At 60.6% G+C, this 48,890-nt stretch carries 39 protein-coding genes (1 of these 39 running past the window's edge); 15 read left to right on the top strand and 24 right to left on the bottom strand.

The genetic code is table 11. The features are described from left to right. A partial coding sequence (locus DCC25_RS06525; RefSeq protein WP_146206429.1) for a transposase occupies window positions 1-322 on the top strand: 322 nt, incomplete at its 5' end. Between the two features lie 81 nt (window positions 323-403). Further along, window positions 404-1,894 (top strand): HNH endonuclease signature motif containing protein, encoded by a 1,491-nt coding sequence (locus tag DCC25_RS06520; RefSeq protein ID WP_146206428.1) that lies wholly within the window; start codon window positions 404-406, stop codon window positions 1,892-1,894. A gap of 2 nt (window positions 1,895-1,896) precedes the next feature. Here the strand turns inward: DCC25_RS06520 and DCC25_RS06515 are convergent, their stop codons facing one another. The 7 genes from DCC25_RS06515 to DCC25_RS06480 all read right to left on the bottom strand — a co-directional run bounded on the left by DCC25_RS06515 (window position 1,897) and on the right by DCC25_RS06480 (window position 9,432). After that, window positions 1,897-3,495 carry an ABC-F family ATP-binding cassette domain-containing protein gene (locus tag DCC25_RS06515; protein ID WP_110101065.1) on the bottom strand — a complete coding sequence of 533 codons (1,599 nt, stop codon included), beginning with the start codon at window positions 3,493-3,495 and terminating at the stop codon, window positions 1,897-1,899. Between the two features lie 110 nt (window positions 3,496-3,605). Then, on the bottom strand, window positions 3,606-4,337 hold the full coding sequence (locus DCC25_RS06510; RefSeq protein ID WP_110098307.1) for an RNase H family protein: 732 nt from the start codon (window positions 4,335-4,337) through the stop codon (window positions 3,606-3,608). 253 nt (window positions 4,338-4,590) lie between these two features. After that, complete coding sequence (locus tag DCC25_RS06500; RefSeq protein ID WP_110098306.1) at window positions 4,591-4,917, bottom strand: metal-sulfur cluster assembly factor; 327 nt, start codon at window positions 4,915-4,917, stop codon at window positions 4,591-4,593. A gap of 66 nt (window positions 4,918-4,983) precedes the next feature. Then, window positions 4,984-5,751: a Fe-S cluster assembly ATPase SufC gene (sufC, locus tag DCC25_RS06495; RefSeq protein WP_110098305.1), complete on the bottom strand. Its 768-nt coding sequence runs from the start codon at window positions 5,749-5,751 to the stop codon at window positions 4,984-4,986. Window positions 5,752-5,834: 83 nt separating this feature from the next. Next, window positions 5,835-7,046 (bottom strand): Fe-S cluster assembly protein SufD, encoded by a 1,212-nt coding sequence (gene sufD, locus DCC25_RS06490; protein ID WP_110101083.1) that lies wholly within the window; start codon window positions 7,044-7,046, stop codon window positions 5,835-5,837. Window positions 7,047-7,111: 65 nt separating this feature from the next. After that, the gene (gene sufB, locus DCC25_RS06485; RefSeq protein ID WP_110098304.1) at window positions 7,112-8,572 is read right to left on the bottom strand and encodes a Fe-S cluster assembly protein SufB; all 1,461 of its coding nucleotides are present in this window, start codon (window positions 8,570-8,572) and stop codon (window positions 7,112-7,114) included. 80 nt (window positions 8,573-8,652) lie between these two features. Next, window positions 8,653-9,432, bottom strand: a complete 780-nt coding sequence (locus tag DCC25_RS06480; RefSeq protein ID WP_199223037.1) for a metalloregulator ArsR/SmtB family transcription factor — start codon at window positions 9,430-9,432, stop codon at window positions 8,653-8,655. 174 nt (window positions 9,433-9,606) lie between these two features. Between DCC25_RS06480 and DCC25_RS06475 the strand changes: the two genes are divergently transcribed. From DCC25_RS06475 to DCC25_RS06465, 3 genes are all read left to right on the top strand, one after another. Further along, window positions 9,607-10,596, top strand: coding sequence for an ABC transporter ATP-binding protein (locus tag DCC25_RS06475; RefSeq protein WP_233242743.1), 990 nt, complete (start codon window positions 9,607-9,609; stop codon window positions 10,594-10,596). After that, window positions 10,593-11,480 (top strand): ABC transporter permease, encoded by an 888-nt coding sequence (locus DCC25_RS06470; RefSeq protein ID WP_233242742.1) that lies wholly within the window; start codon window positions 10,593-10,595, stop codon window positions 11,478-11,480. The genes DCC25_RS06475 and DCC25_RS06470 overlap by 4 nt, the downstream gene beginning before the upstream one ends. Window positions 11,481-11,541: 61 nt before the next feature. Continuing rightward, entirely contained in the window at window positions 11,542-12,654 is a 1,113-nt protein-coding gene (locus DCC25_RS06465; protein WP_233487933.1) for a heme A synthase, read from the top strand. Window positions 12,655-12,746: 92 nt separating this feature from the next. On the opposite strand, the gene DCC25_RS06460 is transcribed toward DCC25_RS06465, so the two are convergent. Beyond that, on the bottom strand, window positions 12,747-13,313 hold the full coding sequence (locus tag DCC25_RS06460) for a Cpe/LpqF family protein (protein WP_146206427.1): 567 nt from the start codon (window positions 13,311-13,313) through the stop codon (window positions 12,747-12,749). 113 nt (window positions 13,314-13,426) lie between these two features. Beyond that, window positions 13,427-14,425 carry a heme o synthase gene (locus DCC25_RS06455; RefSeq protein ID WP_110101062.1) on the bottom strand — a complete coding sequence of 333 codons (999 nt, stop codon included), beginning with the start codon at window positions 14,423-14,425 and terminating at the stop codon, window positions 13,427-13,429. A 425-nt stretch (window positions 14,426-14,850) separates the two neighbouring features. Between DCC25_RS06455 and tkt the strand changes: the two genes are divergently transcribed. The 6 genes from tkt (at window position 14,851) to pgl (ending at window position 23,433) form a co-directional block, all read left to right on the top strand. Next, on the top strand, window positions 14,851-17,010 hold the full coding sequence (tkt, locus tag DCC25_RS06445; RefSeq protein WP_110101061.1) for a transketolase: 2,160 nt from the start codon (window positions 14,851-14,853) through the stop codon (window positions 17,008-17,010). 84 nt (window positions 17,011-17,094) lie between these two features. Then, on the top strand, window positions 17,095-18,228 hold the full coding sequence (gene tal / locus DCC25_RS06440; RefSeq protein WP_110101060.1) for a transaldolase: 1,134 nt from the start codon (window positions 17,095-17,097) through the stop codon (window positions 18,226-18,228). A 61-nt stretch (window positions 18,229-18,289) separates the two neighbouring features. Next, entirely contained in the window at window positions 18,290-19,939 is a 1,650-nt protein-coding gene (locus tag DCC25_RS06435; protein WP_110101059.1) for a glucose-6-phosphate isomerase, read from the top strand. 59 nt (window positions 19,940-19,998) lie between these two features. Continuing rightward, entirely contained in the window at window positions 19,999-21,594 is a 1,596-nt protein-coding gene (gene zwf / locus DCC25_RS06430) for a glucose-6-phosphate dehydrogenase (protein WP_110101058.1), read from the top strand. Further along, window positions 21,594-22,544, top strand: coding sequence for a glucose-6-phosphate dehydrogenase assembly protein OpcA (locus tag DCC25_RS06425; RefSeq protein ID WP_110101057.1), 951 nt, complete (start codon window positions 21,594-21,596; stop codon window positions 22,542-22,544). Before zwf ends, DCC25_RS06425 begins: the two co-directional genes overlap by 1 nt. Beyond that, window positions 22,534-23,433, top strand: coding sequence for a 6-phosphogluconolactonase (gene pgl / locus DCC25_RS06420; RefSeq protein ID WP_158278388.1), 900 nt, complete (start codon window positions 22,534-22,536; stop codon window positions 23,431-23,433). Before DCC25_RS06425 ends, pgl begins: the two co-directional genes overlap by 11 nt. A 49-nt stretch (window positions 23,434-23,482) precedes the next feature. On the opposite strand, the gene secG is transcribed toward pgl, so the two are convergent. From secG to DCC25_RS06370, 10 genes are all read right to left on the bottom strand, one after another. After that, window positions 23,483-23,734 carry a preprotein translocase subunit SecG gene (secG, locus tag DCC25_RS06415; RefSeq protein ID WP_110098294.1) on the bottom strand — a complete coding sequence of 84 codons (252 nt, stop codon included), beginning with the start codon at window positions 23,732-23,734 and terminating at the stop codon, window positions 23,483-23,485. 37 nt (window positions 23,735-23,771) lie between these two features. After that, window positions 23,772-24,587, bottom strand: coding sequence for a triose-phosphate isomerase (gene tpiA, locus DCC25_RS06410; protein ID WP_110101055.1), 816 nt, complete (start codon window positions 24,585-24,587; stop codon window positions 23,772-23,774). A 97-nt stretch (window positions 24,588-24,684) separates the two neighbouring features. Continuing rightward, window positions 24,685-25,914, bottom strand: coding sequence for a phosphoglycerate kinase (pgk, locus tag DCC25_RS06405; RefSeq protein ID WP_110101054.1), 1,230 nt, complete (start codon window positions 25,912-25,914; stop codon window positions 24,685-24,687). A gap of 135 nt (window positions 25,915-26,049) precedes the next feature. Beyond that, a complete protein-coding gene (gap, locus tag DCC25_RS06400) occupies window positions 26,050-27,051 on the bottom strand; it encodes a type I glyceraldehyde-3-phosphate dehydrogenase (RefSeq protein WP_110101053.1) in 1,002 nt (333 codons plus the stop codon). Window positions 27,052-27,216: 165 nt separating this feature from the next. Then, the gene (locus tag DCC25_RS06395) at window positions 27,217-27,840 is read right to left on the bottom strand and encodes a superoxide dismutase (protein ID WP_110098290.1); all 624 of its coding nucleotides are present in this window, start codon (window positions 27,838-27,840) and stop codon (window positions 27,217-27,219) included. Between the two features lie 237 nt (window positions 27,841-28,077). Then, window positions 28,078-29,061 (bottom strand): DNA-binding protein WhiA, encoded by a 984-nt coding sequence (gene whiA, locus DCC25_RS06390; RefSeq protein WP_110101052.1) that lies wholly within the window; start codon window positions 29,059-29,061, stop codon window positions 28,078-28,080. 96 nt (window positions 29,062-29,157) lie between these two features. Beyond that, window positions 29,158-30,210 (bottom strand): uridine diphosphate-N-acetylglucosamine-binding protein YvcK, encoded by a 1,053-nt coding sequence (yvcK, locus tag DCC25_RS06385; protein WP_110101051.1) that lies wholly within the window; start codon window positions 30,208-30,210, stop codon window positions 29,158-29,160. Next, window positions 30,207-31,118 (bottom strand): RNase adapter RapZ, encoded by a 912-nt coding sequence (gene rapZ, locus DCC25_RS06380; protein WP_110098287.1) that lies wholly within the window; start codon window positions 31,116-31,118, stop codon window positions 30,207-30,209. Before rapZ ends, yvcK begins: the two co-directional genes overlap by 4 nt. 76 nt (window positions 31,119-31,194) lie before the next feature. Next, on the bottom strand, window positions 31,195-33,147 hold the full coding sequence (gene uvrC / locus DCC25_RS06375) for an excinuclease ABC subunit UvrC (RefSeq protein ID WP_110101050.1): 1,953 nt from the start codon (window positions 33,145-33,147) through the stop codon (window positions 31,195-31,197). 6 nt (window positions 33,148-33,153) lie between these two features. After that, window positions 33,154-33,843, bottom strand: a complete 690-nt coding sequence (locus DCC25_RS06370) for a 1-acyl-sn-glycerol-3-phosphate acyltransferase (RefSeq protein ID WP_110098285.1) — start codon at window positions 33,841-33,843, stop codon at window positions 33,154-33,156. A 305-nt stretch (window positions 33,844-34,148) separates the two neighbouring features. On the opposite strand from DCC25_RS06370, the gene DCC25_RS06365 reads away from it, so the two are divergent. Next, window positions 34,149-36,071 carry a VanW family protein gene (locus DCC25_RS06365; RefSeq protein ID WP_158278387.1) on the top strand — a complete coding sequence of 641 codons (1,923 nt, stop codon included), beginning with the start codon at window positions 34,149-34,151 and terminating at the stop codon, window positions 36,069-36,071. 30 nt (window positions 36,072-36,101) lie between these two features. Here the strand turns inward: DCC25_RS06365 and uvrA are convergent, their stop codons facing one another. Beyond that, window positions 36,102-39,059 carry an excinuclease ABC subunit UvrA gene (gene uvrA / locus DCC25_RS06360; RefSeq protein WP_110101078.1) on the bottom strand — a complete coding sequence of 986 codons (2,958 nt, stop codon included), beginning with the start codon at window positions 39,057-39,059 and terminating at the stop codon, window positions 36,102-36,104. A gap of 294 nt (window positions 39,060-39,353) precedes the next feature. On the opposite strand from uvrA, the gene DCC25_RS06355 reads away from it, so the two are divergent. Then, a complete protein-coding gene (locus tag DCC25_RS06355; protein WP_110098282.1) occupies window positions 39,354-40,070 on the top strand; it encodes an MBL fold metallo-hydrolase in 717 nt (238 codons plus the stop codon). Between the two features lie 54 nt (window positions 40,071-40,124). Here the strand turns inward: DCC25_RS06355 and DCC25_RS06350 are convergent, their stop codons facing one another. Then, the gene (locus DCC25_RS06350; protein WP_110101048.1) at window positions 40,125-40,970 is read right to left on the bottom strand and encodes a methyltransferase domain-containing protein; all 846 of its coding nucleotides are present in this window, start codon (window positions 40,968-40,970) and stop codon (window positions 40,125-40,127) included. 138 nt (window positions 40,971-41,108) lie between these two features. On the opposite strand from DCC25_RS06350, the gene DCC25_RS06345 reads away from it, so the two are divergent. Together DCC25_RS06345 and DCC25_RS06340 are read left to right on the top strand one after the other, a co-directional pair. Further along, a complete protein-coding gene (locus DCC25_RS06345) occupies window positions 41,109-43,745 on the top strand; it encodes an RNA helicase (RefSeq protein WP_110101077.1) in 2,637 nt (878 codons plus the stop codon). A gap of 24 nt (window positions 43,746-43,769) precedes the next feature. After that, window positions 43,770-45,119, top strand: a complete 1,350-nt coding sequence (locus DCC25_RS06340) for an alpha/beta fold hydrolase (protein ID WP_233487932.1) — start codon at window positions 43,770-43,772, stop codon at window positions 45,117-45,119. Between the two features lie 24 nt (window positions 45,120-45,143). Here the strand turns inward: DCC25_RS06340 and DCC25_RS06335 are convergent, their stop codons facing one another. The 3 genes from DCC25_RS06335 to DCC25_RS06325 form a co-directional block, all read right to left on the bottom strand. Continuing rightward, window positions 45,144-46,481 (bottom strand): TerC family protein, encoded by a 1,338-nt coding sequence (locus tag DCC25_RS06335; RefSeq protein WP_110101047.1) that lies wholly within the window; start codon window positions 46,479-46,481, stop codon window positions 45,144-45,146. 172 nt (window positions 46,482-46,653) lie between these two features. Further along, window positions 46,654-48,798 (bottom strand): excinuclease ABC subunit UvrB, encoded by a 2,145-nt coding sequence (gene uvrB / locus DCC25_RS06330; RefSeq protein WP_110101046.1) that lies wholly within the window; start codon window positions 48,796-48,798, stop codon window positions 46,654-46,656. 82 nt (window positions 48,799-48,880) lie between these two features. Beyond that, on the bottom strand, window positions 48,881-48,890 hold the final stretch of the coding sequence (locus tag DCC25_RS06325) for an acyltransferase family protein (RefSeq protein WP_158524748.1). 1,952 nt of this gene lie beyond the right edge of the window; the window shows 10 of its 1,962 coding nt (coding positions 1,953-1,962); the start codon falls outside the window, past its right edge — the gene reads right to left on this strand; the stop codon is at window positions 48,881-48,883.

Genomic DNA, 48,890 nt, shown 5'->3' with positions numbered 1-48,890 from the left:
GCACATGGTCGCCGCCTACCGCCAGACAGACAGGGCCGAGGGCAGGGCGATGATGGAGCAGCTGATCGCCAAGCTGGGCCGGGCAGTGCCGACCAAGCTCATCGAGCTGGCCGGTCTGGGTAGGACGCTGAAGAAAAGGGCGGCAGACATCCTGGCCTACTTCGACCGCCCCGGAACCTCCAACGGACCCACCGAGGCCATCAACGGACGACTCGAACACCTGCGCGGATCCGCCCTGGGCTTCCGGAATCTCACCAACTACATCGCCAGGTCCTTGCTCGAGAGCGGAGGATTCAAGCCCCGTCTACACCCTCGATTGTGAAGAGCCGGTTTTGCGGCCAGGACTCCACAATCATCATCCCCATCAGCCGTCCATGATGGTCCCCCACCTAGTGTGGTGGCCATGAGCCCACAGATTCCCCGCGAGAACTCCGATCAGACCGTGCTGGCAGAGCTCACCACGCTCCACCAGCACCATTGGGCGCTGGCCGAATCCTTGACGCTCACCGACGAATCCACCGCGATCGATGTCATCTCAACCTTGGAAAAAATCCAAGCCACGGCTGTGGCCATGCAGGCTCAAGCCGCCTCCCAGTTAGAGAAGCTCCGTCTGGACCGCGAAAAAGCCGCCGGCATCCCCAAGAATCGGCGTGGTTCGGGGCTCGGGGCCGAGATCGCCATGGCACGCAAACAATCCCCCGAACGTGGCAATGGATTTCTCAACGCCGCCCGTACCATCACCCACCACATGCCCGGTGCCCTCGGTGCCATGCGCTCCGGGGAGCTCTCCGAAGCCCACGCTATGACCCTATCCCGGGAAGTTCGTGGCCTGGCCCCCAGGATCATCACCGAGATCGACGATCTGCTCAGCGACCAATACGGTCGGCTCTCACCCAGACAGTTGGGCAAGCGGTCACGTGGCCATGCTCAACGGCTCGACGCCGACCAGCTCGCTCGTCGCGCGGCTACAGCCCGCAAGAACCGACGTGTGACCACCGGGAGCGCTGGCCCCGGTATGGCCAACCTTAACGCGTATCTGCCCTCCGAACAGGTTGCAGCTGTTTACAACACCTTAGAACGTGATGCCAAGAAACTCCTCGCGCCCACCCAACGCACGACATTAGAACGGCACGGTCCGGCCGATCACCGCACTCTTGAACAAATCATGGCTGACCTGTTGGTCGAACGCATCACCGGGCAGTCCAAGGCCGGTAATGTCGCTGCCCAAGTCAACATCGTGCTCACCGCCGACGCATTCCTCGGCGAGGATAACACCCCGGCCATGATTGCCGGCCAGGGCCCCGTGCCCGCAGCCACCGTTCGGAAATGGTTGGCCAACCCCGAGGCCAAGCTGTTCCTTACCAAGCTCTTTGTCGATCGACAGACCGGCAAAATGGTGTCCATGGAATCCGGTTCCCGGCTCTTTCCGGCAGGACTGAAGAAGATGATCAGTCTGCGCGACGATATCTGCCGCACACCGCACTGCGAGAACCCGGTAGAAGAAACCGACCACGCGCAGCGACACACCGATGGTGGCGCCACCAGCTATGACAACGGTCAGGGACTGTGTCGGGTGTGTAACCAAACCAAGGAGAAGATCGGCTGGAAGCACGAGTCCGATGCCGACGGGCTGCAGGTGACCACTCCCACCAATCATACCTATGAAGCCCCCACCGATCCGTTGCTTCCCGGTAGCCTCAGGCCGTTACCGCCACCCAAACCACCGTTTCAGCAGAGACAATCACCGCGCTGTGAAACCTGCTCCAACGACCCACCCGATGACGATTCTCCCGCCGGTCCGGCCGATCCCAACGCTCCGACACCTTCCGAGGACCTGCAAGGTCGCGACCGATCGGATGGGGAATTTAACGATTACCTTTCCGGCATGGGTTGAGCTCAGGTCAGTGAAACCAGGTCCAGATAGTCCTCTGACCACATATCCTCATCGGCGTCCGGCAGGATCAACACGCGGTCGGGGTCCAAGGCCTGGACCGCACCCTCGTCGTGAGTCACCAACACGATCGCACCTTGATAGCGACGGATCGCGTCCAAGATTTCCTCACGAGATGCCGGATCTAAGTTGTTGGTTGGCTCATCGAGCAACAACACGTTGGCCGAGGACACCACCAAGGTTGCCAAAGCTAAGCGAGTTTTCTCGCCACCCGAAAGGACCCCGGCTGGCTTGTAAACATCGTCGCCGGAAAATAAGAATGATCCGAGCACAGTTCGCACCGCGGTATCGTCCAGGTGCAACGAGGAGCGTTGCATATTTTCCAGCACCGTGCGGTTGACATCCAGCGTCTCGTGTTCCTGGGCGTAATACCCCAGTCGCAGGCCATGTCCGGGAACGACCCGTCCCGCATCAGGCTGTTCCAATCCCGCTAAGAGCTTCAGCAATGTCGTTTTACCGGCCCCATTGAAGCCGAGGATGACCACGCGAGACCCCTGGTCGATAGCCAGGTCCACCCCGGTGAACACCTCCTGGGTGCCATAGGATTTGGTCAACCCCTCGGCCGACAGAGGCACCTTACCGCACGGGGCTGGAGCCGGAAATCGTAGGTTGGCCACCTTTTCGGTGTGACGCTCTTCGGCCAGTCCCTCCAACATCTTGTCGGCCCTTTTAGCCATCTGCTGGGCGGCCACCGCTTTGGTCGCCTTCGCGCGCATCTTATTGGCCTGCGCATACAAAGCCGCTGCTTTCTTCTCTGCTGAAGCCCGTTCCCGGCGACGCCGACGTTCATCATCCTCACGCTGTTTCAGGTAGGCCTGATACCCCATGTTGTAAATGTCAATGACACTGCGCGTGGCGTCGAGAAAAAAGACGGTATTGACCACTTCATCGATCAATGCCAGATCGTGAGAGATCACGATCAGTCCCCCGGAGTAGGTTTTGAGGTAGTCGCGTAACCATTCCACCGAGTCCACATCCAAGTGGTTAGTGGGCTCGTCTAGGATCATGGTGTCCGGAGCCGAGAAGAGGATCCGGGCCAATTCAACTCGGCGACGTTGCCCACCGGAGAGCGTTTTCAATGGCCGTTCCAGCATTTCGGCGTCGATCCCTAAGTTCCCGGCGATGGCATTGGCCTCCGATTCGGCAGCGTAGCCTCCGGCGGAAATAAACGCGGCCTCAGCGGCGGGGTACCGCTTGATGCCTCGTTCCATCACGTCGGGATCTGGCGACGACATCTCCGCCTCGGCCTTGCGCATCCGGCGGAGTAGTTCTCCGAGCTGACGCGCTTCTAAAATCCGTTCTTGCGCCGTTTGCTCGGGATCGCCCGACCGTGGATCCTGTGGCAGATATCCGACCGATCCGGTTCGGGTCACCTCGCCGGTGGCTGGGACTACCTCGTCCATCAACACCTTGGTCAACGTGGTCTTGCCGGCCCCGTTGCGCCCGACTAAACCGACCCGGGTACCGCGGTCCACACGGAAACTCACGTCCTCTAGCAGGGTGCGCGAGCCAACGGTGACGGTCAGATTATGAGCAGAAATCATCAGGGTTACCTTTGGGGGTTGTGGTCGTAGCTGAAAGGGTTCCGCACGGAGGCACACCAGGGTGGCGCAGAGGTGCACATCTGGGGCAACTCCAGACTAGAATAATAGGCTCAATGGCCGGGCGGGCTCTGGTAATCGTGGTTCATTGCCAGTCGGATCAGGCGGGCGAGCTCTTGTTGCGGACTACGCTGAGCCTGTCGGGCTCGGGCAATAATCGTCTCCGATTCATCGTGACTGAGCTCGGTCGTCACCTGCACCCCGGGTCTCGGTTGCGTCGTGGTGGTTCCAGACGCGAGACGGTCGGCTGAGGCTGGCTGTGCGACCGACTCCGAGGCCGTGAGATGCGATGATCTCCCCGCGCTGTTTAATCCCGGGCCATAATCAGGTACGGTACCGTCCCGGAAGGCTTCGGCAACGGCCCGTGCCCGTTGATCGGCGGCCTCATTCAGCTCATGCCCGGTGTGACCTCTCACCCAGTCAAACCGGATTTTTCGTCCGGCCTGCTGGGCTTGAGTCATCAGCCGATCCAGGTGGATCATCATCTGCTGGTTCTGCACCGGTTTGCCGTCCTTCTTCTTCCACCCGCGTTTCTTCCAGCCCGGCATCCACTGGGTGATGGAGTTGATGACGTATTGCGAATCCGCCACGATGTGCAGGTCGGTGTCCAGATTTGCCGTGGTCGCCAGCAACTCAATCACAGCCTGTAACTCGCCCTGGTTATTGGTGGCCTCGTCCCACCCGCCAGCGGCCCAGTGCTCGTCAGAGATATACCAGCACCATCCGGCAGGACCGGGATTGCCCAGGGCCGAACCATCCACGGCGACGGTCAACAGCTCAGTCATGTGCGGTCCTTTTCTGTGCGGGACGTGACGATGTCACGAACGGGAGTTTACGAGAAGAAATGGGGTGGTTGGAGTAGATGGAGACGATCAAGGACCGTATCCACCGGTGTCAGGTGACAACACAGGTGAACACGGCCCTCGAGGTGGATCAGGAGTCACTGCAACAGGTGGGGGTTGCCCCCTCCTGCCGGACAGTCGGAACAGCTGGATCGATCGGACGTGCCAGATCGACACACGATCGCCCTGACCGATCTTAGATGTTGAACCCTAAGGCCCGCATCTGATCGCGCCCGTCTTCAGTAATGCGTTCTGGGCCCCATGGTGGCATCCAGACCCAGTTCAGTCGCCATTCGTCCACCATCGTGCCGATAGCCCGACCGACCTGATCTTCGATTTCATCCGTCAGCGGGCAGGCTGCAGTGGTCAATGTCATGTCCACGATCAGCACACCGTCTTCGGCGTAGTTCAGACCATAGAGTAACCCCAGATCCACGACGTTGATACCCAGTTCGGGGTCAATCACGTCTTTCAGGGCCTCTTCGAGGTCCTCGATCGGTGTTTGTGCACTCACGTCAGTCATGATGGGAACACCTTCTTCAGGTCGGTCGTGGCTTTCGCGCTGTCAGGCTGTGGCCACACGGGCCGACTAGGCCTGAGCTACGGCAGCCTTTTCGTAGTTGATGTAGCCTTCTTCTTCCAGCTTATCGGCCAGCTCAGGACCTCCGGAGTCCACCACGTGACCGTCCACGAACACGTGCACGAAGTCTGGCTTGATGTAGCGCAGAATGCGGGTGTAGTGCGTGATCAACAGGGTGCCCAAGCCGTTGGCGTCCTGTGCCCGGTTGACACCTTCGGACACGATACGTAGCGCGTCAATGTCCAGCCCGGAGTCGGTCTCATCCAGGATGGCGAACTTAGGCTTGAATAGTTCCAGCTGCAAGATTTCGGCGCGCTTCTTTTCACCACCAGAGAACCCTTCGTTCACGTTACGGGTGGAGAACGCCGGGTCCATCTGGAGCCGTTCGAAGGCGTCCTTGACTTCCTTGGACCAGTGACGCAAGGAGGGCGCCTCACCGTCGATGGCGGTCTTGGCGGTGCGCAGGAAGTTGGTCATGGTCACGCCGGGGACTTCCACCGGGTACTGCATGGCCAGGAACAGACCGGCCTGAGCGCGTTCGTCGACAGACTTTTCCAGCAGATCTTCACCGTCGAGCAGGATCTCACCTGCGGTGACTTCATAGGCCGGGTGACCGGCGATGGCCGAGGCCATAGTGGACTTTCCTGAGCCGTTGGGGCCCATCAGCGCGTGAGTCTCACCGGAATTGACGGTCAGGTTCACGCCTTTCAAAATCTCTTTGACGCCGTCTTCGGTCTCGATCGAGACGTGGAGGTTCTTTACCTCAAGGGTTGACATAGCTACAAATTCTCCTTGATGCCTTGGTTTGGTGAAGGCCAACCGGCCTCCGGTCGTCGTTGGTAGTGGGTAGCTCGCGGGAATTAGAATTCTAGCCCGCGGATTTCGGCTTCCATGACTTCCACGAGTCGGCGTTCCACATCGTCGATACCGATCTTCTGGATGATTTCGTTCAAAAACCCACGCACGATCAGCTTGCGGGCCTGGGGCTCGGGAATACCCCGGGCCATCAGGTAGAACAGCTGATTCTCATCGAAGCGACCGGTGGAGGATGCGTGTCCGCCACCTTCAATGACGCCGGTTTCGATCTCCAGGTTTGGAACCGAATCGGCTTGCGCGCCGTCGGTGAGCAACAGGTTCTCGTTCTTCTCGTAGGTATCAGTGCCTTCGGCCTCTTTACGGATCAGCACATCGCCAACCCACACAGTACGAGCCGAATCACCCTGTAGCGCTCCCTTGTACAGCGCATCGGAGACGCAGTTCTCGGTGGAGTGATCCACGAAGATCCGGTGCTCCAGGTGCTGGCCGGCATCAGCGAAGTATAGGCCGTACATCTCCACGTTGGCGCCGGGACCGGCGAAGCGGGTCGTCGGCGTCAATCGGACTAACGAACCGCCGTAGGTGACCAAGGTATGGCGGTACTTGGCGTCGCGACCCACCTTGGCCTGCTGGGATCCGGCGTGGACCGAACCCTCGTCCCAGGCTTGGATGCTGACCACGTTCAGTGAGGCACCCTCATCCACAGTGATTTCGATATTTTGACCCAGCACCGCTGATCCGGACTGGTTGATCACCAGCACCACCTGGGAATGGCGACCTATGTGAATTCGCACGTGTTGAGCGGCTGGCTCCTGGGACTCGCCAGCGATATCGACCAGCAACGGCTTGTCGAGTTCGGTTTCGTCAGCCACAGTGATCACGGTGGCCTCCTGAAAGTTGTGCCAGGCAGCCGCTGAGACGCGATCATCAGGAATGAAAGCCTGCCCCAGACGCTGATCGTCGCGGCCGACGGTTTCGACCGTGACGCCCTGGGTTTCTTCCACGGTGACCTGCGGACCCGGTCCGGTCAGTCGCTGCTCATCGCCGCCGGGCAACTCCAGACCGGAAAGCCGCTCGATCGGAGTGAACCGCCATTCCTCTTCGCGTCCGGTGAGCTGTGGGAAGTCCGCCAGATCGTAGCTGATGGTCCGGTCGGCGCGTGAGGTACCGAATTTCTGTTTGGTCTCGGCATCCAGATGGGACGCCTGGGTGGCATCGGCGATCTCCGTGGACAAGGTCTCACCCTCATCCGTCATGCCTGGAATCAGGGGAGCCGCTCCCCCGGTTTCCGTGTCACGAGCGTGTGTAGTGTTGGTCACCGTTAGCCCACCGATCCTTCCATTTGCAATTCGATTAGCTTGTTCAGTTCCAGTGCGTATTCCATGGGCAAGTGCCGGGAAATCGGCTCCACGAACCCGCGGACGATCATCGCCATCGCATCCGTCTCGGACAGGCCACGACTCATGAGGTAGAACAGCTGCTGTTCAGAGACCTTGGAGACGGTGGCCTCGTGGCCGAGAGTGACGTCGTCTTCGCGAATATCGATGTAGGGGTAGGTGTCGGTGCGCGAAATGGTATCAACGAGCAGTGCGTCACAGATCGTGGAGTTCGCGGAGTTCTTCGCCCCGGACACGATCTGGACCAGGCCACGGTAGGCTGCGCGCCCCCCACCACGCGCCACCGACTTGGAGACGATGTTCGAGGAGGTATTCGGAGCCAGGTGTACCATCTTGGAACCGGTATCCTGGTGCTGGCCGGCGCCGGCGAAAGCCATCGACAGGGTCTCACCGCGAGCGTGCTCACCGGTGAGGTAGACGGCTGGGTACTTCATGGTGGTCTTGGCGCCAATGTTGCCGTCGATCCACTCCATGGTCCCGCCCTCTTCGCACACGGCACGCTTGGTGACCAGGTTATACACGTTATTCGACCAGTTCTGAATGGTGGTGTAACGCACGCGGGCGTTCTTCTTGACCACGATCTCCACCACAGCTGAGTGCAACGAATCGGTCTGGTAGATCGGGGCGGTGCAACCTTCGATGTAGTGGACGTAGGAGTCCTCGTCGGCGATGATCAGCGTCCGTTCGAACTGACCCATGTTCTCGGTATTGATCCGGAAGTAGGCCTGCAACGGGATCTCGACGTGTACGCCCTTGGGGACGTAGACGAAGGACCCACCGGACCAGACCGCGGTGTTCAGCGCGGCGAACTTATTATCGCCGACCGGAATCACCGAGCCGAAGTACTCCTCAAAGAACTCCGGGTGTTCTCTCAAAGCGGTGTCGGTATCCATGAAGATCACGCCCTGGGCCTCCAGATCTTCACGGACCTGGTGGTAGACCACCTCGGACTCGTACTGGGCGGCCACACCGGCGACCAGGCGCTCACGCTCGGCCTCGGGGATACCCAACCGCTCGTAAGTCTCCAAGATGTCTTCGGGAAGTTCTTCCCAGGTGCTGGCCTGACGCTCGGTGGAACGCACGAAATACTTAATACGATCGAAATCGATCCCGGACAGGTCGGCACCCCAGGTCGGCAACGGTTTGCGGTCGAAGTAGCGCAGACCCTTCAACCGGGTTTTCAGCATCCATTCGGGCTCTTCTTTGATGCTGGAGATGTGCCGGACGACGTCCTCATCCAGGCCACGTTTGGCAACAGCGCCGGCCTCGTCGGAGTCGTGCCAGCCGAATTCGTAGTTACCCAGGGACTTCAGTTCTGGATTGTCGTCCAGAACTCTCTGAATGACCCGTGGATCGGCGGTGTCTTGACTGATCTGATCGGTCATCATCAACCTCTTTTATCGCTGGTTGTCATGGTCGGGTGGTCGCAACGGCTTGCCTCCGGATCACTCCGGATGGTCACCGCTTAAGCTCGGGCAGCATTCTGTTCGGCTTGGGCAGTCAACGACGCATAGGCCTTGCGCCCTAGGGGCACGTGCGTGGTGCACACATGCCCGCCGGTGGGCAGGGTCGCCAATCGGCGCACATCTACCTGCAACAACCGGGCGAACAGTTCGGTTTCTTCTTCACAAAACTCGGGGTACTGCGCGGCCAGATCCTTGATCGGGCAGTGTCCCTGACAAATCTGGGCTGCCCGCAGGGTCGTCACGCGTGCACCACGTCCGGCGCGCCGGGTGGTGGCCGCGTAACCGAGTTCATCCAACACGGCGGTGAGCACCTTGATCCGCTCCGACAGTGTCATCTCGTCGGTGGCTCGATCCAGGAATAGCGTCTCGACCTCGGCGAAATGGTCCCGGGCGAACCGGCGGACCGCTTCGGGCCCACCCAGCTCGGCAATCATTTCCATGGCAGCGCTCGTCACGGCCAGGTAATCATCCCCGAGCTGTTGTTGTCCTTTGTGCGTGACGACATAGCGTTTGGAGGGACGCCCAGCACCCGCATCGCCGGAGACCGACTTAACCTCGATCAACCCCTCGGACTCGAGAGCGTCGAGGTGGCGTCGCACGGCCGCGGCAGTCAGATGCAACTCGCTACCGATGGCAGCGGCGCTCACCGGCCCGCGCGTCAGCACGGCATGGAGCACCTTCTCGCGGGTGTTTTCCCGAGAGCTACCGGCCGGTTCGGCAGACTGCGTCGCAGACTTCGTTCCGGAAGTCTCTTGGTGACGGGGAAAATAAGTAACCATGATATTCCCTAATTATACGCGGGATCGTGCGGACTGATAGTTTGGCATGCCTAAGTTCGCGACGAGATGACGGCGGATGACCGGTCAAGACCGGCACCCACCTGCTCCACGTCTGATCTCCGAATAGCTTCTGCTGTCCGAATAGCCATGATCCAAGTAGCTATAGTGAACACCGTGACTTCTGCATCCTCTCTCCATCCAGACACGAGCAACGCTGGATCAGATCAGATCCTGCTCGACGTTGATGATGTGTGGCTGAGCGTGAATTCTGACGAAGGCACCGTCAACATTCTGCGGGGTATGAGCCTGCAAGCCCGCGCCGGGGAGGTGACGGCCCTATTGGGGCCCAACGGTGCCGGCAAGACCACCACGTTGTCGATTGCCCAGGGACTGGTCAAGCCCTCTGCCGGTAGTGTCCGGCTGTTAGGTCAGGACCCCTTTACCGCCACCGCAGCGCTGCGAAGCCAGGTTGGGGTGATGTTGCAGGATGGCGGATTACCACCGTCGGTGACGCCCTTGCGCCTGATTGAACATCTGGCTCACCTCTACCGAGAGCCCCTGGATATTTACGCTTTGATCAACCGGTTGGAGATCACAGAGTTTCAGGATCGGACCATACGCCGACTGTCGGGGGGCCAGCAACAGCGGGTTGCAATGGCCGCGGCGCTGATCGGTCGGCCCTCGGTCATCTTCTTGGATGAGCCCTCGGCCGGACTCGATCCAGTCTCTCGCCGGGTCGTGTTTGAGCTGATCCAGCAGATGAAACACGCCGGACTGGCCATCGTGCTCACCACCCACCTCCTCGATGATGCCGAAAAGCTAGCCGATCGGGTCATCCTGATCAATCACGGCCGGGTGGAGCGTGAAGGAACCGTTGCCGAATTGACGGATCGTCATCACCGTCCCGCTGTGCTGTTCTCGGTCGAAACTCCCCTGTCGGACCACGCCCTGGCCGATGTGCCCGAGGCGTTGAGCGTACACCGGGTTACCGCTACCGAAGCGACCGGTATGGTCGGGATGGAAACCTGGCAGGTGCGCGGACTGCAAGAACCAGCCGACTACGTGGAATTGACCCGGTGGTGGCAACGCTGGGATATTCTGCCGCGTGATCTGTCGATGTCCCGGCGGTCGTTAGAAGATGTGTTTTGGGAGGTGACCCCGTGAGCCAACAGCACCCGGACCAACCGGCACGGCCCGACCCACACCCGGATGACCGGCCCGATGGACAGCTCCGTGAACAGGCCGATGAGTTGACATACCGTTCGCACTATCAGGATCGTGTGCTGGACCTCACCCCGGTGGCCAGGCCCCACGCCTCAGGTTTGTTTCGGCGCGTGATTGCTCAGGGCGGCTATGAAACCCGCACCACCTTGTCCAATGGGGAACAGCTACTGGTGTCGATCATCTTGCCACTGATGGTGCTGATCGCGCTGTCGGTGACTGACTTCATCGTCGCTGAAGGGGCCACGGTCTCGCCGGTGAACCTCGCGACCCCCGGCGTGTTGGCCTTGGCGGTGTTGTCCTCGGGACTAACTGGTCAGGGCATCGCGACCGGATTTGACCGACGCTACGGGGTGCTTCGCTACCTGTCCACCACTCCCCTGGGACCGACCGGACTCCTGCTGGGCAAGGCGGTCGCGGTGGTACTGGTGCTGATCGTGCAACTGATGGTTCTAGGGCTCGCCGCGCTGTTTCTCGACTGGCGACCGGTCGCTGTCGGGGTGTTATACGCTGGGATCTTCATCGTACTGGGAGCGGTCACCTTTACCGCCTTGGGCCTGCTGATTGCTGGAACCGTCCGCCCGGAAGCAACCTTAGCGATCACGAATCTGCTCTGGGTGATCCTGGGGGCCGCCGGTGGCGTGGTTTTTACCGTGCCCGAGAACCTGTTCGGTGAGCTCTTGCAGTTTTTGCCCTCGGCTGCCCTGGGTGAGGGGTTGCGGGCCGCCACGGCGCGCGGTCAATTCGATCTGCTCAGCTTCGTCATCTTAGTGGTCTGGGCGGCGATCTTCACCGGGTGCACAGTACGCTGGTTTAAATGGCGATAACTAAGAGTTTCGCTCCGATTGCCGTGACCCCTGGGCCGAATGTTGAAAGAGGTTGATCAACGTGTCTGGTTTCGCGCTGCGGGATGATGTCCATACTCAGCACCACACTGAAACGTCCCGGTCCCCGGTCCAGCGGACCAAAGACTGGTTGATGCCCACCTCGGTGACCGGGTGGACCATGGCGGTGGCGGTGGCGTCACTGATAACGCAAATTGGCATTATCGTTACCGGTGGCGCGGTGCGACTGACCGAATCTGGGCTGGGGTGTCCGACCTGGCCGAAATGTACCCCCGAGTCTTTGACGAACACCCCCGAAATGGGAATCCACGGTTATATCGAGTTCGGCAATCGGACGCTGACCTTTGTGCTCACCGCGGTCGCGGTGCTGATGCTGTTGGCGATCTGGCGACTGCGGGCCACCTACCGTGCAATCTTCTGGCTGTCGATTATTCTGCTGTGTGGCATTCCCGGGCAAGCGGTGATCGGTGGAATGACGGTCCTGACCGAGCTGAACCCCTGGGTGGTCTCCCTGCACTTCTTGTTATCGAGCTTCTTGGTCTGCCTGGCCGCCCTACTGGTCAACCGGGTGGGACTGGAGCGTCGCATCGGCGGCGGCGAGGTGGAGCAGGTCCCGTCCCTGGTGGATGGCGAGACCACCGCCACGACCCGCGGGTTGGCACGTGCGGCTTTCGTGCTGGGCTGGATCACCTTGATCCTCGGCACCGTCGTCACCGGTTCGGGCCCCCACGGCGGAGATGCCGAGGCGCCCCGCCACGATTTTGATCCGGCGGTCGTGACCCGCTGGCACGTCATCCCGGTTTACCTGCTGATCGCCGTGGTGATCGTCCTGCTGGTGTTGGTGCATCGGTTGGCGTCCTCCCAGCGCCAGCGGATCAGCGTCTGGGCCATGGTTGCGGTGATCGTCCTGCAGGCCAGCGTGGGCTACTATCAGCACTTTAACGGTCTGCCCATCGTGGCCGTGCTGGGGCACATGCTCGGAACCGGGCTCCTAGCGTGGCTGATGACCAATATGATGGATCGGCAATGCTCGTCCTATTCCTCGCACGACACTGTGGTGGATCCCCGCTCTCCGAGATTCACGGCCAACGTGGACCCGGCCACTCTGGTGGCTGACGCCCAGGCCGAAGGCGCCTCTCCCGGCCCGGCCCGCTAACACCCGCTTTCCCTCCTGCACCCCTTGATGGTGGGTCAGGATCACACCTTCCGACCGGCCAGACCGGTGTCGGTGAGTGGGTAAGCCAGACCCTAGCTGGGATCAGCGCTGGCTTCGTCGCTGGGATCAGCGCTGGCGCTCGGATCGTTGGTATCGCGGTACCACAGCTCGGTGAGTCGTCCGGCCTCGTCGATACTGAAGTGCAGATCCAGCGGCTGGGCGGAGATATCGGGAGTCAACGTCATCATCGCGCTAGCCTGGTCGGTCTGTTCGTAGTGGGTCATCACATACGGTTTCTGGGGGCGTAGCTCGGCATTGAGGGTGCCCACCAGCGAGTCGACGGGGATCTTTTCGGTCAGTTCAGGGGCCACCCGGTCGTACCAGTCGGAGCGGTCAATGGCGCGGTTGCCGTTAATTTGGTTCAGGATCCAGCGCCCGGTGTCGCCGAGTTGGTTGTCCGGAAAGTGGTCGGGTGCGACATGGGTGGGGGCGGCATTGCCATCCGGGGTGGCCTCGCGGTGCTCGGATTCGACGCAACCGCTCAGCCCCAAAGAGCCCACCAGCGCCAGCCCAGCGAGCAAGGCCAGCCCACGGTGCGCGCGTGTTGATACGGATGTCGCGGTGTGCGGAGAGTGTACGGCACGGTACCTGAATGTCACGATGAGTCCTTTATCTGCTATCTGCAACAGCTTGACCTGCAACAGCGTGCCCACAGCGACCGAGCCTGTCCCGGAGCGATAACCGTACCGGACCGAGACCCGGTCTATCGGGGCTAAAGCGCCGGGGCGGTCACGGCCTCGGCCATCAGCGGCTCACCCACGAACGGGTCGATGGCCAGGCCGATGAACAGCAGGGTCAAATAGGTGATCGACAAGTGGAAGACCTTCATAGCCTGTTTGTCCTGAAAATCCGGTTTCTGCGATTCCCGGTAAAGAACGTGGCTCTCATAGATGAACCAGCCACCCACCGTTGCCGCGATCACGGTGTAGACAACACCAGCCCACCCCAAGGGCACCAGCAACAGCGAGCACATCACCGTCGCCCAGGTATAGAGCACACACTGGGTGGAGACTTTCCGGGCGGTGGCGATTGCACCCAGCATGGGGACGTTGGCCTGCCGGTAATCGGATTTGTACTTCAGCGACAGCGGCCAGTAGTGCGGAGGGGTCCATAAGAAAATCACCGCGAACAGCACCACGGCTGGCCATTCGATGGTCTCGCGCACGGCCGCCCAGGCGATCAGTACCGGGAAACAGCCGGCGATCCCGCCCCAGACGATGTTCTGTTCGGTGCGGCGCTTGAGGATCAGGGAGTAGACGACCACGTAGAAGAAGATGGCCAGTGCCCCCAGCGCGGTGGCCAGCCAGTTGGTGCCGACCGCGAGGATGACCAAGGAGATCGCGCCCAGCACCGATGCGAAGATCAAGGCTTCGCGCGGGGTGACCTCACCGGTGACCAGCGGCCGGGATCGGGTGCGGTCCATCACCTTGTCGATATCGCGATCGATGTAGCAGTTGAACGCGGCCGAAGACCCGGCCGCGGCGGCACCGCCGACCATGGTGGCTAGCATCAGCCACCCCGAGGGGAAGCCCTGGGCGGCGAAGATCATGGTTGGCAACGTGGTGACCAGCAACAGCTCCATCACGCGGGGCTTGGTCAAGGACACGTAGGCGGCGATCTTACGCTTCAGACCGATCGAGCCTGGCCGTGAGGTGGTTTCGGAGGCGGAACCCGGTGTGGTCTGCTGAGTGCTTTTAACGGAAGTCGACATCTATCGTGAGTCCGATTCGGTAGGGTGCGGTCTTGGCCCACGTCGCGATGATGCAGTCAGGCAGATGAGGTGTGGTGATGCCAGCAGATACCGCCACGGTGGGTGTCGGGACGCGTGGTTAATATTCTCGTCGTCTGGTGTCTGTGTCTAGTCTACCCGGTTGAGCTCGGTGCTGAGTTTTCTGACATGCTGATGGTGCCTGCCATGCCGGTGGTGCCGGCTACGGCGACCGGTTTGTCTAGTGCGGGCCATCGGTTGGGGGCGAACCGATGGGATCTGCTGGTTTTCGGGATGATCCATCGCATGGACGGCTCGATCGGCGCTAAGCTGAAGACGCAGCACTTTTCTCCAGAGCCTGTCCGGAGACGATCCGGGTGGCAGGGAAAGTCATCGTCGCACAAGTTCACCCTGCAGGAAGGTCCTCCGTGGTCTCACAAGATGCACAGACACATCATCACCTAAACCGGCTTCAACCGGCGCGAGACTATACCTATACCGAGCAGGATCAGCGCACCGTCGATTCGCTGCGCGTGCTGGCTGCTGATGCGGTCGAAAAGGTCGGATCTGGGCACCCCGGAACCGCGATCTCGCTGGCTCCGGTGGCCTGGCAGTTATTTCAGAACGTCATGCGCTGGGATCCCACCGATGCTGGCTGGCACGGTCGGGACCGGTTCATCCTCTCCCCCGGTCACACCTCGCTGACCCTGTACCTGCAGTTATTCGCCGCCGGAGCTGGTCTGGAGATGAGCGATCTGGAAGCGTTGCGCACCTGGGGCTCGAAGACCCCGGGGCATCCCGAGTACAGTCATACCGATCATGTGGAGATCACCACCGGGCCGCTAGGTCAGGGCCTCGCCTCGGCGGTAGGTTTCGCCTACGAACAGCGTCGGTTACGCGGATTGTTGGATCCCGAGGCTGCGACAGGGACTAGCCCGTTTGACTATCACGTGTTTGTGATCGCCTCCGACGGGGATATGCAGGAGGGGATAACCTCCGAGGCGTCCTCATTGGCCGGTACCCAGGAACTGGGCAATCTGGTGGTGATCTACGACGACAATAAGATCTCGATCGAAGATGACACCGAGATCGCCTTTAGCGAAGACGTGGCCGCCCGCTACCGGGCCTACGGCTGGCACGTGGAAGAGATCGACTGGACGGCCGGGGGTGACTACGTTGAGGACACCAGGTCGCTGTATCAGGCGATCGCGGCGGCCAAAGCAGAAACCCAGCGGCCCACGCTGATCATCTTGCGCACCATTATCGGGTGGCCGTCCCCGACCAAGCAGAACACCGGGGCGATCCACGGCTCGAAGCTAGGCCCCGAGGAGCTGGCCGGGCTCAAGCACGCTCTGGATGTTGATCCCGAGCAACACTTCCACATTGAACCTGAGCTACTCGAGCGCGCCCGCGAGGTCAAACACCGCAACGGCCAGTACCGGGCTACATGGGACGAGGCTCTAGCGGTGTGGCGGGCTGCCAACCCGGAACGCTCGGCCCTGTATGACCGCCTGATCGCCCGAAAATTGCCCGAGGGGTTTGCCGAGGCATTCCCGGTATTTGACGCCGACGAGAAGGGGATCGCCACTCGGGCGGCCTCCGGCCAGGTGCTCAACGCGCTGGCCGATGTGATGCCAGAACTGTGGGGCGGATCGGCGGATCTGGCCGGATCCAATAACACCACCATGAAGGACAACCCCAGCTTCATTCCTGAACGCCGGTCTACCGGAGCCTTCAGCGGACACCCCTATGGGCGGGTGTTGCACTTCGGAATTCGAGAGCACGCTGCCGGGGCGATCATTAACGGCGTGAATCTGGGCGGGCTGACCCGGGCCTATATGGGAACGTTTTTGATTTTCTCCGACTATCAGCGACCCGCCATCCGGTTGGCCGCGCTGATGGGCGCCCCCTCGGTGTTCGTGTGGACCCACGACTCGATCGGGTTGGGTGAAGACGGGCCGACCCACCAGCCAGTGGAACACCTGGCATCCCTGCGCGCAATACCCGGACTGGACGTGATCCGGCCTGCCGACGCTAACGAGGTTTCGGTGGCCTGGAAAACCCTACTGTCCCACACGGACCGGCCGGCCGGGATGGTGCTGTCGCGTCAGGCGTTACCGATCATGCCCAGGGAAGAACGGGGCTTCGCCTCGGCGGAGCACGTCGCCCGGGGCGCCTATGTGCTGATTGATGCCCAAGGAGCTGGCGGTCCGCAGAGCGTTATGCCGGATGTGGTGTTGCTCGCGACCGGATCCGAGGTACAGCTGGCCGTGGCAGCGCGCGACCAGCTCGAGGCCGACGGGATTGGCACCCGCGTGGTTTCGGCACCCTGTCTGGAATGGTTCGACACCCAGGATGCCACCTACCGGGCGGGGGTACTACCGGCCGGTGTTCCCACCGTCTCGGTCGAGGCCGGGGTGGCCCAGGGCTGGCAACGCTATACCGGACCAAACGCCGCCCATATTTCGCTGGAGCATTTCGGTGCCTCAGCCGACTACCAGACCCTCTTTGAGCAGTTCGGAATCACCGTTGACGCGGTGGTGGCCGCCGCCAGAAACCTGGTGCGTGGCGGATCCGGCGATGGGTGAGCCGGCGACCGAACACCGAGCGATTTCCGCCTGCCGGCACGACGTTGATCCCGCGTGGTCCCACGCAGAAAGCGAGCGTAACCCGTGACAGTACAACCCAGTCCCCGCACCGCAAAACTGAGCACCAGTCGTGGCGTCTCGATCTGGTTGGACGATCTCTCCCGTCCGGCAATCACCTCGGGACTGCTGCGCGAGATGATCGAGTCCTACACTCTCACCGGAGTCACCACCAACCCCTCGATTTTCGCCAAGGCGCTGGCCGATGGGGTCGGCTATGAGTCGCAGCTGCGCGCCCTGGCCGCCGAGGGAGCCGATACCGAACGGGCCGTGAGGGAACTGACCACCCGGGACGTGCGCGAAGCCTGCGATCTGTTTGCAGAGATCTACCGGTCCACTCACGGTGTGGATGGTCGGGTCTCGCTGGAGGTCGACCCGCGACTGGCGAAGGACACCCAGGCCACGATTGAGCAGGCACTCCAGCTGGCTGAGGCGGTGGGACGCGAGAATCTGATGATCAAAATCCCGGCCACCACTGAAGGCCTGCCGGCGATCACTGAAGTCTTGGCGGCTGGAATTTCGGTGAACGTGACCCTGATCTTCTCGCTGGTGCGGTATCGGGAAGTGATCAACGCCTGGTTGCTGGGGTTGGAAGCCGCCCACCGGGCCGGACGCGATCTGAGCGCTATCCACTCGGTGGCCAGCTTTTTCGTCTCTCGGGTTGACACCGAGATCGACGCGCAATTACAGCAGACCGCCCTGGAACCGGCTCGAATCGCGGAATTGCAGGGCCGGGCCGGACTGGCCAATGCCCGGCTGGCCTACCGGATCTTCACCAACGCCCAGGACACCGAGCGGTGGCGGTATCTCCGCGATGCCGGCGCGCGAGTCCAGCGGCCGCTGTGGGCTTCCACCGGCACGAAGAACCCCGCCTATTCCGATGTGTGCTACGTCGAGGGGTTGATCGCCGAGCACACCGTCAACACGATGCCACTGGCTACCCTGGAAGCTTTCGCCGATCACGGGGAGGTCGACCAGCCAGAGATCTCGACCTATTTTGCCGACGATGATCAGCTCCTCGACGATCTGGCGAAGGTCGGGATCGACTACCAGCAGGTGGTCACCACCCTGGAAGACGAGGGCATCGCCAAATTTGAGACCGCGTGGTTAGAGCTCTGGACCACCGTAACCGACCAACTAGACCGCGCCAAGACCGCCTGACCGATCCACCCGTTCCCACCAATCTCAGCGCACGGACACCCCGTATCGACAGGAGCCAACGATGAATTCTCTGGGGATCAATCTTTCCGGTAACGCCCTCCACGGTGTTGACCAGCGTGTTGAGGAATTGCTCAGCAACCGTTTCGCCTCCCGCCTGTTGGAGCGTGATCACACACTGTGGGGCCCCGAGGCCGAAGCTGAAGCGTCGCAACGTCTGGGCTGGGTCGACCCCTTCGACACAGCCTTCGAGCTGATCCCACAGATCACCCAGTTACGCGAGCAGCTGGCTGACAAGGGCATCACCCGGGTGGTGTTGGCCGGGATGGGTGGCTCCTCGCTGGGTGCTGAAGTCATGGCCCGCGCCGCCGGGGTCCGGCTGGATGTGGTGGATTCCACCGACCCGGAATTGGTGGGCTCTATTTTGGCCGCCGGGGTGGCCGATACGGTCTTCGTGATTTCCTCCAAATCCGGCTCCACGGCTGAAACCGACGCGGCCCGGCGTGCGTTTACTCAAGCACTGCAGGAGGCCGGGCTGACGCCCGGCGATCACCTGATTGCCGTCACCGACCCCGGATCTCCGTTGGAGTCGCTGGCCCGAGACCACCAGTACACCGCAGTGTTTGAAGCCGATCCCACCATTGGCGGGCGCTACTCGGCCCTGTCGGCCTTCGGGCTGGTACCGGCCGGACTGGCCGGGGTCGAGCTGACCACGATCGTCGACGATGCCGAGGTTGCTTCCCACAGTCTGTACGAGGACGACGAGACCAACCCGGCGCTACGGGCTGCCGCAGTTTTGGGGGCCGGGGCGCCGAGTCGCAATAAACTCATCATCACTAATTTTGATCAAGCTCTGCCCGGATTCGGGGACTGGATCGAACAGCTCATCGCCGAATCCACCGGAAAACACGGGACCGGATTCTTGCCGGTGATCGTCGAGCCCGGTGCCGTGGAGAACCGTAGTCACGACGAGGACGTGATCCACCTGCACCTGATCGCCGACCCCGGGGAATCCCAGGCGACGTTGAATCCGGAAGATCCTCGGGACGACGAGGTGCAGATTTATGGCAGTTTAGGTGCCCAGCTAGTGTTCTGGGAGGTCACCACCGTGGCCGCAGCCAGCCTGATCGGGGTCAACCCCTTCGATCAGCCTGATGTGGAATCGGCCAAGGTCGCCACCCGCGCTGTGCTGGCCGAGCCGACCACACCGGAACCACCCCAGATCAGCACCGCCGAATTCGATCTATTCGGTCCGGCTGGGTTGCTCGGCGATGTGGAAGCCACCGGTGAAGCCCAACAGATCCTCACCGAAGTGTTCACCGTACTCGGTACGGTGCTGGAGGACGATAGCTACCTGGCGGTGCAGGCCTACACCAACCGGTTGCGGCAACAGCACCTCACCCGCCTGCGCCCGGCGCTGGCCCGTCGTTACGGTCGGCCGGTGACCTTCGGCTGGGGCCCGCGGTTCCTGCACTCCACCGGACAGTTCCACAAGGGCGGTCCGGCCACCGGCGTGTTCATTCAAATTACCGCCGATTCCGAACTCGACCTGCAAATCCCGGGGCTGAACTACAGTTTCGCAGAGTTGATCACCGCCCAAGCCGCCGGAGATGGCTCGGTGTTGACCGAAACCGGACAACCGGTGGTGCGGATACATCTCAAGGACCGCTCGGCAGCGATCGAGACCCTGATCAACGCTGCCGAACAGATCTAGCCGCATCTGTCGATCACCACCGATCAACACGCCCTACGCAGCAGGAAGGCACAGCACACGTGACACCAGCATGGCCCGCAACACCCCAGGATCCGCCCCGCCCGTCGCGTCATACCAATCCGTTGCGTGACCCGGCCGACCGGCGCCTGACCTCGATTGCTGGACCCTCGGCCATGGTCATGTTCGGGGTCACCGGCGATCTGGCGCGCAAGAAACTGTTGCCGGCCATTTACGATCTGGCCCATAACGGGTTGCTGCCACCCAGTTTCTCCCTGGTCGGGTTCGGTCGACGCGACTGGGACCAGCAGGAATTCACCGCCTTCGTGCAGGCCTCTGTACGGGCACACGCCAGGACGAGTTTCAACGAGATCGTCTGGGCCCAGCTGTCGGGTGGATTCCGATTCATCTCGGGCGGTTTTGACGACGAGCAGGCCTACCAGCGACTGTCCGCCACGTTGGAGGAGTTGCAAGACCAACGTGGCACTGGGGGCAACACTGCGTTCTACCTGTCGATCCCGCCGGCCTGGTTCGAAACGGTCTCCCGTCATCTGGTCGATCACGGGCTGGCTGGCAAACAGCTCGGTGCTGACACGGATACTGCGCTGGCTCCGTGGCGCCGGGTGGTGATCGAAAAACCCTTCGGGCATGATCTGGCTTCGGCTCGGGAGCTCAACGAGGTGATCGAGCAGGTCTTCTCCCCCGATGACGTGTTTCGGATCGACCATTACTTAGGGAAAGAGACCGTCCAAAATATTTTGGCTCTGCGATTTGCCAATCGGCTGTATGAACCGTTGTGGAATGCCCAACACGTCGACCATGTGCAGATCACGATGGCTGAATCGATCGGGATTGAGGGCCGTGCCGGCTACTACGACGGGGTCGGGGCCGCCCGGGATGTGATCCAGAACCACCTGTTGCAGTTGTTGGCGCTGACTGCGATGGAAGAACCCCTGTCTTACCGGGCCGATGATCTGCGGGCAGAAAAAGAAAAGGTGCTCAAATCCGTGGTGGTGCCCCAGGACCTGGGACACTGTTCGGCCCGGGGCCAATACGCCGGGGGCTGGCAAGGCGGAGAAAAGGTCCTGGGCTTTTTGGACGAAGAGGGATTCGATCCCCATTCCCGGACCGAGACCTATGCCGCGCTCAAATTGGGGATCCACAACCGACGCTGGGAGGGGGTGCCCTTCTACTTGCGCACCGGCAAGCGCTTAGGTCGGCGGGTCACCGAGATCGCGGTGGTGTTCAAGAAGAGCCCGGATCTGATCTTCCCGTCCCACGGGACCACAGACTTCGGCCACAACACCGTGGTGATCAGAGTCCAGCCCGACGAAGGGGTGACGATCCGTTTTGCCTCCAAGGTGCCGGGCACTCAGATGACGGTGCGCGATGTAACCATGGACTTCGGCTACGGTCATGCTTTCACCGAGGACAGCCCCGAGGCCTATGAACGCCTGATTTTGGACGTATTGTTGGGTGACCCGCCACTGTTCCCCCGGCACGAAGAGGTCGAGCAGTCGTGGCGGATCCTGGACCCATTTGAACAGTACTGGGAGTCGTTACCGGACCAGCCAGAACCCTATGAGCCAGGGTCCTGGGGGCCGGCCGGAGCGGATGAGATGATGGCCCGTGACGGGCGCGCTTGGAGGAGACCGTAATGATTGTGGAGCTATCCGATACCACCGTCGATCAGGTCCTGAAGGAGATCGGCCGGCTGCGTGAATCTGGTGGCGTGGTCGCCTTAGGTCGGGTATTGTCGCTGATCATTGCAACCACCGCGGACAGTGTAGAAGAAGCCATTGAGGCAGCCAACCAGGCCTCGCGGGAGCATCCCTGCCGGATCGTGGTGCTGGCTACCGGCGACCAGCGGAAGCAGACCCGGCTTGATGCTCAAATCCGCGTTGGTGGCGACGCCGGAGCCTCGGACGTGGTGGTGCTTTACACGTCGGGCCAGAACGCGGTGGAATCGGCGACGTTGATCAACGGGTTCCTGCTCCCCGACGCGCCGATCGTCGTGTGGTGGCCCGGCACGGCTCCCACAATCCCGGCTGAGTCACCACTGGGCCGGATCGCCCATCGCCGGATTGTCGATACCAGCGCACCCACCGACGTGGACGCCCCGACGGCTCTGAAGCTACTTCGTGAAGGCTACCGGGCCGGGGATACCGATCTGTCGTGGACGCGGCTGACCATGTGGCGCAACCAGGTGGCGGCGATTTTTGACACGATCGACCCGGCGTCGGTGCTGGCAGCGACCGTGGACGGGGCCGAGAATAATGCGGCCACGATTTTGATGGGCGCATGGTTGCAGATGCAATTGCAGATCCCGGTCACCTTGGCTTCGACCGGGACTGGTCCGGGGCTGCGATCGGTGCGTTTGGTGCGGCGCGGCGGAGACATCGTGCTGGCTCGCAATGAGGAATCCCCGGTGGCCTTTCTGTATCAACAGGACCGGAAAGTGCAGCGCATTTCGTTGCCTCGCCGGTCACGCCAGGAGTGTTTGACCGAAGAATTGCGTCGCTTGGACCCGGATGAGTTCTTTGGTCGCGTGCTGGCCCAAGGCTTGCCAGCTACCAATACTAAGGCGGTGCATCCCAGTGCCCGATAACGACACTCCAACCGCATCACACCACGGTGGGCTCGCTCGTGCCATGCGCCGGGAAAGTACAGGTACCGGAGCAACTGTGGCGGTGTTCCCGGATAAGGCACAGTTGCTCGAGGCGGCCGCTGTTGAGCTGGTGGCGGTCATTAATCGGGCCTTGGACCAGCGTGGCCGGGCGCAGATCGTGCTCACCGGAGGAACCTCCGGTATAGGGTTGCTGGAACGGCTCGCGGATCCACAGAAGAACCTTTTGGGACAGGTCACTGATTGGTCGGGCGTGCAGTTGTGGTTCGGAGATGAGCGCTATCTGGACGCGACTGATGCGCAGCGCAATGCGCGACAGGCCTGGGATGCGCTGGTGGGCACACTCGTTGCGTCCTACGGCCTCGGTCGGGAGCAGTTTCACCCCATGGCGGCTGCCACAGTAGGGCATGCTGACCGAGATCACCACGACGTGTTGGCAACCTCTGCCGAGCAGTACGCCACGGAGTTGGCAACGGTAGCCGAGCGGGATCCCGGAGTTGATCAGCGACTGCCACGGTTTGATGTGGTGCTACTGGGAGTTGGCGAAGACGGTCACGTGGCAAGCCTCTTCCCGGGGTTGCCGGGTGTCACGATAACCGGGCGCACGGTCATCCCGGTGACGGGATCGCCGAAGCCCCCGCCGGAACGGTTGTCGTTGAGCCTGGAAGCGCTGAACAGTGGCGACAACGTCTGGCTTTTTGCCCCGGGAGCGGGCAAGGCCGGACCGGTGGGTGCGGTGCGCTCTGCTGACACGCCACCAGCAGCATCCGGGCAACAGCGTGCGATGGACGAGGTGCTACCGGCTCTGGTGGTGCGCGGACGGGTCGAAACGCTGTGGTGGGTGGATGAGCAGGCCCTGTCTGAGGGCTAGTTGCAGGACGTGGCCGAGGCTGACCGGGCTTGAGGGAAAGCTGGCGGGATCAGAATTCGCGCATGAACTGGGGCAACAGCGCCAGGACGATGATGATCGCACCCCACAGCACGCCGAGGAAGACGGTCAGGCGAGTGAGGTTGCGCTGAGCAACGCCCGAAGAGCTGAGTCCGGAGGTTACGCCACCACCAAACATATCGGACATACCGCCCCCGCGGCCCTTGTGCAATAGGATCAACAGCACCATGGACACACTGATGATCACCAAAAGGATCTGCAGGACAATCTGTAAAATTTCCACGAAAAGATTCTTCCTTTACGCCGTGGGTGACGGCCAGCTAGTCGGTCAACAAATGATGCTCGAACCTAACAATACTAGCAAATTCGGCTTCGTCGAGACTGGCCCCACCGACCAGGGCACCATCGACGTCTTTCTCGCGCATGATGCTGGCCACATTAGCGGCCTTCACCGAACCGCCGTAAAGGATTCGTACCGAGCGGGCCACCTCGGGCCCGTGGTCTTGACTCAGTAACTCACGGATCGCTGAGGCCATTTCTTGAGCGTCCTCAGGGCCAGCGACTTCGCCAGTGCCGATTGCCCAGACCGGCTCGTAGGCAATAACCAGGTCTTGCACGTGCTGGGTGGGTACTTTGGCGATCCCGGCGCGGACCTGGCCCAGGGTGTGCTCGAGATGGCGATGGTCTTCACGCACCTGGAGGTCCTCGCCGACACAGAGGATCGGCACGAGCCCGTGCGTGAAGGCGGCCTGGACTTTGGCGGCCACGATCTCATCGGATTCCTGGTGGACGCTACGACGCTCGGAGTGGCCGACGAGCACGTACCGGCAGTCGAGTTTAGCGAGGAACTGGCCCGAGATATCACCGGTGTAGGCTCCGGAGGCGTGTGGGGAGAGATCCTGGGCTCCCAGAGAGACCGGGAGCTTATCACCGCGGATCAGGGTCTGCACACTGCGGAGATCCGTGAAGGGCGGGAAAACCGCGACCTCAATGGTGTCGAAATCGTGATCGGCATCGTTGAGGGTCCAGCAAAGCTTTTGCACCAGCGTGACGGCCTGCTGGTGGTCGAGGTTCATCTTCCAGTTACCGGCCATCAGCGGGGTGCGGTCATAGACTCCGTTAGTTGTGGAGGTCATGCACAGATCAGTCCTTCATCTTCTCGGGTCCGGTCAGCAAAGGCTCGACGAGCTACGCCGTGCCAACGGTCGGGTTGCACGTGCTACAGAGCCTGTCTTAGTTCTGCAGGGCCTGCACACCGGGTAGCTCGCGTCCTTCCAGATATTCCAGGGAGGCCCCGCCTCCGGTGGAGATATGGCCGAACTGGTTGTCACCGAAGCCCAGATTGCGCACGGCAGCTGCTGAATCGCCACCGCCAACCACGCAGAGTCCATCAACCGCGGTGAGAGCTTCGGCTACGGCCTTGGTGCCGGCCGCGAAGGCGGGTAGCTCGAAGACACCCATCGGGCCGTTCCAGAAGACGGTGTGAGCTGCGCGGATGGTCTGGGCGTAATGGGCTGCCGAGTCGGGCCCGATATCGAGGCCCATGGCCGACTCTCCATAGGTACCAGTTGCCAGACCATCGACGGGTCGAACTTCATGTCCGGCCTCAGCACCGAACGTTTCGGCCATCACGATATCGGTGGGCAACACGATGGTGGCCGCGCCGCCTTGGCCGGAGCGCTTCAGGTATTCGGCCACGGTATCGATCTGGTCTTCTTCGAGTAGTGAGGAGCCGACCTGATGCCCCTGCGCGGCGAGGAAGGTGAAAACCATTCCCCCGCCGATCAGTAGCGTGTCGGCTTTGTCGAGCAAATTATCGATGACCGCAAGCTTATCGGAGACTTTAGATCCGCCCAGGGCCACTACGTAGGGGCGAGCCGGTTCGGTGATCAGCTGGTCGAGTACCTGCAGCTCGGTAGCGACCAGGTCACCCTGGTAGGCCGGAAGGTGCCGGGCGATATCGAAGACAGAGGCGTGCTTGCGGTGCACCGCGCCGAAGGCGTCGTTAACATAAACCCCAGTGTCGCCGACCAAGCGTGCCAGTTCAGCTGCCAACTCAGCCCGTTCGCTGTCATCTTTGGAGGTTTCGCGGGGATCGAAGCGGACATTTTCCAGCAACAGGATCGATCCGTCGGCCAGCGCATCGGCCTTGGAACGAGCATCTTCACCGGTCAAATCGGTGGCACGCTGGACCGCGATCGTGGTGAGTTCAGCCAGCCGGGTAGCCACGGGGGCCAGGGAAAATTCGGGGTTGGCCTCACCCTTGGGGCGTCCCAGGTGAGCCATGACGATCACCTTGGCTCCTGCTGTGGCGAGCTTTTCCAAAACCGGCAATGAGGCGCGGATCCGACCGTCGTCCGTGACGGTTCCGGAATCCAGAGGCACGTTCAGATCAGACCGAACCAAGACGTAGCGGGAGCTGACTCCCTGCTCAAGCAAGTCGTTGAGGTTTTGTGCAGGCATAGGAGGAGACCTTTCAAACGGCGATATTCAGGAGCATACACCGGCCCGAGCCGTCCACCGAGCAGTGGACTCGCCCGGGCCGAACGTCTGGTGATCCAGGGGGCTGATGATGGTGTCAGAGCCGAGTTCCAGGGGTTAGAGAGTGTCGGCGGCACGCTCGACGAGGTCAAGCATTTGGCAGGTGTAACCGTACTCGTTGTCGTACCACCCAATAACCTTCACCACGCGACCAATGGACTTGGTCAGCGGGGCGTCATAGGTGCAGGCTGCCGGGGTGGTTGCGATGTCAGCCGAGACCAGCGGGTCGGTAGAGTACACCAGGCGTCCGGAGAGCTCGGGGGTTTCGGAGGCCTTTTTGAAGGCTTCGTTGACCTCCTCGATGGACACCTCGTGGTCGAGCTCGACGGTCAGATCGGTGGCAGAGCCGGTGATCACCGGCACGCGCATTGCGAAACCATCGAGCTTGCCCTTCAGGTCCGGGATCACTTCGCCGATGGCTTTGGCCGCCCCGGTGGAGGTCGGGATCATGTTTTGGGCCGCGGCCCGAGCGCGACGCTGATCCTTGTGCGGGGCATCGACCAGCTGCTGATCGCCGGTATAGGCGTGGATGGTGGTCATAATTCCGTCGACGATGCCGAAGCTATCGTGCAGGGTCTTGGCCATTGGGGCCAAACAGTTGGTCGTGCAGGAGGCAGCGGAGATGATAGTCATCTCTTCGGTGAGGTTCTGATCGTTGACACCGACCACGAAGGTGCCATCAACGCCTTTTCCGGGGGCGGAGAGCACGACCCTCTTGGCTCCGGCGTTGAGGTGGGCGCTAGCGGCCTGGCGATCCCGGAATTTACCGGTGGATTCAATCACGACATCGATACCAAGCTCGTCCCAGGGCAGGTTGGTCGGGTCCTTTTCCTGGAACACGCGGATCGTTTGGCCGTTGGCGATGATATTGTCGCCGTCGTAGCTGATCTTGTGTGGGTAGTTACCCAGCACTGTGTCGTATTTGGTCAGGAAAAGCAGGTCTTCGGGTTTGGTCAGATCGTTGACGGCCACCAATTCAAGATCGGGGTGGCGAGATTCGATAACCCGTAACGCGTTGCGTCCAATACGTCCGAAACCATTGATGGCGATTTTTGTCATGTCAGGTCAAGCCTGCCTTTCGCAAAAGACTGTGTTGCCGTAAGCATGGTAGCGAGGTCGAGACGCTACGCCGGCCTCCCGTTGTCCAGTCTAAACAGCACCGGGGGCACCCTGCTAGGTGCAAGGTGCCCCCGAAGCATGGTTCACGCTACGACAACGCGATGGTTACGGGGTGACCAGACTGGATGCCTGGGAGCGTGCTACCTCAAAGCGCCGCTGAACATCTTCCCAGTTGACGATGTTCCAAATGGCCTTAACGTAATCGGCCTTGACGTTCTGGTAGTCCAGGTAGAAGGCGTGCTCCCACATGTCCAGCTGGAACAGCGGGATGGTCGCCACGGGGACACCGTTCTGCTGATCGTAGAACTGCTCGATGACCAGGTTGCCACCGATCGGCTCGTAAGCCAGGATGGCCCAGCCCGAACCCTGGATACCCAGAGCGGCTGCGGTGAAGTGGTCGCGGAAGGAATCGAAGGAACCGAAGTACTCGTCGATGGCGGCAGCCAACTCGCCGGTGGGCTTGTCGCCACCGTTCGGGGAGAGGTTCTTCCAGAAGATGGAGTGGTTGGTGTGACCACCCAGGTTGAAGGCCAGATCCTTGGAGAGCTGGTTGATCGCGGAGAAGTCACCGGCTTCGCGAGCTGCCTCCAGCTTTTCCAGCGCGGTGTTGGCGCCTTTTACGTAGGTATTGTGGTGCTTATCGTGGTGAAGCTCCATGATGCGGCCGGAGATATGGGGCTCCAGGGCTGCGAAATCGTAGTCTAGGTCGGGCAGAACGTACTTTTCCACGTTTCCTCCTCATACATCCCCCACGGTGGCGTCTGGCGGTGGGGCCACGCACGCAGGGCAGGGTTTTTGATCAGTTCTGTCAGCCGGTGCGGTGTGTCGACCATAAGCTGTCGTGATCGCTCCGGCGAACAGCGACGGGACGCGTCTTCAAGGCCACGCCCGTTGATTCTCATCCTAGACAACGTGACCCGGTAGCGATCAAGAGCACACTGACTCGGATCAGCTCAGGGCGAGAGTTTAGTCATCTTCGCGTAATTCTTCAGGCACGACGTCGTGGGTATTGGGAATGTTTTCCTCGGCGGCACGCTTATCGGCCATGGCCAATAACCGGCGAATACGACCGGCGATGGCGTCTTTGGTCATCTGCGGTTCGGCCAGTCGCCCCAGTTCATCCAGGGAGGCATGCTGGTGCTCGATGCGGAGCCTGCCGGCGTATTCCAGGTGTTCGGGCACATCGTCTTCCAGGATCTCCAGGGCGCGAGCGACCCGGGCGCCGGCGGCCACGGCGGCCTGGGCGGAGCGACGGAGGTTCGCGTCGTCGAAGTTGGCCAGCCGGTTGGCAGAGGCCCGAACTTCTTTGCGGGTACGGCGCTCTTGCCAGACTTTAACGGTCTCAGTGGCCCCCATGGCAGTGAGCAGGTCGGCAATGGCATCTCCATCGCGAATCACGACTCGATCGGATTGGCGTACTTCGCGCGCCTTGGCCATCACGCCCAACCGACGGGCAGCACCGACCATGGCCAGAGCAGCTTCGGGTCCGGGTGCGGTGACCTCCAGGGCGGAAGAACGGCCCGGCTCGGTCAGGGAACCATGGGCCAGGAAGGCCCCGCGCCAGGTAGCGGCGGCATCGGCCGTGGAGCCGTTGACGATCGCCGGTGGCATGCCACGAACCGGACGTCCGCGGGGGTCGACCAAACCGGTCTGGCGGGCCAGTTCGGCTCCACCGGCCAACACACGGATCACATAACGGTCCCCGTGGCGCAAATTTTGGCCGGAGACGCGGATCACTTCGGTTTGGTGGCCGTAGAGCCCTTGGATCGTCTGGCACAGACGCTGGGCCGCTTCGTGGCGGTCGAGTTCGGTCTCGACCACGATGCGACCGGAGATGAGGTGGATACCACCGGCGAAACGCAACATGGCCACGGCCTCAGCGGCGCGCTCCGAGGAGGTGGTGACCGGAATCTGGCACAGCTCTTGCTTCACAGCGGCTGTCAGTGCCATGCAATACCCTCTTTCGACAACGGCACATCGGCAAGATGGCCCGAGTGTTTTATCGAGTGTTTCCGCGCCACCAGGTGTGACGCAACTGGCGAGCAATCATGAGAACCGCGAAAAGATCTCGTCGAAAGCCACCGCCAGTTTCAGTGGATCGTGGATCCCATCGCGCTGATCGTCCAATACCCTACTAAAAACTGCTTCAGCGCCAAGTTTTTCTGCTGTCTGCTCAAACTGGTCGCGGTCGGCATCATCGACCACGGAGTGATCGACAATGATCGCGTCAAAACGCAGTTGGGGAGCGTACTGATGGAGCACCTCCAGGTGGTCGGCGGCGCACATGTTGTTGGTCTCGGTGGTATTGGGTTGCAGGTTCATCACCAGGGCGCGTTGTGCGGTGGTTTGGATCAGCGCGTTGCGCAGCTGGGGTAACAGCAAGTGGGGCAAGACTGAGGTGAACCAGGACCCGGGGCCCAGCACAACCCAGTCGGAAAGATCGATGGCTTCTAGCGCTTCGGGGGTGGCCGAGGCGGTGTCCGGGTCGAGACGGATCGAGACCACCGAGCCGGCGGCAGCGGCGCGGGCCAACTCAGCCTGACCGGTGATGGTTTCCCGGATCAGTTCTCCCTGATCGTTGCCCGAGAGCACCGTACCGGAGATGGTCAGCGGGACCCGGGACATCGGCAGCACCGTGCCGCGGGCTCCCAACAGGGCTCCGGCCCATTGCAGTCCGGCGACCGAATCGCCCAGTAACTCGCCCAGAGCCACGATCAACAGGTTGCCCAGCGCGTGGTTGTTCAGGGTCCCCGGAGTGCCATCGGCGCGTTGAGTTATGAAACGGTGTTGCATCGTATCGCGCCACGTTCTCCCCCAGTCGGTGTCATCACACAGCGCGGCCAGAGCCATCCGGAGGTCCCCGGGAGGGATCACGTCGAGTTCTTGGCGGATCACGCCAGAGGAACCGCCGTCATCGGCCACGGTCACCACGGCGGTGAGTTCACCGGCGATGAGTCGCAACGCTGACAGCGTCGAGTACAGTCCGTGGCCACCACCCAGTGCGGTGACTTTCAGCGCGGGAGCATGGTGCCCGGATTTACGGGCCGCATTAGAACGGGAGGGGGTCAGCGGTAGCTGACCGGTGTAATGCACGCTCATTCTCGGCCCCGATCTCGGTGGGAAATGGTGACTTTCAGCCCGGGCTGTTGTCGTAAGCGACGCCCCAGTTCTTCGGCAATCGCCACCGAGCGGTGTTTACCACCGGTGCACCCGATGGCCAGGGTGGCATAGTGCTTATTTTCGGCCCGGTAGCCCTCCATCACCGGGTGCAGGGCTTGGACGTAGTGATCCAGAAAAATATTCACTCCGGGCTTGGCAAGCACGAATTCTGACACGGGCTCATCGAGTCCGGTCAACGGGCGCAGCTCGGGCACCCAGTGCGGGTTGGGGATGAAGCGCACGTCGGCTAAGAAATTGGCGTCTTGGGGCACCCCATACTTGAAACCGAAGCTCAGGACATTGATGCGTAGCACGATCGGGCCCTGATCTGAAAACAGGTCCCGGGTGGCCTTGGTGAGGTCGTGGACATTCATCTTCGAGGTGTCGAGGATGAGCTCGGCCTGGTCGCGAAGATCTTCGAGCAGTTCTCGTTCGCGACCGATCCCGTCATTAATGCGACCATCGCCCTGCAACGGGTGCGGGCGACGTCCGGATTCGAAACGCCGGACCAGGACCGCGTCATCAGCGTCAAGGAACAGCACCCGCAGCTCGGTGCCATCGACCCGCAACTGGTGCATGGCTTCCTGGACCGAGGTGAAAAATTCTTTGCTTCGCACATCAACCACGAGGGCGAGCTTGAGACCCGTGCTTTCGGTGGTCTTGGAGATCAGCTGTGACATGGTCACGAACAGTTGCGGTGGCAAATTATCGACCACATACCAGCCCTGGTCTTCTAAGGCGTGGGCGGCGGTAGTCCGTCCGGCACCGGACATTCCGGTAATGATCAGGACCTCGGTGCGGGGTGGTTTGACAGGTTCCAGCTCGGAGGGTTCCACGGGTGTCGTCATGCCGTTAAGCCTACTCACTTCGCGCCCGAAGATCGCCGGGAGCACGACGGTTAATCTGCGCAAGAGTCTCAGCTGCTCAGGAGTCCTGGGAACCTTCGGCTTGCTGCGTCTCGTCCGGGTGTAGGGCCGTATAAATCGTCTCAGCCAGCGCCGGCCCGATCCCTTGGGCATTTTGGAGTTGGTCCACAGTGGCGGCGGTGATCTTTTTGACAGACCCAAATTCGGCCAACAGCGCTTTGCGTTTGGCCGGGCCCAGTCCAGCAATGTCGTCGAGAGCGGAGTGGGTCATGGCCTTGGCGCGACGTTTGCGGTGGGCGGTGATCGCGAACCGGTGGGACTCATCGCGTAGCCGTTGCAACAGGTAGAGCCCCTCCGAGCTGCGTGGTAGCACCAACGGGAAGTCATCACCGGGGACCCGCAGCTCTTCGAGGCGCTTGGCCAAACCGACCACTGGAATATCGTCGATCCCAAGGTCGGCCAGCGCCTGGGCGGCCGACGCGACCTGCGCTGGTCCCCCATCGACGACCACCAGAGAGGGCGGATAGGAGAAGCGTTGACGGTCCTGATCGTCCTCGGCGGCCAGCTCAGCTGGATCCAGTTGCCCTGAGAAAGGCTCAGGGGTGTTAGCTTGTTCCTGCAGATACTTTTTGAACCTGCGGGTGAGCACATCGTCCATGGCTCGGGTGTCGTCCCGGGCGGCTTCGCCGGTGACGTTAAACAGTCGATAGTCGCGTTTTTTGGGCAGACCATCTTCAAATACCACCATGGACCCGACCACATTGGTGCCCTGGGTGTGGGAGATGTCGTAGCATTCGATCCGCAACAGCGGTTCATGCAGGCCCAGAGCTTGCTGGAGTTCTTTCAGGGCCGCTGATCGGGCGGTAATATCTCCGGAGCGACGAGATTTGTGCAACCGTAGGGCCTCCACGGCGTTGTCTTTGACGGTATGCATCAGATCCTTTTTGGCGCCTCGCTGCGGGACCCGCAAATTCACGTGGGCGCCACGACGCTCTTCAAGCCAGGATTCTAAACCCGACACCTCGCCGGGCAAGACCGGGACCAAGACCTCGGCAGGGATGCGGTCTTGATCATCGAGCTGGCCATAGACTTGCTGAAGGAGTTGTTCGATCAGATCTTGTTCGGAGACGTCTTCGACCTTTTCCACCACCCAGCCACGCTGACCACGAATCCGGCCGTCGCGAATGTGGAAGACCTGGAAAGCGGCTTCTAGCTCGTCATCGGCGAAGGCAAAAATATCGGCTTGGGTATTTTCGGGTAGCACCACCGCGTTGCGTTCAAAGACTTTGTTCAACGCGGCAATGTCGTCGCGATAGCGGGCGGCATCCTCGTAGCGCAACTCGGCCACGGCCTCGGCCATTTTGGTCTCGAGTTCCCTGACGTAAGGCCGGATGTTGCCGTTCATAAAACTGATGAAGTCGTGGGCAAGTTGGCGATGGTCGGCTTCGGAAATATTGCCCACACAAGGGGCGGAGCACTTGTCGATGTATCCCATCAGACACGATCGACCGGACAGTTCGGCCCGGCGAAATACTCCGGCCGAGCAGGTGCGGACCGGGAAGACACGCAACAACAGGTCCATGGTTTCACGAATAGCTTTGACCGGGTGGAAGGGACCAAAGTACTTCACACCGGGACGTTTATCTCCCCGCATCACCATCACCCGCGGGAAGCGCTCATTGATGGTCACCGCCAGATACGGATACGACTTATCGTCGCGGTACATAATGTTATAGCGCGGGGTGAACTGTTTGATCCAGGTGTATTCCAACTGGATCGCCTCTTGCTCACTGGCGACAATGGTCCATTCCACACCGCTGGCAGAGGTGACCATGGCTCGGGTTTTCGGGCTCAGTTGGTGCGGCGAGGCGAAATAGGACGTCAGCCGGTTCCGGAGGTTTTTTGCTTTGCCCACATAGATAATCCGGCCGGTGGCGTCTTTGAACCGGTAGACCCCGGGGTCGGTGGGAATATCCCCGGTACGTGGTCGATAGGTTGCGGGATCAGCCACAGCTGATCAGTTCTCCGTATCCTGCTCGGCCGAGGCGGCGGAATTATAGGAATCCACACGTTCTTGGCCGGTTAACTGAGCGATCGCGTCCATAATCTCATCGGTGATCTGGCGGCGAAGCTTGGGCTTGTGCTTCGGGCCAATTTTTTCAAACTGCAGGGGCTCTCCCACCGTAAGCCCGAATTTATGGGGCACGATCAAGTTACGTCCCGGAGGTTGCAGACGGTCGGTTCCAGTCAGTCCCACCGGAATGACCGGTGCGCCGGTGGTCAAGGCCAACCAGCCGACCCCGGTCTTACCACGGTAGAGTCGGCCATCGCGGGAGCGAGTGCCTTCGGGGTAGATGCCCACGCCTTCACCGTTGTCCAGGAATTCCACCAGCCGATCCAGGGCAGCCACTGAGGCGGCTTTTTGTCCACGATCCACCGGAATAGATCCGACCGATTCGAAGAAACTCTTCTGGAGCTTGCCTTTGATCCCCGGTGCGGTGAAGTATTCGGCTTTGGCGAAAAACCGCACCAGACGCGGGAGCATACTTTGTAGCAACACCGAGTCAAAGAATGACAGATGATTGGAGGCGACGATGAACCCTCCGGTGTCGGGAATGTGGTCCAACCCCGAAATGTCAGGGCGACACGTGACCTTCACGAGGCCACGAAATCCGATCCGCACCGGATTTCGTTCGCGCAATCGCATGAAGCTCCTCACAAATGATGGTGGTAGTGATGACAACCGAAATTGCTACCCAGCATGATCTCAGCCGGTGGACAGCACGATTATACCCGTTGACCAGCAGCACCAGCACCGTTGCGTGATCAGCTCACCTTACGGAGCGCTACCGTCGGGTCACTACGATCCCAACACACGCATCGTTGCAGTGTGCGGAAGCGATTTTCCTCGGTACAATCCTTAGGTGTTGCCAGCCTGTACAGGCTCCGACTGCTCCCATCGATCACCATATGTGCACTCAGAGTGCACAGAATTTTCTGGAATCACACAGTATGCCCATTGAACACGATCATCCCGCTGCCCATCACGATTCGGCCGGCTCTGCCACCGAGTCCCCTCGCTCACGACGCATCTGGCCATGGGTGCTGGGCGGTGGCATCGTCGTGTTGGGCGTGGGCGTCTATGTCGGCACTGCCATGGCTTTTGAGGATCGCCTACCAGCGAACTTCACCGTCGAGGGATTCGATGTGTCGGGCATGAATGTTGACCAAGCCCAGCAGAAGGTCGAGGACGAGTTGGACGAACGAGCCTCTCGTGAGTTGACACTGGTGGGAGACATCCAGTCCCAGGACAGTGCCACGGGGGACGAAACCCCCACAGTAGACGATGCGACTCAGGACGATGTGACCGCCACCGTGGTGCCCGAAGAGATTGGCTTGGACTACGACGTCGACGGTGTACTGCAGGAGTATCGTGGCCTGAATTTCTCCCCGGTGGTGTTGTGGCAACGCCTCACCGGTGAAGGCCACCGTGAGGCGGAGACGACGATCGATGAATCTCAGGCCACCGAGGCGCTGCGCGGTCTTTCCGAGCAGATGAGCCAGGAACCCGTCGAAGGGTCGGTGACCTTCAACGCCGGTGACGTGGCATACCAGGCTCCCGTGTCGGGCGTGGGAATCACCGCCGAAGGGCTCGCAAGTCACGTGGAGGAGAACTGGTTGCAGGAATCCGAGGAGATCCATGTTCAGGGCGAGACCCTGGAGCCTCAAATCTCCGCTGACACCTGGCAGAGCTTCGTGGAAAACACCGCCGAACCACTCGTCGCTGACTCTTATACGGTCACTGCCGGCGAGGCCTCCACTGAGCTCACCCCGGAGCAGTTGGGGGAAGCAGCCCAGGTGGACACCGGAATGCAGGGCCCTTCAGCCACCGCAGACAGTTCGGAAGATAGCGAGGAATCTGAGGCATCAACGGACTCGACGGGCTCGACAGCGTCGATGCAGGAGTCATCGAGCGAGGGCACCGGCGATGCGACACCGTCTTTGGAACTGGACGAGGACTCGTTGGTCGCATCGCTGGAGGCCAATGAGGACGGGTTCGCTTCCTCGGCTACCGATGCGACGGTCAAGCTCAGTGGAAAGGCTGGATCGGCTCGTCCGGAGGTAGTCCCGGGAGAAAGCGGCACCGGGATAGCGGGTGAGGAAGTCGCTGACGCTATTGAGCAGGACCTGGCGCAGGATCAGACCCGCAGTGTCGAAGTCGAGGTCAAATCCCAGGATCCGGAGGTGACCACAGAGGATGCTGAAGCCTGGGATGTCACCCACGAGGTCGCAGAGTTTTCGACGCCGTATCCGGATGATCCCACGCGTACGCCGAACCTTGAGGTGGGTGCTGAACGCGTCAACGGGACCGTGGTGATGCCCGGCGAGGAATTCAACCTGGCCGAGGCCCTGGGCCCGGTGACCGAAGCCAACGGTTACGTTTCTTCCGGTGTCGTCCAGTCGGGTGTGACCGCGCAAGCGGTCGGTGGCGGTGTCTCGCAAATTGCGACCATGGCCTATAACGCTGGCTTCTTATCGGGGATGGACATTAAAGAACACCGTCCCCACTCGCGCTGGTTTGACCGCTATCCTAAGGGCCGGGAATCGACATTCTGGGAAGGCCAAATCAACGTCCGCTGGCTCAATGACACCGATGCTCCCGTGATTGTCGAAATGTGGCTGGACGATGAGAAAGTTCACGTGCGCGTGTGGGGCAACGACTACTACGATGTGTCGATGTCAACCTCAGAGCCGTATAACTACACCAATTCGCAGACCATCACCTCGAGCGAACCCAACTGTGTTCCGGAAGCCGGTGGCCGACAGGGGTTCACCGTGGACGTCACACGCTCGCGTACCGATCCTGAGGGCAACACCGATGACGAGTCCTGGACCTGGACCTACTCGGCATGGCCTCGGGTGATCTGTCAATAGGACTCGGGACTCGGGGAATCCTCCACGTGGTTAGTCCTGTGCGCCATGGAGTAGCGGGGCCAGGTATTGACCGGTATAGGACCCCTGGACGGTGGCCACCTGTTCGGGGGTTCCGGTGGCGACGACCTGGCCACCACCGGAACCGCCTTCGGGTCCCATATCGATAATCCAGTCGGCTGATTTCACCACGTCCAGGTTGTGTTCGATGGTGATCACGGTATTGCCCTTATTAACCAGCCGAGTCAACACCAACAACAGCTTACGGATATCTTCAAAGTGCAGGCCAGTGGTCGGTTCATCAAGCACATAGACCGCCCGCCCTGCCGTGCGTTTTTGCAGTTCGGTGGCGAGTTTGACCCGCTGAGCTTCACCACCGGATAGTGTGGTCGCCGGTTGGCCTAGCTTCACGTAGCCAAGGCCGACATCGACCAGTGTGTTCAGATAACGAGAGATCTTTCCGTAGGCGGAGAAGAACTCGGCGGCCTCAGCGATCGGCATATCCAGCACTTCGGCAATATTTTTGCCCTTATAGTGGACCTCGAGAGTTTCGCGGTTATACCGGGCTCCGTGACAGACCTCGCAGGGCACATAGACATCCGGCAAGAAGTTCATTTCGATCTTTAGTGTGCCATCACCGGAGCAGGCCTCACAGCGACCACCCTTGATATTGAAGGAGAATCGGCCGGGCTGATAGCCACGCACTTTTGCTTCGGGGGTGTCAGCGAAGAGCTTACGGATCGCGTCGAAGACGCCGGTATAGGTAGCTGGGTTGGACCGAGGCGTACGTCCGATCGGGGACTGATCGACGTGGACCACCTTGTCCAACTGGTCCAGACCCGTGACTTTCTTATGCCGGCCCGGCACCAGGCGCGCGTTATTGAGTTCATTGGCCATGACCTTGTACAGGACCTCATTGACCAGGGTGGACTTCCCCGATCCGGAGACACCGGTCACCGCGATGAAAGTTCCCAAGGGGAAGTCGACGGTGACGTTATCGAGGTTATTTTCGCGGGCGCCGACCACTCGGACGATCCGCTGGCGGTCAATCGGTCGGCGGGTCGCGGGAACGTCGATGGTGCGTCGATGAGCCAAATAGTCGCCAGTGATCGAGCGGGTGTTGTTTTTGAGATCTTCGAGCGAACCGGAGTGGACCACCTCTCCCCCGGCCCGTCCGGCAGCCGGGCCAATATCGACAATCCAGTCGGCAGCTTCAATGGTTTCCTCATCATGTTCGACCACGATCAAGGTATTGCCCAAATCCCGCAGGCGCAATAATGTGCCAATCAGGCGGGAGTTATCGCGCTGGTGGAGCCCGATCGAGGGCTCGTCGAGTACGTAGAGCACCCCGACCAGACCGGATCCGATTTGGGTGGCTAGCCGGATACGCTGGGCTTCACCACCCGAGAGAGTGGCTGCCGGGCGTTCCAGGTTCAGATAGTCCAGACCAACATCGATCAAGAAGTGCAACCGGGCGTTGATTTCTTTGAGCACCTGGTCGGCGATTTTGGCGTCCCGGTCACTGAGTTGCAAGTTCTCCATGAAGTCAATGGTGTCTTCCATGGGCATGGCCGAGACCTCGGCGATTGATTTTCCCCCAACCATCACCGACAGCGAAGTGGGGTTCAGCCGGGCACCGTGGCAATCCGGGCAGGCCACCTGGCGCATATAGGACTCATACCGATCACGGGCGTGATCGGATTCGGTTTCGGCGTATTTGCGCTTAATGTAGTCCACCACGCCCTCGAAACCGGACGTGTAACGCCGTTCCCGACCCCACCGGTTGCGGTATGCCACTTCGACCTTGTAATTATTGCCGTGCAACAGCGCTTTTTTGGCCTTGGCGGGCAACTCTTTCCACGGGGTGGTCATCGAAAAGCCCAGCTCATCGGCCAGACCTGCCATCAGCCGTTGCCAATACTGGGAGGCGGCTTTACCCATGTGCCAGGGTGCGATCGCGCCTTCTTCCAGGCTCAGATCCGGGTCTGGGATCACTAAGTCCTGATCAACCTGCAACCGGGAGCCGATACCGGTACAGGTCGGGCAGGCGCCGAAGGGGCTATTGAAGGAGAACGAGCGGGGTTCGATTTCGTCAATGGTCTGCACGTGCCCGTTGGGGCAGGACAGCTTTTCGGAAAACGACCGATATTTGGCCCGGCCCTGCTCATCTTCGGCGACCCATTCGGCGGTGTTCTTTTTCTCCGGGTCAATCTCGGCTTTGACGTCGACGAAATCGACGACCAAGATCCCCTCGGCAAGTTTCAGGGCGGTTTCGACCGAGTCGGTCAGTCGGGTGCGGATACCGTCGCGGATCACCAGCCGGTCAACGATCACGGCGATATTGTGCTTGTACTGTTTCTGCAGCTTGGTGGCCTCGGCCAGCTGGATCTGCTCTCCGTCCACGATGGCGCGGGAGAAGCCTTGCTGGGAGAGCTCGGCAAAGAGGTCGGCGAATTCGCCCTTGCGGCCGCGCACCACCGGGGCCAGGATCTGGAAGCGGGTTTTCTCCGGTAATTCCAGCAACTGATCGACGATTTGTTGCGGGGTCTGCTGGGAGGCAGGCTCACCGCACTCCGGGCAGTGCGGAGTCCCGATCCGGGCCCACAGCAGGCGCATATAGTCGTGGATTTCGGTGATCGTGCCCACGGTGGACCGAGGGTTCTTCGAAGTGGATTTCTGGTCGATCGATACCGCCGGGGAGAGTCCCTCAATAAAATCAACCTGGGGCTTATCGACACGGCCCAAGAACATCCGGGCATAGGCAGACAGTGATTCCACGTACCGGCGTTGGCCCTCGGCGAAGATGGTGTCAAACGCCAAGGACGACTTACCGGAGCCAGATAGTCCGGTAAACACCACGAAAGCATTGCGAGGAATATCGATACTGACATTTTTCAGATTGTGCTCACGGGCGCCGGCCACAATGATCCGGTCGGCTTCGACCGAATCATGGTGAGCGACGGTCTGTCCCGGGTGGGGTCCCGAGGCCAGCGAGTAGTTCTCTGAACCGGTCGAGGTAGTGGTCACGGTATCGTCTAGGTCCTCTCCGACTTACACGGTCGCAGTTGTTCTCAGGTCGTTGTCAGTCAGATCGCGAGCAGCTCGTGATCAGGAATTCTCCCGCTGTGCTACCAGGGCACAGGCAGTGACACAGCGCGGAGCCGACAAGCCTACCTGCTCTATGGTAGTCCGGTCTGCCGGTATGTTTGCCGACAGCTAATCCGGCCCTGAGCGCGTCGGTGCTGACCTGTACAGTCAGCCCACCCAGACCCTAAACTGAGCGCTATGCCCAGTCACGATACCTCGACCCAGCCCAGCAACCACCCCGAAGCCGGTGAGATTCGCGTGATCGCGGACCTGCCACAGGTCACCATCCGCAGCCGCTGGGTCTCCGAGATGCGCAATAACGTCTACCTGCTGACCTCCAAGTGTTCCGGTACGCAAGTGCTTATCGATGCTGCCGACTCCCCCGAGGCCATTGACGAGCTACTGGAATCCGCCCGTGCCGATACGCCCTGTGAACCGCACGTGGCGGTCATTATTACCACCCACCAGCACTGGGATCACATTCGGGCGCTGGCCGCGGTGGCCGAGACCACCGGGGCGCCGACCGCGGCCGGTGCTGCCGATGCCGAGGCCATTGCAGAAGCTACCGGCGTGGCTCCGACCGTGGTGCTCCACCACGGTGACACCGCCCAGTTCGACGGGATCAGCCTGGATGTGATTGGATTGCGCGGGCACACCCCGGGATCGGTAGCCCTGGCCTATCGAGCGGACGACGACGAGTCGCCGGTGATTTTCAGCGGTGATTCGCTCTTCCCTGGGGGTGTGGGCAATACGGACCAGGACCCCCAACGCTTCGCGCAACTGTTTGCCGATGTCACCGCGCGAGTGTTTGATCGCTATCCCGACGACACGGTGGTGTTGCCTGGACATGGCGATCACACCACCCTGGGCGCGGAGCGTCCGCACTTGGACGAGTGGAAACAACGCGGCTGGTAACCCGGCCCAGGACCGGGCTGAACCGGTGACGAGCGGTACCGCCGATACCGATGGTTAGATGGTGTAGTCCAGCTCTTTATGGCCTACCACGAACACCCGGCGCATCGGGAAGATGGTGACCACGGTGCCATCCGGGCTGGTGTAGGGCGGGTAGTCGTGCAACATCCGCTCTCGGTATTCACTCAGATATGCGGCTTGCAGATTGGAGCCGTCGCGCTCATCAATCTCGGCAAGACCTTGGAGCACCGGACGCAGGGCGGCACCTTTTACCCAGTTGTAGACCGGTTCTTCCCCGGTCAGTACCTGGTGATAACTCGTCTCCCACACATTGGGTCGGAATCCCCGACGGATCAGCGTGTGCGTGTATTCTCGCGGGGTGTAGATCGATTCGCCGGTGTAGGTCCGCTGGGAGGCTTCAGCATATTCGGGCCGATTCGCCAGCTCGGCAATCGTCCTGTGGGAGGGTGCCGAATAATTGCCGGGGACCTGCATCGCAAACCAGGCACCCGGTGACATCTGCCCCAACCAGCGGTCCATCAATTGCCGGTGGTTGGGTATCCACTGCAACATGGCATTGGAGACCACCACGTCCACCGAGGCATCGGGCTCCCACTGTTCGGCCTCGATGTGCTCAAACCGCAGGTTCGTGGGGGCCTGTGGGTCGTCCTGAAGGCTGAGGCGAGCTTCTTGAACCATTTCTCGGGAGGAATCCAGACCAATGACCTCCGCCTGCGGCCACCGTTGGGCCAGGGTGCGGGTCATGTTCCCAGGCCCGCATCCCATATCCACCACGGTGCGGGGTTGATCGGCGTAGATCGCAGCACTGAGATCATAGAAGGGACGGGCCCGGTGCCCGGCGAAGACAGCATACTGGCTCGGATCCCAGATGAAATTCTCCATACCTCTACCGTAGACCCACGCAACGGTGGTGCCGCTGGGGCACTGACACCCAAAGAAACAGATCGTTTCGGTGCCGGCTTTCCGGTGCCGGTCTACGGCCACTGAAGCGAGCGCGCAACTGCCGTAGAGTACGAGATGATGCTTTTGACTGACGTTCTTCCCGACCACCAAGACCGCACCGCCCAGGATCCGGCTGAGCTCTACGACCGTTTCACGCAGTGGGTCGGCTCCCGTGGCATCACGCTGTATCCGGCCCAGGACCAGGCGGTCACCGAGCTGTTGGAATCCAAGAACGTCATTATGGCCACCCCGACCGGATCTGGGAAGTCGATGGTGGCTTTGGCCGCGCACTTTTTGTCGTTGGCCCAGCACCAGGTGTCTTACTACACCGCACCGATCAAGGCGTTGGTCTCAGAAAAATTCTTCGACCTAGTGGATATTTTTGGGGCCGAGAACGTGGGAATGATCACCGGGGATGCTTCGGTGAATGCTCAGGCGCCGATTATTTGTTGCACCGCGGAAATTCTGGCGAATGTGGCCCTGCGGGAAGGCACCGGACTGGACATCGGCCAGGTGATCATGGACGAGTTCCACTACTACGCCGATCCGGCCCGTGGCTGGGCCTGGCAGGTCCCGCTGATTGAGCTCCCCCAGGCCCAGTTCTTGCTGATGAGCGCCACCCTGGGCGACACCACCCGGTTCGAACAGCGCCTCACCGAGGCAACCGGCAAGCCCACTGTGACCGTTACCGCCGCCACCCGGCCGATTCCGTTGCATTTTAGCTACTCCGAACAGTCGGTGGCCCACCGGGCAGAACAGTTGGTGGCAGCCGATCAGGCACCGATCTATATTGTGCACTTCTCGCAACTGGACGCCGTTGAGCAGGCCAGCAATCTCTCCTCGCTGGCGGTCCTGAGCAAAGCAGAGCAAGCGCAACTGGCCGAACAGCTGGAGACCTTTCCCTTCCAGGCCGGGTTTGGCAAGACGCTGAAAAGGCTCCTCAAGGCCGGGATCGGGGTTCATCACGCCGGAATGTTGCCCAAGTATCGCCGGTTGGTTGAAAAGCTCGCTCAGCAGGGCACGCTGAAAATCATCTGCGGTACCGACACGCTGGGTGTGGGTATTAACGTGCCGATTCGCACCGTGTTGATCACCGCGCTGAGTAAGTTTGATGGGCGCAAAACCCGGCACCTGAATGCTCGCGAATTTCACCAGATCGCCGGCCGGGCCGGACGTGCCGGTTTTGATACTGCCGGTTATGTGGTCGTTCAAGCACCCGAGCATGTGATTGAGAATCAGGCCGAGCAGGCCAAATTGGAACAGAAATTTGCCGGCATTAAGGATCCGCAGGAGCGGGCCCGGCGCATCAAACAGTCCAGCAAGTCCTCGGCAAAGAAAAAACCGCCGGAAGGTTTTGTGTCGTGGTCGGAAAAGACCTTCGACAAGCTGGTCGCTGCTGAGCCGGAGCCGATGGTCTCGCAGCTGCGAATCAACCACTCGATGGTGCTGAACCTGGTCGAACGAGTGGGGAACCCGGTCCGGCATGTGCGTCGGTTGATCACGCGCTCGGACGAGACCCCTGCTCGGCAGGCGCAATTACAGCGAGAGGCGATCGGCATCTTGCGTGAGTTACTGGCCACAGGTGTGCTGGTCAAATCCGACACCCCAGATGAGTTTGGTCGTCAACTCGAGATCACGGTAGATCTGCAACCGGATTTTGCACTGAACCAGCCGCTGTCGCCATTTGCCTTGGCGGCGTTTGAGCTATTGGACCCGGACAGCCCCACGTATGCCCTGGATATGGTCTCGATCGTGGAGGCCACCCTGGATTCGCCACGACAGATTCTGTCTGCCCAGACCAAGAAGGCCAAGGACGAGAAGATGGCCGAGATGAAGGCCGAGGGGCTGGAGTATACCGAGCGGATGAACATCTTGGACCAAACCACCTACCCGCAACCGCTCGGTGAGCTTCTCGAGCAACAGTTCGCGGTGTATGCGCAGGCAGCCCCCTGGCTGAAAGATTTTGAGCTGGAACCTAAGTCGGTGGTGCGCGATATGTACGAACGTGCGATGAGCTTTGGCGAGTTCGTCAGCTTTTACTCCTTGGCTCGCTCTGAAGGCGTGGTGTTGCGGTATCTGACCGATGCGGCGAAGGCCATGCGCCAGACTATCCCCCAGGATGTGCGCACTGCCGAGATCGAGATGATCCAGGACTGGCTGGATACCATGATCCGGTTCACCGATTCCTCGCTGTTAGAGGAATGGGAGGACCTGATTGCCGGCGATATCGACCAGGCGCGAGAAGAATATGAGAATCCTGAGCCTCCCAGCCCTCCGAAGCTCACCGAGCAGACCGGCGTGTTCCGGGTGATGATCCGCAATGCCATGTTTCGGCGGGTACAGCTCTTTGGGGCAGAGAAGGACGCGGAGCTGGAAGGGATGGATTATCTGCCTGAGGGCGCCATCCCGTTCACCAGCGATAATTGGGCCGACGCGCTGGATGATTTCTTCGCCGACTACGAGGACCTGGACGATACCGCCTCGGCACGCGACCCGAAGTTATTACGGATCAACACCGAGCCGCAGCTGGGCCCTGGCGAGTTGGACGATCTCGGGGCCAGCCCCGGTGATTACTGGAGTATTACCCAAGTGCTCGTGGATCCCGAGGCAAACTACGACTGGGCACTGAATGCTGTGGTGCATTTGGCGGCCTCCAACGAGCAGGGGGCCCCAGCGATCACGATGCTATCGGTGGGTGAACCAATCGAAGGCTAGCACATACAGTAAAGGAGTGATTCCGTGGAGTCCGTCTCGTCGATGAGCACCGGTGTGAACTCCAGTGAGTTCACCACCCGCCAGGATGGGTACCGGCAGCGCACCCACCGCGTGCAGGTTCCGGTTGATCACCACCAAGCCGGCGCAGTAACCGATCCTGAGATGCTGTGGGTCACCGCTCGCGAGTTTCGCCACCCCGACGATGACCCGGATTCCGAGATCAACACCAAGCCGTGGTTGATTTACTTCCAGGGCGGACCCGGCTCCCCCGGTCAACGGCCGGGCACCATCGGAGGATGGCTGGCCGAGGCACTGAAGACCTACCGGGTGATGATGCTCGACCAGCGTGGCACCGGTCTGTCCACCCCACTGAATCATCACACGTTGCGTGCCCGTGGGGATGCGACCGCGCAGGCGGACTACCTAACTCATTTCCGGGCACCGGATATTGTGGCCGATGCTGAAGCCCTCCGAACAGGTCTCGGCATCGAGCCGTGGGTCTCGCTCGGCCAGTCCTTTGGCGGATTCTGTACACTCAGCTACCTCAGCTTCGCCCCTGAGGGTTTGTGCGGTAGCTTAATCACCGGCGGTCTAGCCCCACTGTCTGGACCGGCCGACCGCGTCTATCGGGCCACCTACGCGCGGATGCGGACCCGCAACCAGGAATACTTCGACCGTTACCCGGAGGATCTGAGGGTGTTGGCACGGGTGTATCAGCGGGTTCGTGCCGGCGGAGTGGTCCTTCCCGATGGGTCGAAGCTCACCGTCCCTCGCGTGCAAACCCTGGGGATGATGCTGGGTGGCAATACCCGGGTTGACACCTTGCACTACGTGCTGGAGCAAGCGTACATCCCGGGGACTGATCAGCTCAGCGATCACTTTCTGCACGCGGTATATGAGCAGGTATCCCGGGCCAGAAATCCGCTGTATCTAATCCTGCACGAAGCCATCTACGCTCAGCCGGATCAAGCCGCCGAGCCCACCAACTGGGCGGCCGAACGGATGCTGAGAGAGTATCCAGACTTCGATGCTGAGGTCACGCAGACCCCGTGGCTGACCGGTGAGATGTGCTACCGGTGGTATACCCGCACTGATCCGACGCTGATTCCGATTGCTGAGGCGACCGAATTGATTGCGCAACACACCGGGTGGGGCCGGTTATACGACCTCGAGCAATTGGCAGCGAACCAGGTGCCGGTGGCTGCGGCGGTCTATCGTGACGATGTCTACGTCGATCGCGACCTGTCACTGGAGACCGCCGGACGGGTGGCCAAGCTACAGGTGTGGGAGACCGATGCCTACCATCATGACGGGATCGGCCAGGCGGGGGCGAAAATCTTCACCCGCCTGCACACGATGATTCACGACCGGTAAGCACGGCGTCCGTCAGCCCGCTGGTTAGCGACGAGTCGAGTCTTGGCTTCGGGCACCCTCTTTCTCGGCGGAATCGTGTGAGTCCTCGATGTCGTCCGGCGGGTCAATAATCGAGCCGGACTCGTTGACCACCTGTTGTGAGACCGGGGCGGAACGGCCGGACCGTTGGACGTCTTCCAGTCGGGTCTCGTGGGCCTGACGGATAATGCTGGACCATTGGTCTTTATGTTCGATCAGCTCGTCTAGGTATTTATATTCGACCCGACGGGCCTTTTCAGTCCACTCATCCATTTTCGCAGCGGCCTTCTCGCGCTCTTGCTCGGTAGTGGAGTCATCCAGCTTGGAATACCGGAAGGAGAACTTCTCCGCATTCTGCAATGCGATCAGCGCCTTGCCCTTCTTCGAGGTCAACGAGGTGACAACCACCATGAGCAGGATGGCGATAATAACCACCAACGACATCTCGGTCGGAATTTCTTGAACCGGCACTGGTTCCCCACCGTTGATAAACGGCAAACTGTTCTCGTGGAGGGCGTGTAGCACCAGCTTGATGCCGATGAAGCCGAGAATGGCTGCCAAACCGTATCCCAAGTACACCAGACGGTCCAGCAAGCCATCGATCAGGAAGTACAGCTGGCGCAAGCCCATCAGCGAGAAAGCGGTGGCGGCGAAGACGATATAGGGCTCCTGGGTGACACCATAGATCGCGGGGATCGAGTCGAAGGCGAAGAGCACATCGGTGGCACCGATCGCGATCATGACCAACAACATCGGGGTGATCATCAGCTTGCCACGTTCTTTAGTGAACAGTTTGTCCTGGCGATAATCGTGTGAGACCGGGAAAATCCGACGGGCGGTGCGCACCATAATGTTTTCGGCCTCATTGGACTTCTCGTCGGCCGAGGTCAATTCGCCCTTGAGTTGCTGGCCGGCCAGCAGAATCAGGAACAGACCGAAGACGTAGAACACATCCGACCAGGCGTTGATCACGGCTGCGCCGAGGAGGATGAAAATCGTCCGGGAGATCAGCGCGAAGGTAATACCGAACAACAGCACCTTTTGTTGGTACTCGCGCGGTACCTGGAAGTTGCTCATGATGATCATGAACACGAACAGGTTATCGATCGATAGTGACTTTTCAAGTAAGAACCCGGTGTAGTACTCCACGGCGTGGGAGGTATCGCCGAAGAGGAAAAATACCAGGCCAAACAGCAACGCCAGTCCAATGTAAATGGAGGACCACATCGCGGCTTCTTTGATCGTGGGGGTATGGGCTTTCCGAGCGTGGGCAAAGTAGTCGAAAGCCAATAACCCCAGGATGATCGCAACGGTGACCAACCAGGTCACAAGGTTGATTTCCACAGGGAAGCTCCTTTGAGGATACGAGAATGAATCACAAGTCTCTCCCACTTGAGCTGATGGTCTCTGCTCAAGCCTCGCGCCCGGTTGAGAATGATCTCCACGTGCTGACGTTCGCGAGAAAGATCGGGATACTCCCCTGTTCGTGGACTACTGTAGCATCTCGACGACGATATTAGGCGTGTCCGGCTTGTTTCATCTGACGCAGTTCTTTTTTGAGCTCCGCCACCTCGTCGCGCAGGCGTGCGGCAAGTTCGAACTGCAGATCCGTGGCGGCCTGATGCATCTGCTGGGACATGTTGTCGATCAAGTCCTGCAGATCCTTGGCCGGAAGGGCAGCAATCTTCACGGCCTGCTGGCCCTCACGATCGGCCTGTTGGGATTTCTGTTCATCGGTGATCATCGAGGTGTAGCCACGGTGTCCCTCACCAAAATCAAAGCCGGCCTTGACCCCGCCCATGCCCGACAGGAAGTCTTCGGAGTCGGCATCCTCACGGGCCAGTTGGTCCGTAATGTCGGCAATGCGCTTACGCAACGGCTGCGGGTCGATACCGTGCTCGGTGTTATAAGCCTGCTGGATTTCACGACGACGGTTGGTTTCGTCGATAGCGTGTCGCATCGAGTCGGTGATTTTATCGGCGTACATATGCACCTGACCGGAAACGTTGCGGGCGGCACGACCAATAGTCTGAATCAGCGAGGTGGTTGAGCGCAGGAATCCTTCCTTATCGGCGTCCAAGATTGACACCAGCGATACCTCGGGCAAATCCAAGCCTTCGCGCAAGAGGTTAATGCCGACCAGCACGTCGAACGTGCCCTTGCGTAGCTGGGTCATCAGCTCCACCCGTTTGAGCGTGTCGACATCGGAGTGCAGATACTGGACCTTGACCCCGTGCTCGATCAGGTATTCGGTCAGGTCTTCGGCCATACGCTTGGTCAGGGTAGTAACCAGCACGCGTTCGTCACGCTCGACTCGCTGATTGATCTCGTCCATCAGGTCATCGATCTGGCCGTTGGTGGGCTTGACCACGACCTCGGGGTCGATGAGTCCGGTGGGTCGAATAATCTGTTCCACCACGCCGTCGGCTTGGGCCAGCTCGTAGGGGCCCGGGGTGGCCGACAGGTAAATGGTTTGGCCGATGCGCTCGAGGAACTCATCCCATTTCAGTGGCCGGTTATCCAATGCTGAGGGCAACCGGAACCCGTGATCGACCAGGGTGCGTTTACGCGACATATCCCCTTCATACATTCCGCCAATTTGGGGCACGGTCACGTGGGATTCGTCGATGATCAACAGGAAGTCATCGGGGAAATAGTCGAGTAAACAGTGTGGAGCAGAGCCGGGACCACGGCCGTCAATATGGCGCGAGTAATTCTCAATCCCGTTGCAGTAGCCCATTTGTTGCATCATTTCGAGATCGTAGGTGGTGCGCATCCGCAACCGTTGGGCCTCGAGTAACTTATCTTGGGCCTCTAACTCTGCCAGTCGCACGCGCAATTCATCCTCGATGGACTCGATGGCCCGAGCCATCCGGTCATCACCGGCCACGTAGTGGGAGGCCGGGAAGATGTACATCTCGTCTTCTTCCCGGATCACGTGACCGGTCAGCGGGTGCAGGGTCTGGATCGAGTCGATCTCATCGCCGAAGAATTCCACACGGACCGCAAGCTCTTCATACATCGGGATGATCTCTACGGTGTCGCCACGGACCCGGAAGGTGCCACGGTGGAAGTCGTGGTCATTGCGCACATACTGCATATTCACGAACTGACGCAACAATTCGTCCCGGTCCAGCTCTTGGCCCCGTTTGAGGGTGACCATCTGGCGGATATATTCCTCCGGGGTACCCAAACCGTAGATGCACGATACCGTAGAGACCACCACGGTGTCCCGGCGGGTGAGCAAAGCATTGGTGGCTGAGTGGCGGAGGCGTTCGACTTCCTCATTGATGGAGGAATCTTTTTCAATGAAGGTATCCGACTGCGGGACGTAGGCCTCGGGCTGGTAGTAGTCGTAGTAGGAAACGAAGTACTCGACCGCGTTGTGCGGAAGCAGGTCTCGCAATTCGTTGGCCAGCTGGGCGGCCAGAGTCTTGTTCTGGACCATCACCAGGGTGGGACGCTGAAGTTGTTCAATGGTCCAGGCCGCGGTCGCAGATTTACCGGTGCCGGTGGCCCCCATCAGCACCACGTCTTTTTCCCCGCCACTGACACGCTCAGCCAATTCGGCGATAGCACGTGGCTGATCGCCAGAGGGCTGATAGGGAGATTCCACCTTGAAGGGCGCAACTTGCCGGGTGATTTCTTGGGCCAGACTCATGCCTCTACCCTACTCTTCTCCCCCCGGTCTGCCACCGCAAAAGCCCGGTCGTCAGACCCAGAGCGAACGCGCCAGCAACCCGTTAGGAGACC

This window comes from Auritidibacter sp. NML120636 (assembly GCF_003185945.1).
In the GTDB taxonomy this organism is placed as follows: domain Bacteria; phylum Actinomycetota; class Actinomycetes; order Actinomycetales; family Micrococcaceae; genus Auritidibacter; species Auritidibacter ignavus.
The sequence above is the reverse complement of the archived record's forward strand: the minus strand, read 5'-3'. Positions and strand labels throughout refer to the sequence as shown.

What these genes read in the sequence shown, in the direction of transcription:
- gap (WP_110101053.1), bottom strand. Translation starts at nt 27,051, where the DNA reads ATGACAAAAATCGCCATCAATGGTTTCGGACGTATTGGACGCAACGCG.
- DCC25_RS06455 (WP_110101062.1), bottom strand. Translation starts at nt 14,425, where the DNA reads ATGTCGACTTCCGTTAAAAGCACTCAGCAGACCACACCGGGTTCCGCC.
- DCC25_RS06500 (WP_110098306.1), bottom strand. Translation starts at nt 4,917, where the DNA reads ATGACTGACGTGAGTGCACAAACACCGATCGAGGACCTCGAAGAGGCC.
- rapZ (WP_110098287.1), bottom strand. Translation starts at nt 31,118, where the DNA reads ATGACGACACCCGTGGAACCCTCCGAGCTGGAACCTGTCAAACCACCC.
- sufC (WP_110098305.1), bottom strand. Translation starts at nt 5,751, where the DNA reads ATGTCAACCCTTGAGGTAAAGAACCTCCACGTCTCGATCGAGACCGAA.
- DCC25_RS06365 (WP_158278387.1), top strand. Translation starts at nt 34,149, where the DNA reads ATGCCCATTGAACACGATCATCCCGCTGCCCATCACGATTCGGCCGGC.
- DCC25_RS06345 (WP_110101077.1), top strand. Translation starts at nt 41,109, where the DNA reads ATGCTTTTGACTGACGTTCTTCCCGACCACCAAGACCGCACCGCCCAG.
- DCC25_RS06510 (WP_110098307.1), bottom strand. Translation starts at nt 4,337, where the DNA reads ATGACTGAGCTGTTGACCGTCGCCGTGGATGGTTCGGCCCTGGGCAAT.
- yvcK (WP_110101051.1), bottom strand. Translation starts at nt 30,210, where the DNA reads ATGAGCGTGCATTACACCGGTCAGCTACCGCTGACCCCCTCCCGTTCT.
- DCC25_RS06425 (WP_110101057.1), top strand. Translation starts at nt 21,594, where the DNA reads ATGATTGTGGAGCTATCCGATACCACCGTCGATCAGGTCCTGAAGGAG.
- DCC25_RS06480 (WP_199223037.1), bottom strand. Translation starts at nt 9,432, where the DNA reads ATGGTTACTTATTTTCCCCGTCACCAAGAGACTTCCGGAACGAAGTCT.
- DCC25_RS06355 (WP_110098282.1), top strand. Translation starts at nt 39,354, where the DNA reads ATGCCCAGTCACGATACCTCGACCCAGCCCAGCAACCACCCCGAAGCC.
- DCC25_RS06350 (WP_110101048.1), bottom strand. Translation starts at nt 40,970, where the DNA reads ATGGAGAATTTCATCTGGGATCCGAGCCAGTATGCTGTCTTCGCCGGG.
- tpiA (WP_110101055.1), bottom strand. Translation starts at nt 24,587, where the DNA reads ATGACCTCCACAACTAACGGAGTCTATGACCGCACCCCGCTGATGGCC.
- DCC25_RS06370 (WP_110098285.1), bottom strand. Translation starts at nt 33,843, where the DNA reads ATGCGATTGCGCGAACGAAATCCGGTGCGGATCGGATTTCGTGGCCTC.
- DCC25_RS06435 (WP_110101059.1), top strand. Translation starts at nt 18,290, where the DNA reads ATGAATTCTCTGGGGATCAATCTTTCCGGTAACGCCCTCCACGGTGTT.
- pgk (WP_110101054.1), bottom strand. Translation starts at nt 25,914, where the DNA reads ATGCCTGCACAAAACCTCAACGACTTGCTTGAGCAGGGAGTCAGCTCC.
- DCC25_RS06515 (WP_110101065.1), bottom strand. Translation starts at nt 3,495, where the DNA reads ATGATTTCTGCTCATAATCTGACCGTCACCGTTGGCTCGCGCACCCTG.
- sufD (WP_110101083.1), bottom strand. Translation starts at nt 7,046, where the DNA reads ATGACGGATGAGGGTGAGACCTTGTCCACGGAGATCGCCGATGCCACC.
- whiA (WP_110101052.1), bottom strand. Translation starts at nt 29,061, where the DNA reads ATGGCACTGACAGCCGCTGTGAAGCAAGAGCTGTGCCAGATTCCGGTC.
- sufB (WP_110098304.1), bottom strand. Translation starts at nt 8,572, where the DNA reads ATGACCGATCAGATCAGTCAAGACACCGCCGATCCACGGGTCATTCAG.
- uvrB (WP_110101046.1), bottom strand. Translation starts at nt 48,798, where the DNA reads ATGAGTCTGGCCCAAGAAATCACCCGGCAAGTTGCGCCCTTCAAGGTG.
- DCC25_RS06520 (WP_146206428.1), top strand. Translation starts at nt 404, where the DNA reads ATGAGCCCACAGATTCCCCGCGAGAACTCCGATCAGACCGTGCTGGCA.